The sequence below is a fragment of the uncultured Clostridium sp. genome (assembly GCF_934754915.1).
Lineage (GTDB): Bacteria > Bacillota > Clostridia > Clostridiales > Clostridiaceae > Clostridium.
In genome coordinates this window covers 1-45,516 of sequence record NZ_CAKVKB010000016.1, presented here as the reverse complement: position 1 = coordinate 45,516, position 45,516 = coordinate 1, and the positions used below count along the sequence as shown (strand labels likewise).

At 28.7% G+C, this 45,516-nt stretch carries 40 protein-coding genes; 39 read left to right on the top strand and 1 reads right to left on the bottom strand.

Annotation, left to right across the window (positions count from 1 at the left end; translation table 11 throughout):
- Positions 1–333 precede the first annotated feature (333 nt).
- The 13 genes from Q0F58_RS04720 (at position 334) to holA (ending at position 16,710) form a co-directional block, all read left to right on the top strand.
- The gene (locus tag Q0F58_RS04720; RefSeq protein ID WP_294373142.1) at positions 334–1,611 is read left to right on the top strand and encodes a tetratricopeptide repeat protein; all 1,278 of its coding nucleotides are present in this window, start codon (positions 334–336) and stop codon (positions 1,609–1,611) included.
- A gap of 403 nt (positions 1,612–2,014) precedes the next feature.
- A complete protein-coding gene (locus Q0F58_RS04715) occupies positions 2,015–2,968 on the top strand; it encodes a DUF4003 family protein (RefSeq protein WP_294373140.1) in 954 nt (317 codons plus the stop codon).
- A gap of 133 nt (positions 2,969–3,101) precedes the next feature.
- The gene (locus Q0F58_RS04710; protein WP_294373139.1) at positions 3,102–4,148 is read left to right on the top strand and encodes a DNA polymerase IV; all 1,047 of its coding nucleotides are present in this window, start codon (positions 3,102–3,104) and stop codon (positions 4,146–4,148) included.
- Between the two features lie 137 nt (positions 4,149–4,285).
- The gene (locus Q0F58_RS04705; protein WP_294373136.1) at positions 4,286–6,601 is read left to right on the top strand and encodes an AAA family ATPase; all 2,316 of its coding nucleotides are present in this window, start codon (positions 4,286–4,288) and stop codon (positions 6,599–6,601) included.
- Positions 6,602–7,042: 441 nt separating this feature from the next.
- Entirely contained in the window at positions 7,043–7,378 is a 336-nt protein-coding gene (spoIIAA, locus tag Q0F58_RS04700; RefSeq protein WP_294373133.1) for an anti-sigma F factor antagonist, read from the top strand.
- Between the two features lie 16 nt (positions 7,379–7,394).
- Positions 7,395–7,826 (top strand): anti-sigma F factor, encoded by a 432-nt coding sequence (spoIIAB, locus tag Q0F58_RS04695; RefSeq protein ID WP_294373132.1) that lies wholly within the window; start codon positions 7,395–7,397, stop codon positions 7,824–7,826.
- Positions 7,827–7,835: 9 nt separating this feature from the next.
- The gene (sigF, locus tag Q0F58_RS04690; protein ID WP_294373130.1) at positions 7,836–8,594 is read left to right on the top strand and encodes an RNA polymerase sporulation sigma factor SigF; all 759 of its coding nucleotides are present in this window, start codon (positions 7,836–7,838) and stop codon (positions 8,592–8,594) included.
- Between the two features lie 266 nt (positions 8,595–8,860).
- Positions 8,861–9,331 carry a stage V sporulation protein AC gene (spoVAC, locus tag Q0F58_RS04685; protein ID WP_294373127.1) on the top strand — a complete coding sequence of 157 codons (471 nt, stop codon included), beginning with the start codon at positions 8,861–8,863 and terminating at the stop codon, positions 9,329–9,331.
- A 442-nt stretch (positions 9,332–9,773) separates the two neighbouring features.
- Entirely contained in the window at positions 9,774–10,793 is a 1,020-nt protein-coding gene (spoVAD, locus tag Q0F58_RS04680; RefSeq protein WP_294373125.1) for a stage V sporulation protein AD, read from the top strand.
- A gap of 27 nt (positions 10,794–10,820) precedes the next feature.
- Entirely contained in the window at positions 10,821–11,177 is a 357-nt protein-coding gene (gene spoVAE / locus Q0F58_RS04675; protein ID WP_294373123.1) for a stage V sporulation protein AE, read from the top strand.
- A 194-nt stretch (positions 11,178–11,371) separates the two neighbouring features.
- The gene (locus Q0F58_RS04670) at positions 11,372–13,894 is read left to right on the top strand and encodes a cation-transporting P-type ATPase (protein ID WP_294373120.1); all 2,523 of its coding nucleotides are present in this window, start codon (positions 11,372–11,374) and stop codon (positions 13,892–13,894) included.
- A 4-nt stretch (positions 13,895–13,898) separates the two neighbouring features.
- Positions 13,899–15,602 (top strand): ComEC/Rec2 family competence protein, encoded by a 1,704-nt coding sequence (locus Q0F58_RS04665; protein ID WP_294373118.1) that lies wholly within the window; start codon positions 13,899–13,901, stop codon positions 15,600–15,602.
- 73 nt (positions 15,603–15,675) lie between these two features.
- Positions 15,676–16,710, top strand: coding sequence for a DNA polymerase III subunit delta (holA, locus tag Q0F58_RS04660; RefSeq protein ID WP_294373116.1), 1,035 nt, complete (start codon positions 15,676–15,678; stop codon positions 16,708–16,710).
- Between the two features lie 62 nt (positions 16,711–16,772).
- Here the strand turns inward: holA and rpsT are convergent, their stop codons facing one another.
- Positions 16,773–17,036: a 30S ribosomal protein S20 gene (rpsT, locus tag Q0F58_RS04655; RefSeq protein ID WP_294373114.1), complete on the bottom strand. Its 264-nt coding sequence runs from the start codon at positions 17,034–17,036 to the stop codon at positions 16,773–16,775.
- A 420-nt stretch (positions 17,037–17,456) separates the two neighbouring features.
- Between rpsT and gpr the strand changes: the two genes are divergently transcribed.
- From gpr to ppdK, 26 genes are all read left to right on the top strand, one after another.
- A complete protein-coding gene (gene gpr, locus Q0F58_RS04650; protein ID WP_294373112.1) occupies positions 17,457–18,443 on the top strand; it encodes a GPR endopeptidase in 987 nt (328 codons plus the stop codon).
- Between the two features lie 93 nt (positions 18,444–18,536).
- Complete coding sequence (locus tag Q0F58_RS04645; protein ID WP_294373144.1) at positions 18,537–19,628, top strand: stage II sporulation protein P; 1,092 nt, start codon at positions 18,537–18,539, stop codon at positions 19,626–19,628.
- A gap of 366 nt (positions 19,629–19,994) precedes the next feature.
- A complete protein-coding gene (locus Q0F58_RS04640) occupies positions 19,995–20,375 on the top strand; it encodes a hypothetical protein (RefSeq protein ID WP_294373109.1) in 381 nt (126 codons plus the stop codon).
- 125 nt (positions 20,376–20,500) lie between these two features.
- Positions 20,501–22,306 (top strand): translation elongation factor 4, encoded by a 1,806-nt coding sequence (gene lepA / locus Q0F58_RS04635; protein WP_294373108.1) that lies wholly within the window; start codon positions 20,501–20,503, stop codon positions 22,304–22,306.
- An 86-nt stretch (positions 22,307–22,392) separates the two neighbouring features.
- Positions 22,393–23,520, top strand: a complete 1,128-nt coding sequence (gene hemW / locus Q0F58_RS04630; RefSeq protein WP_294373106.1) for a radical SAM family heme chaperone HemW — start codon at positions 22,393–22,395, stop codon at positions 23,518–23,520.
- A 327-nt stretch (positions 23,521–23,847) separates the two neighbouring features.
- The gene (gene hrcA / locus Q0F58_RS04625; RefSeq protein WP_294373104.1) at positions 23,848–24,879 is read left to right on the top strand and encodes a heat-inducible transcriptional repressor HrcA; all 1,032 of its coding nucleotides are present in this window, start codon (positions 23,848–23,850) and stop codon (positions 24,877–24,879) included.
- 37 nt (positions 24,880–24,916) lie between these two features.
- Positions 24,917–25,519: a nucleotide exchange factor GrpE gene (gene grpE, locus Q0F58_RS04620; RefSeq protein ID WP_294373102.1), complete on the top strand. Its 603-nt coding sequence runs from the start codon at positions 24,917–24,919 to the stop codon at positions 25,517–25,519.
- Between the two features lie 107 nt (positions 25,520–25,626).
- Positions 25,627–27,483: a molecular chaperone DnaK gene (gene dnaK / locus Q0F58_RS04615; protein WP_294373100.1), complete on the top strand. Its 1,857-nt coding sequence runs from the start codon at positions 25,627–25,629 to the stop codon at positions 27,481–27,483.
- 171 nt (positions 27,484–27,654) lie between these two features.
- Entirely contained in the window at positions 27,655–28,788 is a 1,134-nt protein-coding gene (gene dnaJ / locus Q0F58_RS04610) for a molecular chaperone DnaJ (protein ID WP_294373097.1), read from the top strand.
- Between the two features lie 169 nt (positions 28,789–28,957).
- Entirely contained in the window at positions 28,958–29,620 is a 663-nt protein-coding gene (gene trmB, locus Q0F58_RS04605) for a tRNA (guanosine(46)-N7)-methyltransferase TrmB (protein WP_294373096.1), read from the top strand.
- A gap of 33 nt (positions 29,621–29,653) precedes the next feature.
- Positions 29,654–30,598 (top strand): 50S ribosomal protein L11 methyltransferase, encoded by a 945-nt coding sequence (gene prmA, locus Q0F58_RS04600; RefSeq protein WP_294373095.1) that lies wholly within the window; start codon positions 29,654–29,656, stop codon positions 30,596–30,598.
- 8 nt (positions 30,599–30,606) lie between these two features.
- Positions 30,607–31,368 (top strand): 16S rRNA (uracil(1498)-N(3))-methyltransferase, encoded by a 762-nt coding sequence (locus Q0F58_RS04595; protein WP_294373093.1) that lies wholly within the window; start codon positions 30,607–30,609, stop codon positions 31,366–31,368.
- Positions 31,369–31,371: 3 nt separating this feature from the next.
- The gene (gene mtaB / locus Q0F58_RS04590) at positions 31,372–32,772 is read left to right on the top strand and encodes a tRNA (N(6)-L-threonylcarbamoyladenosine(37)-C(2))-methylthiotransferase MtaB (protein ID WP_294373090.1); all 1,401 of its coding nucleotides are present in this window, start codon (positions 31,372–31,374) and stop codon (positions 32,770–32,772) included.
- A 177-nt stretch (positions 32,773–32,949) separates the two neighbouring features.
- Complete coding sequence (locus Q0F58_RS04585) at positions 32,950–33,294, top strand: histidine triad nucleotide-binding protein (protein ID WP_294373088.1); 345 nt, start codon at positions 32,950–32,952, stop codon at positions 33,292–33,294.
- Positions 33,295–33,429: 135 nt separating this feature from the next.
- Entirely contained in the window at positions 33,430–33,606 is a 177-nt protein-coding gene (gene rpsU, locus Q0F58_RS04580) for a 30S ribosomal protein S21 (protein WP_002581942.1), read from the top strand.
- A gap of 32 nt (positions 33,607–33,638) precedes the next feature.
- Entirely contained in the window at positions 33,639–34,091 is a 453-nt protein-coding gene (locus tag Q0F58_RS04575) for a GatB/YqeY domain-containing protein (RefSeq protein WP_294373086.1), read from the top strand.
- Positions 34,092–34,448: 357 nt separating this feature from the next.
- A complete protein-coding gene (gene yqfC, locus Q0F58_RS04570; protein ID WP_294373084.1) occupies positions 34,449–34,736 on the top strand; it encodes a sporulation protein YqfC in 288 nt (95 codons plus the stop codon).
- Positions 34,733–35,863: a sporulation protein YqfD gene (gene yqfD, locus Q0F58_RS04565; protein ID WP_294373083.1), complete on the top strand. Its 1,131-nt coding sequence runs from the start codon at positions 34,733–34,735 to the stop codon at positions 35,861–35,863. The genes yqfC and yqfD overlap by 4 nt, the downstream gene beginning before the upstream one ends.
- A gap of 31 nt (positions 35,864–35,894) precedes the next feature.
- A complete protein-coding gene (locus Q0F58_RS04560; RefSeq protein WP_294373080.1) occupies positions 35,895–38,039 on the top strand; it encodes an HD family phosphohydrolase in 2,145 nt (714 codons plus the stop codon).
- Entirely contained in the window at positions 38,036–38,542 is a 507-nt protein-coding gene (ybeY, locus tag Q0F58_RS04555) for an rRNA maturation RNase YbeY (RefSeq protein WP_294373078.1), read from the top strand. The genes Q0F58_RS04560 and ybeY overlap by 4 nt, the downstream gene beginning before the upstream one ends.
- Positions 38,543–38,625: 83 nt before the next feature.
- Positions 38,626–39,327, top strand: a complete 702-nt coding sequence (locus Q0F58_RS04550; protein ID WP_294373076.1) for a diacylglycerol kinase — start codon at positions 38,626–38,628, stop codon at positions 39,325–39,327.
- Positions 39,328–39,838: 511 nt separating this feature from the next.
- Positions 39,839–40,729, top strand: a complete 891-nt coding sequence (gene era, locus Q0F58_RS04545) for a GTPase Era (RefSeq protein WP_294373075.1) — start codon at positions 39,839–39,841, stop codon at positions 40,727–40,729.
- 3 nt (positions 40,730–40,732) lie between these two features.
- Entirely contained in the window at positions 40,733–41,482 is a 750-nt protein-coding gene (gene recO / locus Q0F58_RS04540; RefSeq protein WP_294373074.1) for a DNA repair protein RecO, read from the top strand.
- A gap of 6 nt (positions 41,483–41,488) precedes the next feature.
- Entirely contained in the window at positions 41,489–42,184 is a 696-nt protein-coding gene (locus Q0F58_RS04535; RefSeq protein WP_294373073.1) for a DUF4342 domain-containing protein, read from the top strand.
- A 186-nt stretch (positions 42,185–42,370) separates the two neighbouring features.
- Positions 42,371–43,009, top strand: coding sequence for a helix-turn-helix transcriptional regulator (locus tag Q0F58_RS04530; RefSeq protein ID WP_294373071.1), 639 nt, complete (start codon positions 42,371–42,373; stop codon positions 43,007–43,009).
- 114 nt (positions 43,010–43,123) lie between these two features.
- On the top strand, positions 43,124–45,516 hold a 2,393-nt coding region (gene ppdK / locus Q0F58_RS04525; RefSeq protein WP_294373069.1), incomplete at its 3' end, for a pyruvate, phosphate dikinase.

Genomic DNA, 45,516 nt, shown 5'->3' with positions numbered 1-45,516 from the left:
TAATTTATAACGGTTTATAAAAACCAGAATGGAGAATATTTTGAAAAAGACACTTATGAATTTGAAAAAAATGTATCAAAATTAGCATATGAAATTGAAGATGAACAACTATTCGGAAAGATAAATGAATATATAGAATCTGTAACAGGAAAAACAGAAATTATAAATGATAAAATTCTTAAATTTAAAAATACTCTAGAATACATTATTGAAAATCAGTGCGCAGAAATATCAAATACTTTAAATCATATATCAGAGATAAACAAAGAAGAAAAACATGATATAAAAAAGTTTTATGAAGAATATTCAAAAGAAAAAGAAAAAATAGAATTATTGATAAGTGAAGATTTTAACAATATATATAAAATGGTTGAAGGTCTGAAAGAAGACAATAAAGAGAAACAAAATAAAATTATATCTTATTTACAAAAATATTCAGATAGTATAACTGAACAGATTGAAAAGTTAGAAGAACAAAATAAAGATATTATGGTGAACTTCCAAAATATAATAAAAAAAAGTGATTTAACCATAGAGAATATTGATTCGTTAAAATCAGTTATGAATGATTTTTCTCGGCAATTTAAGGAAAAAGATGATAATTTAATTGAAGGAATAAATGGCATTGTAAATGAATTTAGCACAATAAGAAATGAAGCAGAAAATAATACTAATAATATAATTGAGAAAAATATAGAATTACATAAAGCATTAGATCAAAGAATAGAAAAAATAGAATTATCTAATAAAACAGGTGAAAATGAATTAATAAAAATAAGTGAGAATGAAAAGAAATTAATCAGTCTTATTAATGATGTTGCAAAAATGCAAGAGAAAAATAAAAATTACATAGATTATAATAAAAATGAATTTTTAAAAGAGTTTTCAGAAATTTTTGAACGAAAAATAGAAGAAAAGTTAAATAACATTGACACTAAAATTATGGATAATTTCAAAATTGACAAGGAAGATAATAGTAAAAGGTTTGAAATATTAAATACGAAAATAGATAGTTTAGAACAGAAAATTATAGAATTATTAAAAGAAAATAAAGAATTAAAGGAAGAGATAATTAAAGAGAAAGAAAAAATTAAGGATAAAGACATTCTAATGAACTTAGAAAATAAAGCTGCCAATGGAAACGATGAAGCGTGTTTAAAACTGGGAGATATGTATTACCGTGGAATTGGTGTGGTAAAAGATATTGATAAAGCACTAAAATATTACGAAAATGGACAAAAAATTGGAAATTTAAAATGTCAAAATAAGAGTTTTGAAATATATAAAATATTAGCTGAAAAAGGAAATAGTAAATATCAGTATCTTGTAGGAAAAGCATATTTAGAAGGAAAAGTAGTTAATCAAAATATAGATACAGCTTTACAATGGTATAAGAAATCCGCAAAAAATGGATATGAAGAAGCTAAAAAAATGGTTGTAAAAATGTATACAATGTTAGCTAAAAATAATAATGATAGTGCTATGTATGAGATTGGAAAATGCTATTATGATGGATTTTGTGTAGAAAAAGATATAGTAAAAGCATATGATTATTTTAATAAGGCTGCAGAATTAGGGAATGTCAATGCTATTAATATTTTAAAAAAGTAATTTAAGATACAAGTAATCCCATGTTTATAATTAGTATTACTTGTGATTTGTACATAATAATTAATTTAAATAAATCATATTATGATAAAAACATTTAAGAAAAATTATATAGTAGTAATCTAAATATATATGTTGTAATTATCTTATATATATTTTATATGTATAAGGTAAATACAACATATATATTTATATTATTTACAGACACAAATCTGTCACAAGAATAGATTAAACTAAAATTAATAAGATAGATAAAATATTTGTAATAGAATTAAAATAGACAGATATAAATTAGAAAAAATATGTTTTTTAAGACAGAAATTCATAATATATGATATAATAGAAATGTAGACTATAACTCAAAGAAAACATTTACAAGAAAATGATTTATAATGGGGAGATTGGGATGGAAAAAATTATTAAAGAAATTTGTGATACTACAGTTAAAAATTATAGATATGCAGTTAGAAATTTAAGATATGATGGGGATTATATAAATCACTTTTCAGCGCTTCTTAATGGATATCATGGAAAAAGTATTCCTTATGATGAAGTAAAAAAGATTAGAGTATACATAAAAAATAATACATCAAAAATGTCTGTATTTAGAGGTGACATACTTTATATATTATCCTTTTTAATATCTCAAAGTGATACTGATAACGAAAAAATGAGTGATGAAATACTTGAAGTTTTTGAAATGTTCACAAAAGAAAGATTTAGTGAATGTGAACATTTGGTATTGGCGGCATTTTCTGTTGTCAGATATGTGGAAAAAGATAATAGGGAATTAATAATAAAAAGAACAAGACATATTTTCAATATAATGAAGCAGAAATATGGAAATTTAACTAAGGAAGATGATTATTTGCTATGTACTCTTCTAGCTATAAAAGGATTAAAATTTGATTGTATGACAGAATATATGGAATTTATATTTAATTATATGCATGATTTAAAATTATTTTCTGATAATGGAGTTCAGTGTTTAACAAATTCTATATTATTGAACAGCAATGAAAATACACCAGGTAAGGTATCGGAACTTATATTTGCATTGGGTAAAAATGATTTGAAAATAGGGCATCAATTTTTGCAGCTTTTAGGTATAATGGTTGAAGATCAGGATATTGAGAAAAGTGTAGATAAGATGAGAGAGATTATTGAATATTTATGTGAAGAGGAAAGTGAATATAATTTTTATATAGACAAAGATTTCAGAAATATGATAGCATTTGTAATTGCATTTAATGATTATGACAATATTAATAAAAAATATATTGATGAATTATTAGCGTTTGGAACATATTCATTTCTTGTAAGCAAGAATCAGGGAATATTAAATGAAGTTCTAGCATAAAAATATATTAAGAACACATGTTTTGCTAATATTAAAAAATTATGATAAAATATTAATGGAAATAAGTTGCACAAGATCAGGCATAATAATGTCTGGTCTTATTTTTTGATTTAGAGAGGAAGTTAAATTATTTATGGATAATCATATACTTCATGTAGATATGGATGCTTTTTTTGCATCTGTAGAACAGAAAGATAATCCTCAATTAAAAGGTAAACCTGTTATAGTTGGAGGAATGAGCGAAAGAGGTGTTGTATCTACATGTTCATATGAAGCGAGAAAATATGGTGTACATTCAGCTATGCCTATATTTATGGCTAAAGAAAAGTGTCCTAATGGTATTTTTATTAGTGGACGTTATGGAAGATATACAAAGATATCTCAGGATATATTTAAAATTCTTAATGAAGTAACTCCTTTTGTTGAACAGGTATCTATTGATGAAGGATATCTTGATATTTCCCATAGCCAATTTAGAAGTGGTATGGATGCTGCAAGATATATAAAGATGAGGATATTTAAAGAGACTGGTCTTACAATTTCTGTAGGGATATCATTTAATAAGTTTCTTGCAAAATTAGCTTCAGATTGGAATAAACCTAATGGAATAAAAGAAATATCAAAAGACATGGTTCCTGAAATATTATTCCCACTTCCATTATCAAAGATTCATGGACTTGGAAAAGTTTCAGTTGCTAAGCTTAATAATATGGGGATATTTTATGTCAAAGATTTATATAAAATGGATAAGGAATTCTGTGTTGAATATCTTGGAAAAAATGGAATTGATATATACAATAGAATAAGAGGAATTGATAATAGAAAAATAGAGACATTACGTGAAAGAAAATCAGCAGGTAAAGAAACAACCTTAAAATTTGATACAGATGACAAAGAAGAACTTCTTCAATATATAAAAGAATTTTCTTATGAAATAGAAGAGATTTTAAACAGAAAAAATGTTGTTGGAAAAACAGTCACACTTAAATTTAAAACAAAAGATTTTGAAAATCATACAAGAAGCAGAACATTGAATTATTATATATCAACTCATGAAGAAATATTCAATGTTTCTAAGGAACTTCTTGAAATGGAAGAATTAAAGTCCACTTTAAGATTAATTGGTGTCAGTATATCCTCTTTTAAGGAAAAAGAAATGGAACAAATGACATTATTTTAATATATTTATAAAAAAAGTATATCTATTTTCATACTTGAGGAATATTAATATTATATACTACTAATTTAAGGAGGAGACTACTTTGGAAGATTATAGCTGATTTTAAGAGAAAAAATTCAAAGTAGGATAGGTATGTAATGAAAAGAGAACTAACTCCAAGTGAAATAATTTTTTCAGCATCAATTAATGATGTAATGAAGCAAACTGACATTAATAGAATACCAAAAAGTAATACTACGTTGAATAAAATAGAAAAAGCTTTAAGAGTTCAAAAGGATGGATACAATATATACTATGTTGATTCATTTTCTAAGGAAAAATTAGAAGAACTTATTGAATTTGTTGAAGGTCTGTATATAGATAGTAAGAAGCCTGAAGATATATGTTATGTAAGTAATGGTGATAATACGAATCCTAAAGTGCTTATTCTTGAGAATGGAAAAGGTCAGATTTTCAAGGAAATGCTTGAAATTATGAAAGAGAAATATCTTAAATGTATAAATGAGTTTTACAACACATCTTCAGATGAAGAAAAAGAAGATATAATTGAAGATGTGAGTGAACAGAGAAATAACTATATTACGAATCTTATGGATATGGCAAAAGCTAAGAATTTTGATATAAAAGCAACAACAAATGGATTTGTCTTTATTCCTGTAAAGGAAGAAGATACTGAAATGACAAAAGATCAATATGAAAATCTTGAAGATGAAGAAGAATGCAGTATTGAAAAGCAGGCTTCAGATTTAAAAAAAGAAGCTGAGACAATTCTTGAAAAGCTTAAAGAAATAGAAATAGATTCCATAGAAAAATTAAAGAACCTTTATAGAAATCATATAAAGGATCAAATGCAGTCATATAAAGATGATTTTCTATTAGAATTTATAGCTTATGATAATGTATATAGGTATCTTATAGAAATGTTTGATTATTTAGAAGATGAAATAGTTGAATGTTATACTATAAATTTTGAAGATGATGAAGAATATATAAATGATGCTCTATCTAAATTTTCTGTCAATGTAATTGTTGATAATACAGGAATAGATCATCCAAAGGTCATATATGAAGAAGATCCTACTGTTGGGAATCTCATAGGAAATATTGAATATAGAAATACTACTGGAGGATATTCAACAGATATGTCACTTATAAATGCAGGAAGTCTTGTGAAAGCTAATAAAGGATGTCTCATTTTAAGGATGTCTTCATTGATAAATAGTGGAGCAAGTTACTATTATTTAAAAAAAGCGTTGATTCATGGACAAGTTGATTATAATTATACCAAGAGTTATTTAGAAGTGCTTTCTATTGCTGGATTAAAGCCAGAGCCAATCCCTGTGGATGTTAAGGTTATTTTAATAGGAGATTATGAAAGTTATGAAATTCTTTTTGAACGAGATGAAGATTTTAAAATGATATTCCCTATAAGGATTGAAGCAGAAAGTGAATTGAAAAATAATGTTCATGTTAGAAAAAGTATAAGTGATATTATAAAGAAAAAGATTGAGCGTGATAATTTGAATGAAATTACAGATGATGCTATGAATGAGATTATGAAATACCTTGCAAGAATTGCTGGAAGCAGGAAAAAGGTATCCATAAATGAGTATTATGTAAATAAGATATTATATCTGGCAGACAATAATTCAAAATTACAAGACAGAAAGACAATTGAAAAGCAGGATATAATAGATGTGGCATATGAAGAAGAGAAGATTCTTGAAGATGTAATGGAGAGTTATAAAAATAGAAAGATTCTTATTACAACGTATGGAGAAAGAATTGGAATAATAAATGCTCTTTCTGTTGTTGGAACAGGTTCTTATAGCTTTGGTAAGCCAATGAGGGTTACGTGTATTGCACTTCAGGGTGATGGAAATATAATAGATATTCAAAAAGAATGCAAGATGAGTGGACAGATTCATGAAAAATCCATAAGCATTTTAAGAGGGCTTTTAAGCAATCTTATAAATCCTTATGAGAAACTTCCAGTAGACCTTCAGCTTAGCTTTGAGCAGACTTATGGAATGATTGAAGGGGATAGTGCATCAGTTGCTGAAATAATATGTATATTATCAGCTTTAAGTAAAAGACCTATAAAACAGAATATAGCAGTAACAGGATCTATAAACCAGTTTGGTGAAATTCAGCCCATTGGAGGCATAAATGAAAAAATTGAAGGATTTCATAGAGTATGCAGACTTATAGATACTGTTGATGATAAAGGAGTGTTAATTCCTTCAAGTAATGTTGATGAATTGATTCTTAGTGCTGAAGTTGAAAGAGATATTGAAAAGAGAAAATTCCATATATATACTATGGATGATTTAAATGATGCAATTGAAGTTCTAATCTTAAATAGAGGAGAAACAATTACTGAATTCTTTAAAAAATTAAATGATGAGATTCTTAAGTATAGATGTGATAAAAATAATAAAAAGAAAAAGTAATTTATAGGGGGCTGTCGCACAAAGATTAAATCATATTATATATAGTATTAAGCAGCTTAGTTGATATACTATATATGACCTGGATTTCTTAATGCGACAGCTTATTTAACGAGAAGTGTATATATATGTTCCAAGAAGCATAATTGTGTATAATGGTATGCGCTATGGAAGTGAATTTTCTATATGTATATATTCCAAGTAGTAAAATTACATAATAATTAAAGAAATCTTGAAAAGATTTTATCCTTTATTGTCAATTGTCAATCGTCCATTGTTAATTGAAATATGGTAATGTTAAAAAATATTTCTTGATTATATTTTTGTAAATGTATGGAAATTTAAATTTTTATTGTAAATAAATATAAGATATGTTAAAATATGTTAAAGAATAAATGAGGGAGGTGTGGGATAATACCAGATGTCTTCTTGGTATTAAATAATATGTATTTAGAATTTGAGAAATATAATGATATTTTAATTACTGCTTTTATAGGAGAGCTTGATCATAGCAGTGCAGAAGAAGTCAGAATTAAAGTTGATGATAGAATCGATAGAGATGATATAAGTAAAGTTATTTTGAATTTTTCAAAAGTAACTTTTATGGACAGTTCTGGTATTGGAGCTGTAGTAGGACGATATAAGAAGATCAAGAACAAAGGTGGCAATTTATGTATTGCAGGAACAAGTAAAAATGTGGATAAAATTTTTGAATTAGCAGGTTTATATAAGTTAATTAATAAGTATGATACTGTAGATGAGGCAGTCAGCTGCATTTAGATGGAGGGGTTTATAAATGTCACATAATAAAATGACTTTAGAGTTTTTGAGCAGACCGGAAAATGAAGGATTTGCAAGAGTGTCAGTAGCAGCATTTGCTGCTCAGCTGGATCCTACAATAGATGAGATAAGTGATATTAAGACAGCTGTATCAGAAGCTGTTACAAATGCCATAATTCATGGATATGAAGGAAATGAAGAAGGTATTGTTAGAATTGAGGCTGAAATTGAAGAAAATGAAATTTGTATAGTTATCAGTGATAAAGGAAAAGGCATAGAGGATATTGAAAAAGCAATGGAACCTTTATATACATCAAGACCTGATCTTGAGAGGTCTGGAATGGGGTTTACTGTAATGGATACATTTATGGACTATTTAAAAGTTGAAAGCGAAAAGGGTACAGGTACAAGGGTAATTATCAAGAAGAAATTTAACACAGCAAGTTAGGTGGATATAATGGATAAAGAGAATTTAAAACGAGAGGAATATAATTATGATCAAAATTCGGAATTGCTTGCTTTAGCTAAAAATGGGGATACTGATGCTATGAACAGATTGATTGAAATTAATCTCCCTCTTGTAGCATCAATAAGCAAAAAATTTTTAAATAGAGGATATGATTATGAGGATATATTTCAAATTGGTTCAATAGGTCTAGTTAAAGCAATAAATAACTTTGATTTAAATTACAATGTTAAATTTTCTACTTATGCTGTGCCTATGATAATGGGTGAAATAAAGAGATTCTTAAGAGATGATGGAATGATTAAGGTCAGTCGAAGTGTAAAGAGTCTGGCAAGGAAAATACATTATTATAGAGAACAGCTTACAAATAAATTAAAAAGGTCTCCTACAATAGAAGAACTGGCTGAATTTGCTGGAGTTGAAAAGGAAGAAATATTATTTGCAATTGAATCTGCAAATAGTCTTCAATATCTTTATGATACTATACATCAGGATGATGGAGCACCAGTCCTTCTTATAGATAAATTAAGTGAGAAAAAGGTAGAAGATGATGTAAATTTAATAGAAAAGATAGCACTTAAAGAAGCATTGAGAAGTCTTGATGAAAAAGCAAGACAGATAATAATGCTTAGATATTTTAAAGATAAAACACAAATGCAGGTTGCAAATATGCTTGGAATAAGTCAAGTTCAGGTTTCAAGAATAGAAAAAAAAGTTCTTCAGCAGATGAAAAAGAAACTGGAAGAATGATATAATAATTTAATCAATGCGAAAGATATGAAGCGTTTATTTATGCTCATATCTTTTATTTTTTTTGTATCTATAATATAGTGAAAGATTAAAATTACATCTAAACCTATAAAAGCATCAAAGAAATCTTGAGCGGATTTCATCTTCAATTGTCAATTTCAATATATAATTTTAAAATGACAAAATTTTTTCTAAATTATAGGAATTAAAAAATAAAATAAAACAGATACTAAAGCTATAGATAATAAAATAAGGAGGATAAAATTTTGAGTAGTAAAAGTGAAAGAAAAGAAGCAAGAATAAAGAAAAAATATCAGACTATGGCAAATGAAATGACACCTAAATCAAAAATTTTTCAAGATTGTCTGAGGGCATTTTTAGTTGGAGGAATTATTTGTGATATTGGACAGTTAATTCATAATATATATATTAATTTTGGTTTTGATGAAGAAAAGGTTATGAATATAGTTCCAATAATAATGATTTTTATAGGAGCATTACTTACAGGAACTGGCACATACAGCAAACTTGCAAACTTTGGAGGTGCAGGCACAGTTGTTCCTATAACAGGTTTTTCAAATGCAGTAGTTTCTCCAGCAATAGAATTTAAAAAAGAAGGATTTATATTTGGGGTAGCAGCAAAGATGTTTACAATAGCTGGACCAGTACTTGTTTATGGAATAGGAACATCAGTAATTGTTGGAATAATATATTATTTTATTCAACTGCTAACATAAACAAGAATATGAATTAAATACATAACTTACAGAATGTATAAAAAGATATTATATGAGTTTTTCACATAAGTATAAATATAAAAAATAAATTAATATAGAGTGTATTATAGCTAGAAGAGTTAATTTTAAGCAAATATATGTATTATATATTGGGGGAATAATATATAAATTATAATTGAAGATTTTTCATATTTGCATAAATATAAAGGTCAGTTCAAGATTAAGATATAGTATATCTCAAATAAATATAGATACTATATCTTGAACATAATCATACAAGATTATAATTATGAAATATTCACAATTATTAGATATATACATATATGTTTTAACAATAAGCTAATATAGGATTAAAGAAATCTTTACAAGATTTTATCTTTATTTGTCAATTGTCCATTGTCAATTGAACTGAGTGAATTCATGATTGAGGTGATATTAAAGCATGGAAATAAAAAGGAAAAAGATAGGAAAACAAACAGTTAAGATGGAAAATCCACCTAAAATAATATCAGTTTATTCTATTGTAGGTCCAAAAGAAGGAGAAGGTCCATTAGGTTCTTATTTTGATGAGGTGTTAAATGATGATACATGTGGAAAGGATAGTTATGAAAAAGCAGAAAGTCAGATGATGTTTACAGCCATAAGCAAAGCACTTAATAGAGCTAAGCTAAAAGAAGATGATATAGATTATTTGTTTTCAGGAGATCTGCTTAATCAAATTATTTCTTCAAGTTTTGCTGCAAGAGAATTCAGCATTCCGTTTTTTGGATTGTATGGGGCATGTTCAACTATGTCTGAATCATTAAGCTTGGCTTCTATAATTATGGATGGGGGCTTTGCAGAACATGTTGTAGCAACAACTTCATCACATTTTAGTTCTGCAGAAAGACAGTTTAGATTTCCTTTGGATTATGGTTCTCAAAGGCCTCAAACCTCTCAATGGACTGTTACTGGTTCTGGTGCAGTTGTTTTGGGGCATGAAGGAAGTTATCCTATGGTCACATATGTAACTACTGGAAAAGTAAAAGATTTTGGGCAAAAAGATGCTAATAACATGGGAGCAGCAATGGCACCAGCAGCAGTGGATACAATAGCAGCTCACTTTAAAGATACAGGAAGAAAACCTGAAGATTATGATATTATTGCTACAGGAGATCTTGGAAGAGTAGGAAAAGAACTTGCAGACACTCTTATGAAAGAATATGGATATGATATTTCTTCAAATCATATTGATTGTGGAGAGATAATTTTTGATAATGAAAAACAGAATACAGAAGCAGGTGGAAGTGGATGTGGGTGTTCAGCTGTTGTATTTACAGGCTATTTGTATAAAAAACTCATGAAAAAGGAAATAAAAAAAGTGTTGCTTGTTTCAACAGGAGCTTTAATGAGTACAACATCATCACTGCAGGGAGAAACAATACCAGGAATAGCTCATGCTGTTTCTATTGAAATAAATTAAGAAAAAATGTAAGGATGTGAATAGTTAATGGACTATATACGTGCATTTATAGTTGGAGGATTAATATGTGTTATAGCTCAGATTCTTATTGATAAAACAAAGCTTACAGCTGGAAGAATATTAGTGGCATTTGTTACAATTGGAGTGATTTTAGGGGCATTTGGATTATATGATAGGCTGATAGAAATAGGTGGAGCGGGTGCGACAGTTCCTTTACCTAGCTTCGGAAATGCATTGGCTAAAGCTGTAAAAAAAGAAGTTAACGAAATAGGTTTATTAGGAGCTTTCACAGGAGGAATAAAAGGTGCAGCAGGGGGAATAACAGCAGCAATATTTTTTGGATATTTAATGGCTATTATATTTAATCCAAAAACTAAAAAATAGATATAAATTGAATTGAGAATAATACGAAAAGTATTATGAAATTAAAATTTTGCCTTTTAATTAAACAGCATTTATAATTATTAAAGAAAGTATGAAATAGAGGAGTGCTATAAACTATTAAATTATAACGTAGAATAATAGAATTACTAGATTAAATATATAATTGGTAGTAGATTATAGGGGGATGGAATCAATTGGAGAGATATTGTAATAATACCTGGAATAGAATTGTTGAACTTCTTAACAGTGATTATATACAGGGACTTGATGAACAAAGATGTCTAGCTTTACAGAAGAAAAACGGATTGAATAAAGTAAGTGTACCAAGTTCAAGCAAACTTTATATGAAAATATTAAATGTTTTTAAGGAGAAATACATTATAATTTATATTATTGCAATAATAATGTTGTTTTATTTAAAAAGTAATGTATGTGCATTTATAACTATTGGAATGTTTGCTTTAAATTTGATAGTGTTAATTCTTCATTCAGTAAATAGAGATAGAGATATAAATAAATTATCAAGTCTTGAAAATGATAAGGCTGTTGTGATTAGAAATGGGATACAGAGAACTGTAAATAGTGAAGAATTAGTCGTTGGAGATATAGTTAAAGTTGGTAATGGAACTATAGTTCCAGCTGATTTAAGAATAATAGAAGCAAATAATCTAATGGTTAATGAAAAAGCTATAACAGGAGAAGAAGTTTATACAAAAAAATATTCTGAGAAAATTATAGGAAGAGTTACAAAGCTTAAAGAAATGAATAATCTTTTATTTAAGGGGACAGAAATAAAAAATGGTGATGGAACTGGAGTTGTCATAGCAACAGGATCGTCATCACAGCTTGGTAGATTGCTTTCTATGATGATTTATTCAAGTACTAGAAAACATAATTTTGGAAGTATGATTAATGAATATATTGGAAAATATTTTTTTGCTTATTTTGGTTTTGTAATATTATTTTGCATATATGCAATTATTTCAGGTTCTGATATAGCAAATACATATGCAGCAACTGCTGTATTTTCAATAGGATGTTTTCCAGTATTTTTAATTCAGGCAATAACAGCTAAAAGTATAATTAAGAGATTTGAAGAAGACGACATACATATAGTTAATTTTTCTATTTTTAATTTGATAAAAGATGTTAGTATATTATTTTTGGACAAGGTTGGTTCTATAAGTAAAAAGGAAATGGAAGTTAAAAAAATTTATATAAATAATGATATAATATCTACGGATGATCCATATGTTAAGGAAATAACTTTTGATAGGATAGTGGAAATCTCGCTTATATGTAACAATGGAGTATATGATGCAGGAAGTGAAAATAATGTAGGAGAATTAGATGAAATTGCTTTCTTAAAGTATGCAGCTAGGAAAAAAATATATAAGCATTCAATTGATTCAAGAAATACGAGAGTTATAGATATTCCAATGGATGAAGATAAGAGATTTCAGACAGTAGTAACTAGATTTAGTAGAGGATATAGAGCCAATTCAAGAGGAAATGTTGATGCAGTTTTGGATATATGTACACATTTTATGGTTAATGGAATAGAAAGAGAACTTACAGATGAAATACGTTCTGAAATAAAGAAAATTGATATGAATATGTCAATTGAAGGAATGATAACAGAAGGATTTGCTTATAGAAATTTTAATTATGAGCCATCAAAATCAGAGAATATAGAAAGTAATATGGTTTTTGTAGGAATAATGGGGATGGAAAACCCATTAGAAGATAATCTAGAAAGAAGCATAAACAAGATTAGAGATAAGTCCCTTCTTCCAATAATATTTACAGAAGAAAGTAAATTAAGTGCTATGACAAATGCAGCAAAAGCTAATGTTGCAAAGAGTAAGAATCAAGTTGTGGCAGGAATAGAAATGGATTCGCTTAATGAGAGTGAATTAAAAGAGCTTTTATGCAGAGTAAGAGTATTTTGTAGAGTCACTCCAGAAATAAAATCAAAAATAGTGTCATTATTTATAAAAGATGGACATAAGGTTGCTTGTACAGGAGAAGTTCTTGGAGATCTTCCAGCATTGAATTTATCTAATGTTGGAATATCAAAAGAAGGGGCATCAAATGTTGTAAAAAGAATCAGTGATGTATATATTGGAAAAAATTATCTTGATGGATTTATAAAGTTAAGAAAATTTGCAAAGATGTTTCACGATAATATTGAAAGAGTTTTTAAAACATATTTTATGATTCTGTTGTCAGAAATGATTATTATATTAACTAATACATGCATTGGACAAGGAAATAGCTTAGATTCATGGGATGTGGCAACTATAAATGGAATATTATCTATACCATTGCTTTTAATGGTTGTTTTAAGCGAGAAGGGAAGGAAGATATCTCTAAATACCATGATTTTGAGAAGTATCATAATGAGTGTGACTGCATCCATAGCATTATATGGTTCTGAAGGAAAGGAATCTTCAATTATTTCCCTTGTTATTTTATCAATAGGAACTATTCTTTTTGTAATGTTTAATAATCAAGTTTCAATTAGAAAAATGTCTAATGCACTTATTATGTTTTTAATATCATTACTCATTTTGTTTGTATCTGTTTCAGTAATAATATTTATGAATGACGTTCGTATAAGGGATATAATAGCTATTGAATTAGGGTTTTCTGTAATATTTTTCTTAGTATTTGAAATTTTATGTAAAAAATGGCAAGACTCTTTAATGAGGTGAGTTCATGTCATTTAAAAATATTGAAAATGTAAGCAGCCCTGTAATATATATTTTTGGAGCTGTTGCAGTAAGCTGTATAAGCTATGGAATATATGATGATTTCAATGGACTTGCAATTTTGATTGCAGTCCTTTTTTTCATATACATATTTTTTTATTTTGGAGTAAAGTTTGCTCTGTTTATAAGTATATTTTTTGCAGCAGGTTTATATATAAATGTTTTATATTATAATGTTCCTCCTATTATTGAAGGTGATATAAGAATTGTTAAAATAAATGATTATGAGGTCATTGGAAGTATCAAAGGGAGAAATGTATGTGTAGATTCCGACTATGAATTTATCTGTGGAAGCAGATATAACATTAAAGGGGTTATAAAGTATGAAACTGATAAATATAAAGGTGTAGTAGGAAGGATTGAAAATTGTGACATTGAAGAATTAAATGATGATTTTTTAAGCAGGCTCTATGAATTTAAGAATAATATATTTTTAAGACTTAAAGAAAATATAGGTACAAGAAAAGCAGGATTAATAGCTTCTATGGCATTTGGAGATACTGCAAATATAGATGATGATGATAAAGATAATATGAGAAATTATGGTATAATTCATAGCATATCCGTATCAGGACTTCATGTTGCACTTGTGTATGGGGTAATAAAAGCAATTGCAGGCAATAAGATTGGAATTTTAACTTGTGGAATATATGTATTATTCACTGGATGTGGTCATGCAAGTATAAGGGCATTTATAATGCTTGTTAGTGTTATAGGATCAGAAATATTTAAGAAAAATAATAATTCATTGTCATCACTGTCATTATCAGGATTAATACTTTTAATATATAGACCTTACAGCATACTTGAAGTTTCATTTCATTTATCTTATCTAGCTACACTGGGAATAGTATTGCTAAATAAATATATGAACTATAAAATGTATAAGTTTCCTAAAAAGTTGAGGGAAAATCTTAGTATAACATTAAGTGCACAAGTTTTTACATTTCCTTATCTAATCATTGTATTTAAAGATTTTTCAATGAATTTTATAATTGGAAATTTAGTTTTAATGCCATTTATAGATTTTATAGTTATACTTGGAAATATACTAATACCAGTTTATAATATAGCACCAATATTTGATTTTATAAGCTATGTCTGTTTAAAGGCGATAAATTTATTAGATTGGATTATGGTAAAATTGGATATGTGGTCATTTCCAATGTTTTATGGAAATAGATATGCTGCATTTTTTTATTTATGGATAATTATAGGTTGTTATTTTTTTCATAAGGGGTATAAAAAGTTTATATGTCTTCCAGCAATATCTATAGTGGTTATTATAGTGACAATGTATAGCCCAGTATTGAATATAGAGTATTATAGAGAAGGAGCACTGTTAATATCATATAGAGGAGAACGGGTGCTTGTAACTTCTGCTAAAAAAGAAATTGATATAGATAGATTATCTAAGGTTTCTAATGCATCGAAAAGTTATGCAATAGAAGATAATATAAATTTTAAACATATATGTTCATTAAAAGTTGTGAAAAAGGATTATATTTTGAAATTCAGCAATAAAAAAGTTATATTAAATACCTCGGGAAGAGGAACTTATAATGATGGTTGTGATATAATAAATTTTAAAGACGGACCTAATAACAGAATTTTTATTGTTGGTGATAAAATAGTAGAAACTTGTTCGTGACTGGAGTATTAAAACAACGAATTAAAAAATTGAATAGCTAATTAGATTATTTAAACATGAGAGGAATTTTAAATTGATTAATTATGAAGTTTATGAAAAGGATATAGAAAAAGGAAATTTAAAAAATGGATATATATTTTGTGGATTAGATGAGGAACTTATAAAAGACGGAATAGATATTATAGTGAAAAAGGAAATTGCTGAAGAATTTAAAGAACTTAATTTTATAAAGATAGATGGAATGAATACAACTTTTGATGATATTATGAATGCTTGTGAGACTATGCCTTTTATGGCAGAAAAAAAAGTTGTTTTGGTTTACAGGGCAAATTTTCTTCAGGATAAATGTGATTCATCAGGAACAAAGATATACAATGAACTGAAAAAATATATTTCAGATATGCCTCCATATACAATTCTAATAATGTATTATTTGTGTAGAGATAAGAGAGATAAGCCAAATAAAAATAAGAAATTGATGCCTATAGAAAAATATATTCCTGTTGTCTTTTGTGATAAATTAAAGAGAGATAGATATATAAGAAAAGTTGGAGAAGTTTTTAAGGAAAGAGATAAAACTATAGGAAGGACTGAATTGGCATATTTTTGTGATAAAGTTCAGAATAATTTTGATATTATAAAAAGAGAAGCGGATAAGCTTGTATCTTATTGTCAGGGACGTGATATAAAAAAAACAGATATAGATGTTCTTATATCTAGTTCCAGCGAAGAAGATATTTTTGATCTTGTTGAACTTATAGCGTCAAGGAAAATTGACAAAGCAATAGATGTTATGAGAGAAATCTTATATAAATCAGATCAGCATATGCTTATTGTAAATGCAGTTGGAAAACATTTTTCAAGGTTGTATGAAATAAAGATAGGAATGTCTCAAGGAAAAAGGGTACAGCAATTTATATCACAATATAGACTGCCACAGTTTGTTTGTGAGAAACTTATGGCTCAAAGCAGCAGATTTACAGAAAAACAGTTGTGTGAACTTGTTAAATTATGTGTGACATCTGAAACAAAGATGAAATCTTCGGGTGCAGATAAAGATATGGAAATGGAGTTTATGCTTATAAATACTCTTACAGTGAAGAAATAGGAAAAATCTCTATTTCTTTTTTTATATAAAAAAATACCCACCTCATACGGTGGGTTATCAGATTATGCCATAGCGTTTAACTTAGCAGCTAATCTTGATTTCTTTCTAGCAGCCATGTTCTTGTGAACAACTCCCTTAGAAGCAGCCATGTCTAATGACTTAACTACTGATGTATATAAAGCTTTAGCTTCTTCAGCGTTCTTAGCTTCAACAGCAGCTTCAAACTTCTTTATAACAGTCTTTAAAGCAGATTTTATCATTCTATTCTTTAAAGTCTTAACTTCAGTAACTTTTATTCTCTTCTTTGCTGATTTTATATTTGCCATTCTTAATTCACCCCCTTAGATTTTTATAGGGTCTCTTGCAGTTTTTTGGGGAAATCTGCGTACGAGTTCATATTCAACAAACCTAATTATAACATCAGAAGTTATGTAATTCAAGTATTAAATTAATAGATAAAGGAAAAAATAGATTTAATATATATTTTAATTAACAATGTACAATAGACAATTGATAATGAAGGGTGAAATCTCTTCAAGATTTCTTTAAGTATTATTATTGGAATATATAGATATGAGGAGGTTTCATATTAGTATAAAAATTGAAAGTGATTCAATATATAGTGTGATACAAATAAGTATATATTTTATTTATTTGAATTATATGAAATTATAATTATAAAATATCCTCATATAATAAAAAACACATATTGAGTATGGAGAAATACTGAAGTGAGGAGTGTATTTATGATAAATGTAAGAACCGATTTAGCTCTTGAAGCAAAGGAAATGTATGATGAAGAACATAAGAAAGAAAAGGACATAGATGGAATCGAAGTTATTAATGAAGTTGAAAATGATATAAAAGTAACAACAGTAAGAATTAAAAATGAAAATGGATCAGAAAAAATTGGAAAACCAAAAGGAAATTATGTGACTATTGATATACCAAGTTTTACAGCTTATGATGGAGATACTATGGATAGGGTATCACAGGTTGTTGCAGAAGTTCTTGGTAGAATGGTGAAAAAAATAGATGTGGAAAAGACCATTCTTGTAGTAGGGCTTGGAAATTGGAAAGTAACTCCTGATGCTCTTGGACCTAAGGTGACAGAAGGTATAATGGTTACAAGACATCTGAAAACAGTAATGCCAGATGTGATGGATGATTCGGTAAGACCTATATGTTCTATTGCTCCAGGGGTTCTTGGAGTGACAGGTGTAGAAACAGTGGAAATAATAAAGGGAACTGTTGAAAGAGTTAAGCCAGATGTTGTAATTTGTATAGATGCTTTAGCTGCAAGAAGAGTAGAAAGGGTAAATACAACAATACAGATAAGTGATACTGGAATATCTCCAGGTGCTGGTGTTGGAAACAATAGAAAGCAGATAAATGAAGAAAATCTTGGAGTAAAAGTTATAGCAATAGGAGTTCCTACTGTTGTGGATGCAGTTACAATAGCAAGTGATACCATTGATATGGTAGTGGATTCGTTGATTGCTGGTTCATCAAGTGGAAATGATTTTTATAAAATGCTCAATTCATTAGATAAAAACGAAAAAAATTTACTTATAAGAGATGTTTTATCTTCTAAAGAATTGGGAGAAATGATAGTAACTCCTAAAGATATTGATCTTACAATAGAATCTCTTGCTAAAATAATTTCAAATGGAATAAATATGGCAGTTCAGCCTAATATGGATATGGAAGATATAAATAAATTTATGAATTAAGGAATAATTATGTAAAATGATTAATATAAATATTAGAGTAAAATGAATAAGTATCATCAGTAATCATTGTTGTATTGAACTGGGGGGATTGTGGTGGTATACACTGGATTTACAGGAAAAAGGGGGAATTCACAAAGGAATTTAAAAAGAAAATCAAGAACTAATGCCGGATTAATTGTCTTGATGATACTGGCAAGTATATTTTTTATACGTGTTATAGGTGTGCTGAAAGATAATAAAGAACGTGGAGCATTTGTGTATGTACAGCTTTTGAATATATGTCTGCCAATAGTGGAAAATGAAATATATGATGAAGGAAGCTATACAGAAAATAAACTTTCTATAAGCAATGTTTGTTTGGAAGCATTGGGAATGAAAAATATGACCTATGAAAAAGTGTTATGTAATGAATTAAGTTTAATTAAGAATTTTAATTTTGATTATGAGCAAACCTCAGATAAAATAAAAGATAAAAATATTTTTTTGTATAATCAATTTGAGATAAGTGAAGATAGTATTATGAAACAGGATTATGGAAGCGGCGCTACAAATAATGAGATATATAATCCTGCCTTAAAGAAAACTCTTGATGATTCAAAACCAGAAATTCTCATCTATCATACTCATACAAGTGAAAATTACAATGCTCAATATCCTGACAGTTTGAACGAAGAAACAAATGTAGTTGGGGTTGGTGATGTACTTGAAAATGAACTTAGATATAATTATGGAATATCTGTAATTCATGATAAAACAAATCACTGTGAATCTTATGATGATAGTTATAAGAGGTCAGCAGAAACGGTTGACTATTATTTAAATAAGTATGGAGAGTTTAAAATCATAATAGACCTTCATAGAGATTCAGTTGATAATAAAGCTGCAACGACAGCACAAGTGTGTGGAATGAGTGCATCGAAGGTTATGTTTGTAAATGCAAAAAATAGTACTCGATATGAAAAAAATAAAGAAATGACAGAAAAGATATTTAACAAAACAGATGAACTTTTTCCAGGTCTGACAAGAAAGATTCACACATATAATAGAGGAAAAAATGCTTTTAATCAAAGTAAAGGTGATGGATGTGTTCTTATTGAAATAGGCTCCCACACAAATACGCCAGAAGAATCAAAAGTTACAGCACAATGTATGGCAAGGGTTATTGCTGAAATATTAAATGGATAATTTAGGATGGTTGTGAAATTTGTTTGTCCAGATTTCATGACCTTTTGTTTTAATATATATTTCAATTAACAATGTACAATGAACAATTGACAATGAAGGGTGAAATCTTTTCAAGATTTCTTCAATTTTTATGTTGTTTTTAAAAAATATATATACAAAGAAAGCATGCTTATTTATAGTAAGTAAAATGTATAAGTTTTTTAAATATATTTAAATGGACAAGTGATAATTAAGGATAAAATTTTTGTGGATTTTTTTAAATACGATTTCAATGTGAACTGATTTTAACTTTACAAATATATTAAAAAATATGAATAATATATTTGCTTTGTGGGAATAATTATAAGAAATTGAGGAAGGGAGAAAATGCTGTTTTATATTATAAAATTAAAAGCAGCAGTATTTTTTGAAGTGAGTAAACATAAAAAGAAATTATTGAGTAAATCAGGGAAAATACTCATCATGATTTTTCTTATAATTATAACAATGGCAGGATTGATTCGTATAAATATATTAAATACAAGGACATTATCACCTTTAGGAAATACAAAGCAGAATTATGAACTTATAAATGAAAAATTTGGAGATGATTTTGCTAATTTTATAAAAGATGATTCATTTTTAAAGATATATGATGAACATGAAGATGGAAAGATCATTATACGTATTGGAGACAATGAATTTAAAATTTCATCAAAATCTAATGTGATTGAGTATGTTAAAGATAAAATAAACAAGAATGAATAGTTATTTCTTAGATGAAAACAAATTTTAATAGCCTTTTTAAATAGATGTATGTTATAATTTAGCTGATTTAATTATAACGGGGGTGAAAACAAAACGTTTATTATAAATATAGACGTTAGTGTATTATGAAAAGTGAAAGACAAAAATATATCAGAAATTTTTCAATAGTAGCACATATTGATCATGGTAAGTCAACCCTTGCGGACAGATTACTTGAAACTACAGGAACCTTGACACAAAGGGAAATGGAAGAGCAAGTTCTAGATAATATGGAGATAGAAAAAGAAAGAGGAATAACAATAAAGTCTCAGGCGGCCAGACTTATATATAGAAGAGATAATGGTGAAGAATACATTCTTAATTTAATTGATACTCCAGGACACGTAGATTTTAATTATGAAGTTTCAAGAAGTCTTGCTGCATGTGAAGGAGCTGTACTGGTTGTAGATGCAACACAAGGTATTCAAGCACAGACTTTAGCTAATTGTTATTTAGCTTTGGATAATGATCTTGAAATTACACCAGTAATCAATAAAATAGACTTACCTTCAGCAAGACCAGATGAAGTAAAACAGGAAATTGAAGATGTTATAGGTATTGAAGCTGAAAGTGCACCTATGATATCAGCAAAAACGGGTCTTAATATTAAAGATGTATTAGAAAGTGTTGTAGAAAATATACCAGCACCAAATGGAGATGAAGAAGCTCCATTGAAAGCTTTAATATTTGATTCTTACTATGACAGCTATAAGGGTGTTGTATGTATTGTAAGAATAAAAGATGGTAAAGTAAAAATAGGTGATAAGATAAAACTTATGGCTACTGACAAGGTATATGATGTAACTGAAGTTGGAGTGTTTACTCCAAGTGTTCTTCCAATAGGAAGTTTAAGTGCTGGAGATGTTGGATATATAACTGCTTCTATAAAAAATGTAAGAGATGCCAGAGTTGGTGATACAATAACAAGTGCATTGAATCCTACAGAAGAAGCTCTTCCAGGTTATAAGCCAGCTATTCCAATGGTTTATTCCGGAATATATCCTGTTGATGGAGCTAAATATGATGAATTAAAAGAAGCATTAGAGAAACTTCAAATTAATGATGCAGCTTTAAGTTTTGAACCAGAAACATCTATAGCATTAGGATTTGGATTTAGATGTGGATTTTTAGGATTATTACATATGGAAATAATTCAGGAAAGAGTTGAAAGGGAATTTAATTTAGATATTATTACAACAGCACCATCAGTTATATACAAGGTAATGAAAACTGATGGAACAATTCTTGATATTACAAATCCAACAAACCTTCCAGAACCTACAGAAGTTGATCATATGGAAGAACCTATAGTAAAGGCTTCTATAATAACACCAAAAGATTATGTGGGAGCAGTTATGGAACTTTGCCAAGACCGTAGAGGTACATATATTGATATGCAGTATATAGAAGAAACAAGAGCTGTTGTTAATTATGAAATACCATTAAATGAAATAATCTATGATTTCTTTGATACATTGAAATCAAGGACAAGAGGATATGCTTCTCTTGATTATGAATTAAAGGGATATACTACAACTAAACTTGTTAAACTTGATATATTACTAAATGGAGATATAGTTGATGCATTATCTATGATAGTTCCAGATGAAAGAGCGTATCATAAAGGAAGAGCTATTGCAGAAAAATTAAAAGAAATAATTCCAAGACAGATGTTTGAAGTTCCAATTCAGGCAGCTATTGGTTCTAAAATAATTGCAAGGGAAACCATAAAAGCTATGAGAAAAGATGTATTAGCTAAATGTTATGGTGGAGATATTTCAAGAAAGAAGAAACTTCTTGAAAAGCAAAAAGAAGGTAAGAAGAGAATGAGACAGGTTGGATCTGTTGAAGTTCCACAAGAAGCATTTATGGCAGTATTAAAAGTTGATTAATAACTATAACAATAAATAATATTGCAGTTGATTAAAAAAAGCTGACCGTTATGGTCAGCTTTTTTAAATTTTAGGAGGAAATTTTAATGAAAGAAATGTCTTTATATATACATATTCCATTTTGTAAGCAAAAATGCTTATATTGTGATTTTCCATCTTATTCAGGAAAAGAAAATTTAATTGATAGATATATTGAGTCCCTTAATAAAGAGATTATAGATAAATGTAGTGATTATAAAATATCAAGTATTTTTATTGGCGGTGGAACACCATCATATTTAGATGAAAAGAACTTGAAGAGTCTTCTTAAAACAATAAATAAATTGAATTTCAAGGATAAGTTAGAATTTACAGTTGAATGTAATCCGGGAACTCTTAATTCAGATAAACTTAATATAATGAAAAAATATAATGTTAATAGAATAAGTATGGGATTGCAGTCAGCAAATAATAATGCACTTAAAAAAATTGGAAGAATTCATACATTTGAACAATTTAAGATCAATTATGAAGAAGCAAGAAAATCAGGTTTTGACAATATAAACATTGATATTATGTTTGGACTTCCAAATCAAAATCTTCAAGAATGGAAAAGAACTTTAGAGGAATCTGTAAGATTACAGCCAGATCATATTTCTACATATAGTCTTATAGTGGAAGAAGGAACTTGCTTTTATAGACTATATGAAGAAGATAAATTAAATCTTCCATCAGAAGAAGAAGAAAGAAATATGTATGTCTATACCAAAGAATTTTTGAAAAAGCATGGATATCATCAATATGAAATTTCAAATTACTCAAAAGATAATAAGGAGTGTTTTCACAATAAAGTTTATTGGAAATGTAATGAATATTTAGGTCTTGGTGTTTCTGCAAGTTCATTTGTAGATGAAAAGCGATTTAAAAATATAGATGATATAGAAGATTATATTGATAGAATTCAAAATAATAAGGATGTAGTGGAAGAAATTCATGTTAATGATCTTAAAGATGACATGGAAGAATTTATGTTTATGGGATTGAGACTTATGGAAGGTATAGAAATTTCGGAATTTAAAAGAAGATTTAATAAAGAAATATTTGAAATATATTATGAAGCAATAAAAAATAATGTGAAAAAAGGTTTATTAATTAATGATTCGGAAAGACTATATTTGAGTGAAAGGGGTGTAGAATTATCTAATTATGTAATGAGTGATTTTATATTGACTTAATTCAGCTTTGAAGTTGTTAAGCAGTATTGTTTATTTTGTAATTAATTATATGAGAAGTTTTTTATAGAATAGAGGCAGATTCTTTTATGATTAAGGATTGAAAATTATGAACTATAAATGTTTTATAATATATTTATATAAGTTTGGTAGTAAATCGAAGAAAAATGAAGAATGGAAGATATAATTACAAAAAAACGATAAAATACAAATCATAATTACTAATATTTCAAATAAATAGAATTGACAAAAAACCTTATTAAGAATATATTAAAAACATAGTCATTAGCACTCGATGCTAATGAGTGCTAACAAAAAAGAGGTGAGATTATGGGTATTGATGATAGAAAAATAAAAATACTTCAAGCTATTATCAATGACTATATTCGTACTGGTGATCCTATAGGATCCAGGACTATTGCTAAAAATTATGATTTGGGAATTGGATCTGCAACCATAAGAAATGAAATGGCTGATCTTGAAGATATGGGGTATCTTGAACAGCCTCATGCCTCAGCTGGAAGAATTCCATCAAGCAAAGGATATAGGTTGTATGTTGATAAACTTATGGAAAGCCAAAGGCTGACAGCAGAGGAAAACTTAAAGATAAAGCAATATATTGTAGATTCAGCAATGCTTGAAGTTGATAAAATAGTAAAACAAACCAGTGCATTATTATCAGAGCTTACACAGCTTACATGTGTAATAGAAGCACCATCAGTAAAAAAGAGTTTTATAAAATCAATTCAGCTTATAAGAGTAGATGAACATAATATAGTGTCTGTATTTTTAACAGATACAGGACTTATTAAAAATCATATTATGAAGTTAACAAGCAGCGTTCCAAGTACGATCATTCTTAATAGAATAAATGAAATTGTTAATTCAAGGCTTTCAGGTCTTTCAATACAGCAGATTAATTTAGAAGTAATAAATAATCTGAAAAAAGATCTTGGTCAATATGAAGAAATATTTAATGCTATACTGCCTCTTTTATATGAAACATTAAATGCAGCAGATTCATCAGAAGTATTCATGGAAGGAACAACAAATATATTTAATTATCCTGAGTACAATGATATAGACAAAGCAAAAGAAATGCTTTCACTCCTTAATGATAAAGAATCTATAATGGATTTATTTAATCCATCAGATGAGATAACAATTAGTATAGGAGATGAAAATTATAAACCACAGGCTAAAGAGTGTAGTATAATTTCTACAGAGTATTCTTTAGGAAACAGACCTGTTGGAAAAATAGGATTAATAGGTCCTAGAAGAATAGATTATTCAAGAGTAATAACAATTTTATCACAAGTTGTAAAAGAACTTAACAACATATTGAATAATCAGCATATGTGAACCATTAATATTAGAGAAGAGGTGTAGTTAAAGATTTATGGAAGATAATAAAGAAAAGATGAATGAAGAAATTATAGACGAAACAGTTGAAAATGAAGACAATAAAGAAAAAGATACTGTAGTCACTGAATCTGATAAAGAAGAAAATGTTGAAGCTTCTGAAGGAAATGAAAATATAGAAGAGGATGAACTTGAAATGATTAAAGCACAGAATAAGAAACTTCAAGAAGAATTAGATGCAACTAAAGATAGTCTTTTGAGATTAAGAGCTGAATATGACAACTATAGAAAGAGAACAACAAAAGAAAAAGAAGGAATTTACAGTGATGCTTATGTAGATGTTGTAAAAGAAATTTTACCAGTAATAGATAATTTGGAAAGAGCTATTGCAGCTGATGGTAGTCTGGAAGATCTTAAAAAAGGTGTAGAAATGACTATGAAGGGCTGTAAAGATGCATTTACTAAATTAGGAATTGAAGAAATAGATGCAAGTGGAGAATTTGATCCAAACTTCCATAATGCAGTAATGCATGTAGAAGATGAAAATTTAGATAAGAATGTTATTGCAGAAGTATTCCAAAAGGGATACAAGAAAGATAACAAGATAATAAGACATACAATGGTTAAAGTTGCAAATTAAAATATACTAAACATTAATAAATAAAACAAAAAATTAATTGATTAAATAATTAAAAGTGTAAACACAAATTTTAAATAAAGTATAAGTGTTTTTAGGAGGAATGAATTATGGCAAAGATTATAGGTATCGATTTAGGAACTACAAATTCATGTGTAGCAGTTATGGAAGGTGGAGAACCAACAGTTATCGCTAACTCAGAAGGTGCTAGAACTACTCCATCAGTAGTATCATTCCAAGCAAACGGAGAAAGATTAGTTGGTCAGGTTGCTAAAAGACAAGCAATTACTAATCCAGATAAAACAGTTATTTCTATAAAGAGACATATGGGAACATCATATAAAGTTGATATAGATGGAAAACAATATTCACCACAAGAAATTTCAGCAATGGTTCTTCAAAAAATCAAGGCTGATGCAGAAGCTTATTTAGGTGAACCAGTTACTCAAGCAGTTATCACTGTTCCAGCTTACTTTAATGACAGTCAAAGACAAGCAACTAAGGATGCTGGTAAGATTGCAGGTCTTGAAGTATTAAGAATAATTAATGAACCAACAGCTGCATCTCTTGCTTATGGTTTAGATAAGATGGACGAAGCTCATAAGATTTTAGTATATGACTTAGGTGGTGGTACTTTCGATGTATCTATCCTTGACTTAGGTGATGGTGTATTTGAAGTATTATCTACAAATGGTGATACTAAACTTGGTGGTGATGACTTTGATGAAAAGATTATGCACTACATTGCAGATACTTTCAAAGCTGAAAATGGAATTGATTTAATGCAGGATAAGATGGCAGTTCAAAGATTAAAAGAAGCTGCTGAAAAAGCTAAGATAGAATTATCATCTTCACAACAAACAAACATAAACTTACCATTCATCACAGCTGATGCAACTGGTCCAAAACATATTGATTTAACATTAACTAGAGCTAAATTCAATGAATTAACTCATGATTTAGTACAAAGATCAATTGAACCAATGAAGAAAGCATTAGCAGATGCTAAATTATCATTAAGTGATATTGATAAGGTAATATTAGTTGGTGGTTCTACAAGAATTCCAGCAGTTCAAGAAGCTGTTAAGAACTTTACAGGAAAGGAACCTTCTAAAGGAGTTAACCCAGATGAATGTGTTGCAGTTGGTGCAGCTATTCAAGCAGGTGTATTAACTGGAGAAGTTAAAGACGTAGTATTACTTGATGTTACTCCATTAACTTTAGGAATTGAAACAGCAGGTGGAATAGCTACTCCATTAATAGAAAGAAATACAACTATCCCAACTAAGAAGAGCCAAATCTTCTCAACAGCAGCTGATAATCAAACTTCAGTTGAAATTAATGTAGTTCAAGGTGAAAGACAAATGGCTATGGATAACAAGTCATTAGGAAGATTCACATTATCAGGAATAGCTCCAGCTCCAAGAGGAATTCCTCAAATCGAAGTTACATTTGATATAGATGCTAATGGTATTGTTAAAGTATCAGCATTAGATAAAGGAACTGGTAAAGAAGCTAATATTACAATCACTGCTTCAACTAACTTAAGTGATGAAGAAGTAGATAAGGCTGTAAAAGAAGCAGAAAAATTTGCTGAAGAAGATAAGAAGAGAAAAGAAAAGATCGAAACTGCTAACCAAGCAGATCAAACAATTTATCAAATAGAAAAAGCTTTAACTGAAGCTGGAGATAAAGTAACAGCTGATGAAAAAGCAAATGTAGAAGCTAAAATAGAAGAATTAAAGAAAGTTAAAGATGGTGAAGATATAGAAGCTATAAAAGCTGCTATAGAAGCTGTTAACCAATCATTCTACCCAATAGCTACTAAGATGTATCAAGCAGCAGGAGGAGCTCAAGGAGCAGAAGGATTTGATCCAAATGCAGCAGCAGGAGGAGCTGGTCAACAAAGCGCACCACATGATGACAATGTTGTAGATGCAGATTTCAAAGTAGATGATGATAAATAATAGGGTTTACTAAAATCTGATTTTAGATATAATTAATACAGGGAAGGCAAACTCGTCTTCCCTTTTTCTAAATTGAAAAATTAAGATAAAAACATTTGATAATTTAGTTAATTATTATTTGACTTTAGATTATCAACTGTCAATTAAATTAATGGTGGTGAATTAAGAACAATGGCAAATAAAGACTATTATGAAGTACTTGGAGTTAAAAAAACTGCAAGTGATGATGAAATAAAAAGAGCCTTTAGAAAATTAGCCGTAAAATATCATCCAGATAGAAATCAAGGTAATGCTGAAGCTGAGGAAAAATTTAAGGAAATAAATGAAGCTTATCAAATTCTTTCAGATCCAGATAAAAGATCTAAATATGATCAATTTGGATCAGCTGCATTTGATGGAACAGGTGGATTTAATGGAGGCGGATTCAGTGGCTTTGATGGCTTTGATATGGGTGGATTCGGTGATATATTTGAATCATTCTTCGGAGGAGGCGGAGGAGGCTCTAGACGAAGAAATGGTCCAGTAAGAGGAAATGATATAGAATATACTGTAACATTAACTTTTGAAGAAGCTGTTTTTGGTGTTGAAAAAGAAATTTCAATAACAAGAAATGAAAATTGTGAACACTGTAAAGGTTCAGGAGCTGAACCTGGTACAAATGTAAAAACATGTCCTACTTGTGGAGGTTCTGGTCAGGTAAGAGTTCAAAGACAGACTCCATTAGGAAGTTTTGTTTCAACTTCTACATGTGATCATTGTCATGGTACTGGTAAGATTACAGAAACTCCTTGTAAGGAATGTAGAGGTAAGGGATATATCAGAAAGAATAGAAAGATTAAAGTTAATATTCCGGCCGGTGTTGATACAGGAAATGTAATGCCTTTAAGAGGACAAGGAGAACATGGATTAAGAGGCGGAAGTCCTGGAGATTTATATGTCAAGATAAATGTAGCTCCATCTAAAGTATTCACAAGAAAAGGAAATGATGTGTATATAGATGCTCATATTTCTATGGCAAAGGCAGCATTGGGTACAGAAATTACAGTTGCAACAGTAGATGGAAATGTTAAATATACTGTTCCTGCAGGTACTCAGTCAGGTACTATGTTCAGATTAAAAGGCAAAGGAATTCAAAGAGTCAATTCAACTGGCAAGGGAGATCAATATGTTAAAGTTATAGTTGATATTCCTAAGTCATTAAATAAGGCTCAGGAAGAAGCTCTTTATGCATTTATGAAAGCTTCTGGTGAGGAACCAGATGAAGGAACAGGAAGTCATAAAAGAAAAATATTTGGTAAAAAATAAATAAGATTAATTTAAAGATATATAAAAACTGCTTATGATTCTATTTGAATTATAAGCAGTTTTTTATAAATTAAAATGCTGAATAAGTGCTATTAGAATAATTTATTTTGCAATATAAATTAATATATGTATAATTATTATGAATGCTAAAAGACGGAGTGAAGAAAAAATGAGAATGAGAAAGAAGCCTTGGGCAAGGCCTGAATTGGAAAGTTGTGAATTTTTTATTATAAATCCAAAAGAAAATAAAGGAAAATGGATAGATACTTTTAAAAATAAAAATAATCCAATTTATTTAGAGCTAGGGTGTGGAAAAGGTACATTCATGGCAGTTCATGGCAGTGAAAATCCAGAAATAAATTACATAGCAATAGATATAAAGGATGAAGTCTTGGGTTTGGCAAAAAGAAATATTGAAAAGGCTTTTGAAGAAAAAGACAGACCAGTAGATAATGTTAAGCTCATGGCACAAGAAATAGGGCTTATAAGTGAAATTCTTGGTGATGGAGATGTTATAGATAGGATATATATAAATTTCTGTAATCCATGGCCAAAAGGAAAACATAAAAAAAGAAGACTTACACATACGAGACAATTAAATCAATATAGAGAATTTTTAAAAGATGGTGGAGAAATTTATTTTAAAACAGATGATGATGAATTATTTGAAGAATCTCTTGAATATTTTAAAGAAAGTAAGTTTACAATTAAATATATAACATATGATTTACATAATAGTGATTTTAAAGGAAATGTTGAAACTGAACATGAAAGAATGTTTACTGAACAGGGAATAAAGACTAAATTTTTAATTGCAGTTAAGGAAAAATAGATTAATTTTAATATATAATGGAGGATTAATAAAATGGAAGGTATTTGGATAGAAGTTAGTGTAATTACAAAAAGTGAAGCGTTAGAACCAATTTCGGGAATATTTTATGGATTAGGATGCCCTAATGTTGCAATTGAAGATCCACAAGATTTATTATCAAGAGATCAAGGTCCTTTAACTTGGGATTTTGCTGATATAAATATATTAGAACACAAAGGAAATGCAGCAGTAGTTAAGGCTTATTTTTCGCAAGACGATAAAGTTGACGAAATAGTTGAGCATGTTAAAAAAGGTATTGAAGAATTAAAGAAAATGGGCATTGAAGTTGGCGAAGGCGAAGTAACTTATAGAGAAATGCATGAAGAAGACTGGGCCAATAACTGGAAAAAATACTATAAACCAGTAAAAATAACTGATAAAATTGTTATAAAACCAATATGGGAAGATTACAAGGCAGAAGAAAATGATTTAGTCGTTGAATTAGATCCAGGTATGGCATTTGGAACAGGAACTCATGAAACAACAAGAATGTGTATTCAAGCTTTAGATAAATATGTTAAGCCTGACACAACAGTATTTGATGTAGGCTGTGGTTCTGGAATACTTGCAATTGCAGCAGCAAAACTTGGAGCAAAACATGTTGTGGGTGTTGATTTGGATCCAGTTGCTGTTGATTCTGCTAAAGAAAATGTAGGTTTTAATGATTTAAATAATATTCAGATATTAGAAGGAAATCTTTTAGATGTTGTTGATGGAAAAGCAGATATAGTTGTTGCAAATATAATTGCAGAAATAATATGTGTATTAACTGGAGATGTAAAAAAGGCTCTTAATGAAGGGGGATTATTTATAACTTCAGGAATAATTCATGACAGAGTTGAAATGGTTACAGACAAATTGAAAGAATGTGGTTTTGAAGTAATAGAAATTAACAAAGATGGAGAATGGAACTGTATAGTTGCTAAATCTATTGGATAGGAGGATTTATGCATAAATTTTTTACAGAGCCTCATAATATCACTGAAAATCAAGGTGTGATTACTGGTGATGATGTAAAGCACATATATAAAGTATTGAGACTTAATGAAGGTGAAGAAGTAATACTCAATAATTGTGAGGGAATAGAATATTTAGGAAAAATAAATTCTATAAATAAAAATGAAGTTATAGTAGATATAATAGAAAAACTAAATATAAATAATGAAAGTGATGTGAAAATTCATCTTTTTCAAGGGCTGCCAAAGGGTCAAAAGATGGATCTTATAGTTCAAAAAGGAACAGAATTAGGAGTGAATGAATTTATTCCAACAATAACTGAAAGAGTTGATGTTAAGCTTAAAGGTGATTTTAAAAAACTTGACAGATTAAACAGGATTGCACTGGAAGCTAGCAAGCAGTCTAAAAGAAGCATAATTCCTAAAGTGAGGGAAGTCATAAATTTTGATGAAGCTATGGTTCAGTTAAAAGAAATGGATCTTGTTTTAGTTCCTTATGAAAATGCAGAGAATTTTGGAATAAAGACTCTTATGAGAAAATTGAGAGAAGAAAACAAAGATTTGAGTAATATACATAATATAGGAATAGTAATAGGTCCAGAAGGCGGATTTGAAGAAGAAGAAATCACAAAATTGAGTGATGCAGGTGCTTATATAGTAACATTGGGAAGAAGAATTTTACGTACAGAAACAGCTGGATTTACTGCTACTGCATTAATTCAATATGAGTTAAGTGATTTAGGAGGAAATTAAATAATGGCTGGTGCGATTAAAATAAAAAGAGCAGCAGGAGAAAAAGCAAAGATAAAAACAACTGCTGATAAAATAATAAGAAAAAATACTGATGGAAAGCAGTATGTAGCGTTTGCAACACTAGGATGCAGAGTTAATCATTATGAAACAGAAGCAATGGCTGAAAAGTTCATAAGAGAAGGATATGAAGTGACTGATTTCAGTAATTTTGCAGATGTTTATGTTGTAAATACATGTTCAGTAACAAATATGAGTGATAAAAAATCAAGACAGATAATAAGCAGGGCGAGAAGAATAAATGAAAATGCTATTATTGCAGCTGTTGGATGCTATTCACAAGTATCACCAGATGAAGTGGCTAAAATAGAAGGTGTTGATGTAGTCCTTGGAACAAGAAATAAAGGAGATATTGTTTACTATGTAAATAAGGCCAAGGATGAGAAAAAAAAGCAGGTTGTTGTTGGTGAAGTTCTTAAAAATAAAGAATTTGAAGATTTAAATATTGAAGAATATCAAGATAAAACAAGAGCATTTTTAAAGATACAGGATGGATGTAACAGATTCTGTGCATATTGTCTTATACCATATACAAGAGGTGCTGTGTGTTCTAAAGATCCTGAAAAAGTAATAAATGAAATTCATAAACTTGCAGAACATGGATTCAAGGAAATAATATTATCAGGAATTCATACTGCATCATATGGTGTAGATTTAGCTGGAAATGTTTCATTAATAACTCTTCTTGAAGAAATTGAAAAAGTAGAAGGAATAGAAAGAGTAAGAATTGGATCCATAGAACCAAGTTTCTTTACGGATGAAGTAATATCTAAAGTAAAAAACATGAAGAAATTATGTCCTCAATTCCATTTATCTCTTCAAAGTGGATGTGATGCAACATTAAAGCGAATGAATAGGAGATATACTGCAAAAGAATATGAAGAAGCAGTATATAAAATAAGAAAAAATCTTAAGGATGCATCTATAACAACTGATGTAATAGTCGGATTTCCGGGAGAAACAGAAGAAGAATTTAAAGAAACTTATGAATATTTAAAAAGATTAAAATTAACAAAAACTCATGTATTTAAATTTAGTCCTAGAAAAGGGACGAGAGCAGCATCTATGCCAGATCAACTTGATGGAACAATTAAGGAGAAGAGAAGTAAAGCTCTGATTGAACTTAATGATAAAAATGAAGGGGATTTCAGCAAAAATCTCATAGGAAAACAGATGGATGTTTTGGTGGAACAGGAGGTTCCTAATAAACCAGGAATATTTGAAGGTTATACACGAAATTATGTAAAAGTTGAAATATGCAATGGTTGTGAGAATATTTTAGGAAAAATAGTTCCATGCATAATAGAAGAAGCTCATGGAGAATATGTAATTGGAAGATTATTATAAAAAATATTACAATAAGCTTGAAATTTATAAGGTGATAATACTAAAATAATAATGTACTAATGTTTTAGTATGATTTGTTTATAAATGTTGAAATTTTATTAGAAATTTCGGCACATTTTGTTAGATGATAATTATTAAATGGTTTTGATTGTCATAGAACATAAGGGAGGTGAATTCATGGAAGATTGTATTTTTTGTAAAATCATAAATGGTGATATACCAAGCAAAAAAATATATGAAGATGATAAAGTTTATGCTTTTAATGATATAAATCCAGAAGCTCCAGTTCATTTTTTAGTAATACCAAAAGAACATATTAAAAGTGTTAATGACATAAATGAAAATAATGCAGACATAGTAGCACATATATTTAAAGTTATTAATAAATTAGTAGTAGAACTTGGCGTTGCAGAAAAAGGTTACAGAATAGTAAATAACTGCGGAGAAGATGGAGGTCAAACTGTAAAACATTTACATTTTCATGTTCTTGGAGGAAGAAGTTTACAATGGCCGCCAGGCTAAAATAAATATTCGTTGAAATATGGGTATATTTTTGCGTAATTTCTTGACAGTAATTATTTAAATATTGTATAATACAATATGTGTTATTAAGCCCATAGCTGAGTTAATTTAAGCTAGCGGAGGGAGGGATATTAAATGTCAGAAATCAAAGTTGGAGAAAACGAAACACTTGAAAGTGCTTTAAGAAGATTTAAAAGAAAATGTGCTAGAGCTGGTGTTATCTCAGAAGTAAGAAAGAGAGAACATTATGAAAAGCCAAGCGTAAAGAGAAAGAAAAAATCAGAAGCTGCAAGAAAGAGAAAATTCAAATAGGCCGATGATTTCCTTTGAAAGAGGGTACAATTATGTCAAGTATTAAAGATAGATTACAAGAAGATTGGAAAGCTGCTTTAAAGACAAAAGACAAATTTACAGCTAACGTAATTAGCACTGCAAAATCTGCTATATTATTAGTTGAAAAAACTGATAATAGAAAGTTAGAAGATGATGAAGTCATCAGCATATTGGCTAAGGAAGTTAAGCAAAGACGTGAGTCTCTAGTTGAGTTTGAAAAAGGAAACAGACAAGATTTAATTGACCAGTGTAATGCTGAAATAGAAATTTTGTTAAAATACCTTCCTCAACAGTTAGATGAAGAAGAGATAAGAAAAATAATAATAGAATCAGCTGAACAAGTGGGTGCAAATAGCATTAAGGATATGGGAAAAGTTATGTCGGCTGTTAAACCTAAAGTAGTAGGCAGAGCTGATGGCAAACTTGTAAGTCAGATTGTTAAAGACTATTTAAATAATAAATAATAAAAGAACTCAAGATTTTCTTGAGTTCTTTTATTATTTATTAAAGTATTGTAATATATATTCTAATTAACAATGTACAATAGATAATTGGCAATTAATGATGAAGTCTTTTCAAGTTTTCTTAAATTATTGTGTAATTTTATTATTGGAACATACATATTTGAGGATTTTTTATATTAGCATAAATACAAAATACAATTCAACACATAGCATATGTTAAATGAATATAGATACTGTATTTTGAAACCAATCATATAAAATTATAAATGCATTTCATATGAATTATTGAGAAAAATCTGCATTAATTATAAAGTCCTGTCATAAATTACAATGAGTGAGTTTATGCAGGAGGATAATATGGAGGAGAAAATTCAAAAGGGAAAAGAAAAGCTGTTAAACAAACTAGAATTTCCAAAGGATATTGCAATGGATCTTCCTAAGATAATAATAATAGGAAACAGGGAAATAACAATTGAAAATCATAAAGGAATAGCAGCATTTGAAAATTCTATGGTTAAGATAAATTCAAGAATAGGTACAATTACTATAAAAGGCAGAAACTTTGAAATATTGTTCATTGGAGATACAAGTATGACTATAAGTGGAAAATTTGAAGGAATATCATATGAGGAGATCAAAATATGATGTTTAATAAATTGTTATCTGGAAAATTAATCATAGAAGTAAAAGCCTTAAAATGTGAAAAAATATTAAATACTATATGGAATAAGCATATTTTAATAAACAAGGTTGTTAAACTTGATTTAACAACTATTATGTTTCAGGTAGATTATTCTGATTATAGGACTGTTGAGGAAATAGTAAAAAAACATAGAGGAAAGATAAAAGTAGTAAGTAAGGAAGGTATCGTATTTAAATTAATAGCATTAAGAAAGAAGATATCACTGGCTTTGGGGATAGTTATATTTTTGGGAGTAATATATTCATTATCTAATTATATATGGGCTATTGATATAGAAACCAAGGAAAATCTTACTCCATTTGAAGCAAGAAGAGAACTTTATTATCTTGGAATAAAACCAGGAATGAAAAAATCAGACATAAATGTTTATGAGATAGAAAGAAAGATGCAGACTGCAAATGATCAGATAATGTGGATAAGAACAAGAATTGAAGGATCTACTCTTCATCTTGTTATAGAAGAAAAAATAAATCCGCCAGATACTGAAATTAAGCAGATAGATTCTGTAATAGCGAAATGTGATGGTGAAGTTCAGAGGGTGTACACATATTCTGGTAATCCTGCTGTAAATCCTGGGGATATTGTAAAAGAAGGAGATGTATTAATATATCCTGTTCAAGGTAGAGAAGGATTTGAAGTAGAAACCAAACCTAAGGGGAAAATTATTGCAAATACATTTTATGAAAAATATATGGAAGTTCAGGTGAGTGGAGAAAAACTTGAAAAGAGTGGCAATAAACAGAAAGATATATATATTAGTTTGGGTGGAAAAAAAATTTACTTGAAAAAAGCTATAAACAAATTTACGTATTGTGATAAAATAGAAGAAAACAAAGGAGTATTTTACAGTGTAACATATTTTGAAAAGAAGGCTGTTAAAGTAAATAAGGATAAAGATGAGATTATTGAAGATTCATCACAAAAACTTCAACAATCTTTAGAAAAGAGTCTCAGTAATGATGCAAAAATTATAAATAAAGATGTTACAAGTGAAGATATAGGCGAAGGAAAAATATTAGTAAGAGTTATATTTACAGTTGAACAGGATATAGCTAAAAATATATCATAAGTTTTTTATTTAAGATGAAAAGGTGATTAACATGAAAGTTAAAGAAGATATTGCTATTAAAAGAAATAAAAATCCAAGAAAAGTTTTTTTGTTTATATTGATATTTGTATTATCATATCTGCTTCTTGTAACAGCAGTAAGACCTCAACAGTATAGTCTTAAAGTTGGTGATATACCAAGAACAGATATAAAGGCACCTAGAGATACGATAGATGAAAATGCTACAAAACGAGCAGAAGAAGAAGCTCTTGGAAAAGTAGATAAACAATATACACAAAAAACTGAAGTAAAAAAACAGGCTGAGGACAATATAATACTTCTTTTTGAAAAATTAAATACGATAGTAAATAAAAATACATCAGATTCTACGGATTCATCTGAAGTAGAAGCAAATAATAACATATTAGAATTAAAAAAATTGAATGGAATTACATTAAATGATAATCAATATAAAGATCTCCTTAATATTTCAAAAGAAGATATGGCATCTTTAAAAAAAGAACTTCTTGATATAATAGATTCAACTTATGAGAAGAATATAAATGAAAATGACGATGCTAGTTTAAACGTGGCAAGAGAAAATGCAGTTTCAGTGATGGAAAATTTAAATGTTTCCAATGGACTTAAATCAACTTTAGAAGAATTGATAAAAGAACAGATAAATCCAAACTGCTTTTATGATGAAGAAAAAACACAAGAATTAATAGAACAAACAAAAAAAACAGTTGCAAAAGTTGAAATAAAACAAAATCAAATAATTGTAAAAGAAGGGGTACCTGTTACACAAGACGAATTGGATGTATTATCTAGTCTTGGGATGCTTGATGATGGAAAGAGTACTTCAACATATATATATATATATTTGGTTCTTGCTGTATTTTTAGCTGTAATATTATTTCTTGAGTATAATTATATAGATAAAAATTATAGTGATATATTTAAAAATACAAAGAAAATTACATTGATAAGTGTGATAAATCTTTTTACACTTGTATTTGCAAGGACAATAGGTTTGATATCTCCGTTTCTGATACCATTTGCATGTGCTCCAATGCTTTTGACATTGCTGATTAATTATAAAATATCAATAGTAATAAGCCTTTTGAATGTAATGATAATAAGTATAGCTACAAGTTTTGATTCTCAAGTTATTATGGTTGGAGTTGTTAGCACTATATTAGGTGCTACGCTGCTTAAAAAAATGCAGCAGAGAAATGATATGTTGTACTCAACAATATATATATCTGTAGTTGGTGCTGTAATAACTATATCAACAGGAATATTGATATCAAGCAATCTTAAAGATGTATTAATTAAAAGTGCAATAACTATTATAGGTGGAATTCTAAGTGGAATATTTGCTTTAGGAATACTTCCATTTTTAGAAGGTACTTTCAATGAAGTTACAACACTTAAATTATTAGAACTGTCAAATCCTAATCATCCTTTATTGAAGAAACTTTTAATGGAAGCACCGGGAACATATCATCACAGTATGCTTGTTGCAAATTTAGCTGAAATGGCTTCAGAAGAGGTTGGGGCTAATTCAGTAATTGTAAGAATTGGATCATATTATCATGATATAGGAAAAACAGAAAGACCCTATTTCTTTGCTGAAAATCAGATGGGAGGAGATAATCCTCACACACATATGACACCTAATTTAAGTGCTAAAATAATAATTGCTCATGTTAAAGACGGAATAGAACTAGCAAAAAAATATAATCTGCCTAAAGTTATAATGGATATAATAGCTGAACATCATGGAACTACTTTGGTTAAATATTTTTATTATACAATGAAGAATAATAGTGATAATCCAGATGATGTAAAAGCAGAAGACTATACGTATCCAGGGCCTATTCCAAGTTCTAAAGAAGCTGGCATAATAATGCTTGCAGATAGTGTGGAAGCAGCTGTAAGATCTATAAAAGAACCTAATGAAGAAAAAATTAAGGAAATGATTAATAACATAATAACAGATAAATTATCATGTGGACAGTTAAATGACTGTAATCTTACTATTAAGGATATAGAAAAGATAAAAAAATGTTTTTTAACAGCTCTTAATGGAATATATCATCATCGAATAGAATATCCTAAAGAAAAGATAAAAAATTTAAGTAAAGAAAGTAATCAAAGTATTAAGAAGAATGAGGAGAAGAACATTAAATGATATATGTAGATAATAGACAAGAAAAAATAAAAGTAGATGATAAGTTAGAAAATGATTTAAAAAATGTTATAGAATTTGCATTAAAAGAAGAGGAAGTTGAAGTTCCATGTGAAGTTTCTCTATTGTTTGTAGATAATGAAGAAATAAGAGAGATAAATAATGAAACAAGAAATATTGATAGAGAAACTGATGTGTTGTCATTTCCTATGCTGGATTATGAAGACAAAAAAGTATTCAAAGAAATATATAAAAATTATAAATTTTCTCAAAGTGATTTTGATGGAGATGAACTTGTTTTAGGAGATGTAGTTCTTTCTCTTGAAAAAGCCTTAGAGCAAAGCAGGGAATTTAATCATTCATTTGAAAGAGAAGCATCTTATTTAGTGGTTCATTCTATTTTGCATCTTTTAGGATATGATCACATGGAAGAGAATGATAAGATTGTTATGAGAAAAAGAGAAGAAGAAATTTTAAATAAATTGAATATAACAAGAGAAGTATAAAATTAAGCAAGCTGATAGTTGACATAATAAATAGATAAAAACAAACTATCAGCTTTATATTATAGTGGTATTGGGGTGATTATATGAAAATGAAAAAAGTGCTGGATAGTTTTAATAATGCAATAAATGGAATAATTGATACAGTGAGAACTGAACGCAACATGAAAATACATTTATGTGTCTCTCTTATAATATTGATAGCATGTTTTTTATTTGACATAACAAAATATGAATTTTTGATACTTGCAATTACTATTTCTATGGTAATAAGTGCAGAGGTAGTGAATACTGCCATTGAAGCAGTTATAGATATGACAACTAATTATTATCATCCATTGGCAAAGACAGCTAAAAATGCAGCAGCAGGAGCAGTTCTTATAACAGCGATAAATGCAGTTGTTGTTGGATATATAATATTTTGGGATAAGTTATCAAGTTTGTCATACTCTCTTGTAAAGAAAGTTAAAAATTCAGAACCATATACAATATTTATTGCTCTTGTAATTGTGTGTATAGCAACTATAATTGTTAAAGCTATTTTTGGTGAAGGAACTCCATTAAAAGGAGGAATGCCTAGTGGTCATAGTGCACTTGCATTTTCTATAGCAACAGCAATATCACTTATAACTGAAGAACCCATGTGTATTTTGTTAAGTTTCATTTTAGCACTTATAACAGCTCAAAGTAGAGTTGATTCAGAAGTTCATACAGTACTAGAAGTTGTTGTTGGTGCTATTTTTGGAATGCTATTAACTATATTCATTTTTACAGTTTTTAGGATTTGATAAGATTATAAGAAAATTGTATATATGAAAAGTATATATTGATATATTGTATACACTAAAAGTAATTTAATAATAATAAAATTATATAATATTAAAAAATACTGCAGATATCTCATCATTAATTGTTAATTATATATTATTATGTGGATAAAAATAGCTTAATTTGTTAAAAGCATGTTATAAATAATTGTCTATTGAAAATAAATAGAGTATACTATTAGATAAAGAAAGTAAAAAATAAGATGTCATTTTATTAACAAATATTCTAAATAGTGTATAAAATATATTGTAAATTTTAAATTACTGCACAGTTTAAGGATATTTATATTGGTGTAGTAAGTGTTAAATAAATTTGTAGCAAGCTGCAATAGTAAAAAGTGTTGTAAATAATAAACTTAGAATATATATTAATATAATCTGGACATAATTTAGAGTATAATAAGCAATTTGTAAATATAATGAGATAAAACTATCGATAAAAGGCTTGCAAATCAAGCAATAAGGAGGAAAAATGTTTAAATCTGGATTTGTAACAATTGTGGGAAGACCTAATGTTGGAAAATCAACTTTATTAAATTATATTATGGGAGAAAAGTTATCTATAGTTTCTAATAAACCACAAACAACTAGAAACAATATACAGACAATATTAACTGGTGACGATTTTCAAATGGTGTTTGTTGACACACCTGGAATACATAAACCTAAACATAAACTAGGTGAATTTATGGTGAATGCAGCAAAAGAATCGACAAAAGATGTTGATCTTGTTTTATTTTTGACTAATCCATGTGATGAAATAGGCAGAGGAGATAAATTCATTTTAGAAACATTAAAAAATAAAAAATGTCCTGTATTTCTTGTATTAAATAAGGTTGATGAAAATACACAAGATAGAGTTGCAAAGACCTTGGAAATGTTTTCTAAGGAATTTGAATTTAATGAAATAATACCTATATCAGCTATAAAGGGAAAAAATGTGGATACTCTACTTGAACTAATGAAAAAGGCTATACCTGAAGGTCCTAAATACTATCCTGATGATATGATAACAGATGTTCAGGAAAAATTTGTTGTTTCAGAAATAGTAAGAGAAAAAGCATTAAGAATATTAAGAGATGAAGTTCCACATGGAATTGCAGTGGATATACTTCAAATGAAGCAAAATGAAAGAGGAACTTATCATATTGAAGTGGATTTAATATGTGAGAAGGATTCTCATAAAGGTATAATCATTGGAAAAAATGGTCAGACCCTTAAGAAAATTGGAGAAACTTCAAGATATGAAATAGAAAAATTTCTAAGAGCAAAAGTAAATATAAAAATTTGGGTTAAGGTTAGAAAAGAATGGCGTGATAATCAGAATCTGCTAAAAGAACTTGGATATAAGAAAAACAAATAGGGGATGATTAATCTGTCAGTTTTTGAAACCAAGGCAGTTATAATAAAAACCCAAGATTATAGAGAGAATGATAAGCTGGTTTGGCTTTATACTGAAAATCTCGGGAAAATAACAGCTATAGTAAGGGGAGCTAAAAAAAGCAAGAGTAGATTTTTTTCAATCACTCTTCCTCTATGCTATGGTGAATATATGGTGTATAAAGGAAAAAATTTATATACTCTTCAAGAAGGCAAGATGATAAATTCATTTCAAAGTCTTTTGAACAATTTGAATAAGCTTACTTATTCATCGTATCTTTGTGAGCTTATTGATATTGCTTGTGAAGAAAATGAAGCAAATAAAAGCCTTTTCAGAGATCTGGTGACAACATTATATTTATTAAATACAGATGCACTGGAGTATGAACTTTTAATAAGGCATTTTGAATTAAAATTATTAAAAGCTACAGGGTATAATTTAACATTAGACAGCTGCTGTATATGCGGGAAAAAAATAGGCGTTTCAAACTATATAAGTCTATCATCTTTTGGTGGAGTGTGCGAAGAATGTCCTAAAGAGCATGGAATTTATGTATCAAAGGGAACTTATAATGCACTGCGATATTTGATGATAACAAATGTAGATAAGTTATATAGATTGAATTTAAATAGTGAAATAAAAAAAGAAATAGAGAAAGTAACAACATTTTTTATTTCAAATAATTACACTAAAAAACCTAAGAGTTTAGAAATGTTAAAATTTATTAAGGAGTGATTATTTATGGAAAATATAACATTAGAACAAGTTGATAAAGTTCGTGAAAGATGCAATGTTTCTTATGCAGAGGCAAAAGAGGCTCTTGAATATTCAGAAGGAAACATATTAGATGCAATAATATATTTAGAGAAAAAACAAAATGATGCTGCTGAAGAAGAAAGTGATTTTAAAAAGGAATATTCAAATTGTGACTGCAATGGATTTAATTCTATGTCAATTGAAGAAATTAAAAATCTTATAAAAAATCTTATTGAAAAAGGAAATGTAACTAGAATAAAGATAAAGAAAAATGATGAAGAACTGCTAGATATACCAGTAAATGCAGGAATAGCAGCAAGTGTAATAGGAATAATAATTCCACCAATATTAGCTGCTACACTTATTGCAGCAATAGCAACTCAAATTACAATTGAAATAACAAGAGAAGATGGTTCTGTTGAAGTTGTTAATCAGTATGTCACTAAAATGGCTAATGATGTAAAGGAAAAAGCCTCTGATTTTGCTGATATAGTTAAAAATAAAGTAAATGAAGTAAAGAATGATGTAAAGTCATCAAAAGATACAGATTCAGCTGAAAGCAGTAAATTTGATGCAGGGGAAACAGTATACAGTTATACAGTAAATTTTGATGAAGACAAAAATGACTGTAAAGAAGAAATTAAAGAAGAGAAAATTGATGAAGATTCTAAAGAAAATTAAATTTGATTTGGATAGAAATAGATAATATAGAAAAGATAAAAACATTATACAGGAAATATTTGATAAATTTGTTGGAGTTTTCTGAAAATTCACTCTAGTAAAAGAAAAAATACGTGTTATAATAAAAGTGTGATATTAATGAATATTATTCAAATATTTCTTGTATTTATAGAAAGAGGGATAAATTTGAAATTATCACCTAGACAGGAAGAGATAATAAATTTAGTAAAAGAAAATCAGCCAATAACTAGTGAAGCACTGGCTGAAAGGTTAGGGGTTACAAGAGCAGCATTAAGAGCTGATTTAGCTGTACTTACAATGATAGGTACTTTAGATGCTAGACCTAAGGTGGGTTATGTATATCAAGGCAAGTCATCAAGTGGACTTGTTTATCAACATATAAGTAAAATAAAGGTATCAGAAATAATGTCAAAACCAACTACAGTTAGCGAGGATACAATGGTATATGATGCAATCGTATACTTGTTCTTAAATGATGTAGGTACATTGTTTATAGAAAATAATGGAGTGTTAACTGGTGCTGTTTCTAGGAAAGATTTTCTTAAAATATCCATAGGAGGAACTGATATACATAAGGTTCCAGTAGGTGTAATAATGACTAGAATGCCCAATATAATATGTGCAAATAAAAATGATAATGCATATGATCTTGCTAAAAAGATTATAGAGCATGAAATTGATAGTATACCAATTGTTGAGAAAATAGAAAATAATGAAGGAAAAGAACATTTTAAAATAATTGGTAAGGTTTCTAAGACTAATATTACAAAATTATTTGTTAAACTTGGAAGCAGTGGAGAATAAAAATTAAGAATCTGGGAATTATTTAATAGGGTAACTACAAATTTTATAATTATATATAAGATTTGTTAGTATATATATTATTGAGAAATTTATAGGAAAAGAGGGAGTATTGATATGACAAAGAAATACGTTTATCTTTTTAGTGAAGGTAATGCTTCAATGAGAAATTTGCTTGGAGGGAAGGGTGCAAATCTTGCTGAAATGACTAATATAGGCATTCCAGTTCCAAGTGGATTTACTGTTTCAACAGAAGCATGTACAAAATATCATGAAGATGGTCAAGAAATTTCATCTGATATTCTAGATGAAGTATATGCAAGTTTGACTAAGCTTGAAGAAATTACAGGTAAAAAATTCGGAGATAATACAAATCCTCTATTAGTTTCAGTAAGATCTGGTGCAAGAGTATCAATGCCTGGTATGATGGACACTATATTAAATTTAGGATTAAACGATATAGCTGTTGAAGCTATGGCTAGTTTAACTAACAATCCTAGATTTGCATATGATTCATATAGAAGATTTATTCAAATGTTCTCTGATGTAGTTATGGGTATAGAAAAGAGACTGTTTGAAAACAAAATTGATGAAATGAAAGAGAAAAATGGAGTAGAATTTGATACTCAGTTGACAGCTGATGACTTAAAAGAATTAGTTGTTCAATTTAAAGAAATTTATAAAAAGGAAAAGGGCGAAGATTTTCCACAGGATCCTAAAATTCAATTGGTTGAATCAATAAAAGCCGTATTCAGATCATGGGAAAATCCAAGAGCAATTGTATATAGAAGATTGAATGATATACCAGGAGAATGGGGAACAGCAGTAAATGTTCAACAGATGGTATTTGGTAATAAAGGAGAAACTTCTGGAACAGGTGTTATCTTTTCTAGAAATCCTGCAACTGGAGAAAAGGGTATTTTTGGTGAATACTTAATGAATGCTCAAGGTGAAGATGTTGTTGCAGGTATAAGAACACCACAGCCAATAGGAAAATTAGAAGAACAAAATCCTGAAATATATAAAGAATTAATTGGAATAATTAATACATTAGAAAATCATTATAAAGATATGCAGGATATGGAAATAACAATAGAAGAAGGAAAATTATATTTCTTACAGACTAGAAATGGAAAGAGAACAGCTCAAGCTGCATTAAAGATTGCTGTTGATTTAGTTGATGAAGGAATGTTGACTAAAGAAGAGGCAATATTAAAGGTAGAACCAAAACAATTGGACACATTATTACATCCAGCATTCTATACAGAAGATTTAAAGAATGCATCTCCAATTGCAAAAGGTTTGCCAGCATCTCCTGGAGCAGCATGTGGTAAAATTGCATTTACTGCAGATGAAGCTAAAGAAAGAGCTGCTCTTGGTGAAGATGTAGTTTTAGTAAGACTTGAAACTTCACCTGAAGATATTGAAGGTATGATAGCTGCTAAGGGTATATTAACTGTAAGAGGAGGAATGACTTCTCATGCAGCTGTTGTAGCAAGAGGTATGGGAGCTTGTTGTGTAGCAGGATGTGGAGCTTTAAAAGTAGATGAAAAGAAAAAGACTGTTGAAGTTGATGGAAAAGTTTATACAGACAATGATTATATTTCATTAGATGGTACTACTGGTAATGTATATGGAGAAAAAATAAAGACTGTATCTCCAGAAATTACAGGTCACTTTGCAACATTTATGGCATGGGCTGATGAGATAAGAAAGTTACAGGTTAGAACTAATGCAGATACTCCAAGAGATGCTAAACAAGCAGTTGAATTTGGAGCTGAAGGTGTTGGTTTATGTAGAACTGAGCATATGTTCTTTGCTGAAGATAGAATTATGGCTGTAAGACAAATGATTACTGCTAAAGATGTAGAACAAAGAAAAACTGCTTTAGCTAAGATATTACCAATGCAGAAATCAGATTTTAAAGGAATCTATGAAGCACTTGAGGGTAAACCTGTAACAATTAGATTGTTAGATCCACCATTACATGAATTTTTACCAAGTGCTGATGAAGATATTGAAGCATTAGCTAAAGAAATGGGAATAACTTTTGAAGAATTAAAAGCTACTGTAGCTGAATTGCATGAATTTAATCCTATGATGGGTCATAGAGGATGCCGTCTTGCAGTAACTTATCCAGAAATTGCAGAAATGCAGGCTAGAGCTATAATTGAAGCAGCAATTGAAGTTAATAAAGAAAAAGGATACAATATAATACCTGAAATTATGGTTCCATTAGTTGGTGAAATAAAGGAATTAAAATATGTTAAAGATGTTATAGTTAAGACTGCAGATGCTGTTATTGCTGAAAAAAATGCAGATTTAAAATATAAAATTGGTACTATGATAGAAATACCAAGAGCAGCTTTAACAGCTGATGAAATAGCAAAAGAAGCTGAATTCTTCTCATTTGGTACAAATGATTTAACTCAAATGACATTTGGATTCTCAAGAGATGATGCAGCTAAGTTCTTAAGTTCATACTATGATAGAAAGATTTATGAACAAGA

Coding starts and splice junctions, on each gene's coding strand:
- trmB (WP_294373096.1), top strand. CDS start 28,958: ATGAGAATGAGAAAGAAGCCTTGGGCAAGGCCTGAATTGGAAAGTTGT.
- gpr (WP_294373112.1), top strand. CDS start 17,457: ATGATAAATGTAAGAACCGATTTAGCTCTTGAAGCAAAGGAAATGTAT.
- hrcA (WP_294373104.1), top strand. CDS start 23,848: ATGGGTATTGATGATAGAAAAATAAAAATACTTCAAGCTATTATCAAT.
- grpE (WP_294373102.1), top strand. CDS start 24,917: ATGGAAGATAATAAAGAAAAGATGAATGAAGAAATTATAGACGAAACA.
- mtaB (WP_294373090.1), top strand. CDS start 31,372: ATGGCTGGTGCGATTAAAATAAAAAGAGCAGCAGGAGAAAAAGCAAAG.
- yqfD (WP_294373083.1), top strand. CDS start 34,733: ATGATGTTTAATAAATTGTTATCTGGAAAATTAATCATAGAAGTAAAA.
- recO (WP_294373074.1), top strand. CDS start 40,733: ATGATTAATCTGTCAGTTTTTGAAACCAAGGCAGTTATAATAAAAACC.
- sigF (WP_294373130.1), top strand. CDS start 7,836: ATGGATAAAGAGAATTTAAAACGAGAGGAATATAATTATGATCAAAAT.
- lepA (WP_294373108.1), top strand. CDS start 20,501: ATGAAAAGTGAAAGACAAAAATATATCAGAAATTTTTCAATAGTAGCA.
- rpsT (WP_294373114.1), bottom strand. CDS start 17,036: ATGGCAAATATAAAATCAGCAAAGAAGAGAATAAAAGTTACTGAAGTT.
- dnaJ (WP_294373097.1), top strand. CDS start 27,655: ATGGCAAATAAAGACTATTATGAAGTACTTGGAGTTAAAAAAACTGCA.
- spoIIAA (WP_294373133.1), top strand. CDS start 7,043: ATGTATTTAGAATTTGAGAAATATAATGATATTTTAATTACTGCTTTT.
- hemW (WP_294373106.1), top strand. CDS start 22,393: ATGAAAGAAATGTCTTTATATATACATATTCCATTTTGTAAGCAAAAA.
- Q0F58_RS04560 (WP_294373080.1), top strand. CDS start 35,895: ATGAAAGTTAAAGAAGATATTGCTATTAAAAGAAATAAAAATCCAAGA.
- spoVAE (WP_294373123.1), top strand. CDS start 10,821: ATGGACTATATACGTGCATTTATAGTTGGAGGATTAATATGTGTTATA.
- Q0F58_RS04575 (WP_294373086.1), top strand. CDS start 33,639: ATGTCAAGTATTAAAGATAGATTACAAGAAGATTGGAAAGCTGCTTTA.
- dnaK (WP_294373100.1), top strand. CDS start 25,627: ATGGCAAAGATTATAGGTATCGATTTAGGAACTACAAATTCATGTGTA.
- Q0F58_RS04640 (WP_294373109.1), top strand. CDS start 19,995: ATGCTGTTTTATATTATAAAATTAAAAGCAGCAGTATTTTTTGAAGTG.
- Q0F58_RS04710 (WP_294373139.1), top strand. CDS start 3,102: ATGGATAATCATATACTTCATGTAGATATGGATGCTTTTTTTGCATCT.
- Q0F58_RS04550 (WP_294373076.1), top strand. CDS start 38,626: ATGAAAATGAAAAAAGTGCTGGATAGTTTTAATAATGCAATAAATGGA.
- ybeY (WP_294373078.1), top strand. CDS start 38,036: ATGATATATGTAGATAATAGACAAGAAAAAATAAAAGTAGATGATAAG.
- yqfC (WP_294373084.1), top strand. CDS start 34,449: ATGGAGGAGAAAATTCAAAAGGGAAAAGAAAAGCTGTTAAACAAACTA.
- Q0F58_RS04595 (WP_294373093.1), top strand. CDS start 30,607: ATGCATAAATTTTTTACAGAGCCTCATAATATCACTGAAAATCAAGGT.
- Q0F58_RS04715 (WP_294373140.1), top strand. CDS start 2,015: ATGGAAAAAATTATTAAAGAAATTTGTGATACTACAGTTAAAAATTAT.
- rpsU (WP_002581942.1), top strand. CDS start 33,430: ATGTCAGAAATCAAAGTTGGAGAAAACGAAACACTTGAAAGTGCTTTA.
- Q0F58_RS04585 (WP_294373088.1), top strand. CDS start 32,950: ATGGAAGATTGTATTTTTTGTAAAATCATAAATGGTGATATACCAAGC.
- spoVAD (WP_294373125.1), top strand. CDS start 9,774: ATGGAAATAAAAAGGAAAAAGATAGGAAAACAAACAGTTAAGATGGAA.
- Q0F58_RS04705 (WP_294373136.1), top strand. CDS start 4,286: ATGAAAAGAGAACTAACTCCAAGTGAAATAATTTTTTCAGCATCAATT.
- spoIIAB (WP_294373132.1), top strand. CDS start 7,395: ATGTCACATAATAAAATGACTTTAGAGTTTTTGAGCAGACCGGAAAAT.
- prmA (WP_294373095.1), top strand. CDS start 29,654: ATGGAAGGTATTTGGATAGAAGTTAGTGTAATTACAAAAAGTGAAGCG.
- Q0F58_RS04535 (WP_294373073.1), top strand. CDS start 41,489: ATGGAAAATATAACATTAGAACAAGTTGATAAAGTTCGTGAAAGATGC.
- era (WP_294373075.1), top strand. CDS start 39,839: ATGTTTAAATCTGGATTTGTAACAATTGTGGGAAGACCTAATGTTGGA.
- Q0F58_RS04665 (WP_294373118.1), top strand. CDS start 13,899: ATGTCATTTAAAAATATTGAAAATGTAAGCAGCCCTGTAATATATATT.